The sequence below is a fragment of the Amycolatopsis sp. NPDC005003 genome (genome assembly GCF_053600695.1).
On record NZ_JBSGAI010000042.1, the window covers coordinates 56,888 to 98,089 of the forward strand.

Genomic DNA, 41,202 nt, shown 5'->3' on the forward strand with positions numbered 1-41,202 from the left:
CCACCGGGTCCTTGACGACGGCGCCGTGGATGCCCGCGGCGACGTCGTGCGGGCGCAGCACGCCGTCACCGAAGTGGGCGGCCAGGGCGAGCCCGCCGGTGAGCACGCTGATCGCCTCCGCGGTCGACAACGTGCCGGACGGGGACTTCACCGCCGTGCGGCCGTCTTCGGTGCGGCCCGAGCGCAGCTCGCGGAACACCGTGACGACCCGGCGGATCTCCGCCAGCTCGGCGGCTTCCGCGGGCAGCTTCAGCGAGGCGCCCAGCTCGGCGACCCGCCTGCTGACGATCTCGACCTCCGCCTCGGCGCTGTCCGGCAGCGGCAGCACCACCGTGTTGAACCGCCGCCGCAGCGCGCTGGACAGCTCGTTGACGCCCTTGTCGCGGTTGTTCGCCGTCGCGATCAGGTTGAAGCCCGGCCGGGCCTGCACTTCGGTGCCCAGCTCCGGGATCGGCAGGGTCTTCTCGGACAGGATGGTGATCAGCGAGTCCTGGACGTCGGCCGGGATGCGCGTCAGCTCCTCGAGCCGGGCCAGTTTGCCGTCGCGCATCGCGCGCAGCACCGGGCTTTCGACGAGCGCGGCGACGCTCGGGCCCTCGGCGATCAGCCGGGCGTAGTTCCAGCCGTAGCGGATCGACTCCTCGGACGTGCCCGCGGTGCCCTGGACCAGCAGCGTCGAATCCCCGCTGATGGCGGCCGAAAGGTGTTCGGACACCCACGTCTTCGCCGTGCCGGGCACGCCGAGCAGCAGCAGCGCCCGGTCGGTGGCGAGGGTGGCGACGGCGACCTCGATCAGCCGCCGCGGGCCGACGTACTTCGGGGTGAGCACGGTGCCGTCCGGCAGGGTGCCGCCGAGCAGGTACTCGACGACGGCCCACGGCGAGAGGTTCCAGTTGGGCGGCTTCGCCCGGTCGTCGGCGGCGGCCAGCGCGGCCAGCTCGGCGGCGTGGTCCTGTTCGGCGTGCGGCCGGAGGACGGTGGGGGCGGTCATGCGAGCTCCTCGTACATTTCGCGGCGGAAGTTCAGCGTTTCGGTGAGCGCCCGGCGCCACGGCCCGGCGTCCATGGTCAGGCGGGTGGTGGCCAGCGGATGGCCCAGGCAGCCACGGGGGACCGCGCGGGCGATCACGACGGCGGCGTGCGAGACCAGGCGGTGGTCGTCCTGGCGGGCGATCCAGTCGAGCAGCGCGGTGCCGAGTTCCTTCGTCCACGGCCGGGGCAGTTCGTGCACCAGCCGCGCGAACGACTCGACGGGCAGCCGGCTGATCAGGTGCCCGATGGTGGCGGCCTGGCTCGCCGGGCTCAGCACGCCGAGCAGCGGCGGCGTGGTGCGCCCGCCCGGGTCGGCGCCGATCAGCGCCTGCGCCCAGGTCTCGTCGCGCTGCCGCAGGGCGGCGGTGGCCCAGGAGTCCCGCAGCACGGCGGCCGGGCAACCTTCGACGGCCATCCGCACGACCTCGGCGGGCGGGCCGAACTCGGCCCAGAAGGCCAGCGGAGCGGCCGCGGCGAGGGTGCGCAGCCGGACGGTGCCGTCGCCGCGTTCGCCGTGGGGGACGGTGATTTCGAGGACCCGGCCCCGGCGGCGGACCAGCGGCCGGAGCCGTTCGGCCATGCTCTCGCCGTAGCGCGTGCCGGGCAGCCGGCCGAGCAGGTCCGCGGCTTGTTCGCGCACGGCGGCGGCGCGATCGGTGAGGGCGGCTTCGAGGAAGGCTTCGTCCTGAGGCCGCACGTGCCCCGCGAGGACGCCGAGGAAGTCGGCCCGGATCTCGGCGGGCTCGGTCTTCCAGGAGGCGGTGAGGGCTTCGCGGGCGACCTCCGGGTCTTGGACGAGTTTCGCGGCGAGCCACCGGCGGCGCTGGGCCAGGCTGCCGTACTGCCAGAGATCGGCTTCCTCCTCCGCGGGCGCGGCGAGGAAGGACCAGTCGGGATTGCGCCGGCCGAGCCACGCGCCGACGGGCCCGGCGACGGCGGCCAGCGGGGTCCGCAGGGCGACCTTGGTGCGGGCGGCTTCGGCGAGCAGCGGCAGGGTCTCGGGCGGGACGCGGTAACGGGTGCCGGCGACGATGCCGAGCCACTCGAGCAGGAGATCGGGGTGGCTGGCGGCGAGCAGCCTGCCGAGCCGATCCCGGGCGAGCGGCGGCACGAAGGGGCGCTCGTCTTCGGCGGCCGCGGGGAGCGGCCGGACGTCGTGCAGCGGTGGCCGCCCGGCCCGCCGGTAGGTGCTGAGCACGGCCGCGGCGGCGAGCAGCTGCTCGGCAGGCTCGGCGCGACCGGCGATGAGCTCTTGGACCGCGGGTGGCTGCGCGGACGGGTCGAGGGTGCGCCGCCGGGTGCCGAGGAGGGCGGTGCCGACGAGATCTTCCCAGGCTTTCACGGCTTCACCGCCTTTCGGGGTTTCGAGGAGTGGGTTCGGTGGGCGCGGAAGTTCACAGCCGCACCGCCCGGTTTTCGTGCCAGCACGTCAGCGGCCTCAGGCCCGCCGGGCTCCACTCGCCCGCCACCGTCAGCGGGCGGCCCGCCGACAGCGCCAGCAGGGACCACGGGAACGCGTACGGCACCAGCGGCAGCGCTGTTCCGTCCTTTTCGGACAGACACCAGCCGCCCGGGTGTTCCGCCGGGGTGACGCCCGACAGGAGCACCGGCCAGCGCTCCAGCCACGGGTCCGCCGCCATCGCCTGTGTGTGCGCCGCCAAGGCTTCCGAGATGGAACCGCCCTCGGCCGTGGGGGCCGCGAGGGGGATTCCGCGCTCCGCCACCAGGGCCCGCAGCGGCGCCGCGCCCGGGTAGAACGCCAGCTCGGCCGTCAAGCGGTGGCCCGGGGGCAACGACGAATCCAACGGACGGCCCGGTGGGGCGAACGACAGCACCAGCGCGTCGCGGCCCGTGCCGAGGCCGCGCAACCACGTGCGGCGGGTGAGCAGGCGGTCGTTCTCCTCGTCCGCCGCGCCCGTGATCAGCCAATCGTCCGCGACGCGCTCGCCGCTCTCCAGGACGCGGGCCGTCTCGACCGAGAAACCGAGCCGCGTGCGGACCGTCTCCGCCAGCGCGGGTGGCAGCGAGTCCACCCGGCCGGCCGCCTCGGCCAGCAGGTACAGCTGGGACAGCTCGGCCAGCAGCGCCTCCGGCCAGTCGCGGCGCCCGACGACGCCCGCCGCCCGGCGCAGGCCGCCCGCGAGGCCCGACGCCTGGGCGTCGACCATGCGCGCCGCGACCGTGCGCAGCTCTTCGCCCCCGGTGCGCTCGAAGCCCGCGAAGCCGGCGCCGATCCGGTCGGTGAGCCAGACCTTCAGCTCCGCGACGCCGCCTTCGACGCGGGCCGCCCGCTCGGCTGCGCGCCGGGCGGCCGCCTCCTCGTCCTTCGGGCCCGCCGCCTCCGCGCGTTTCTCCGCCCGGCGGGCGCGGTCGGCGCGTTCGGCCAGCCACGTGTGCACCCACTCGGGTGGTTCCGCGGCGTCGACCCGCCCGGCCGCCCAGAGCAACAGCAGCCCCAACGCGTGCTTGCACGGGAACTTCCGGCTGGGACAGGAACACCGGAACGCGGGCTCGGCGAGCTCGACGCACGTCTGGTACGGCTTCTTGCCACTGCCCTGGCAGAAGCCCCACACGGCGTCTTCGGACGCGCCCGCGCCCGACCACTTCGCCGGCGTGGCGAGCGCCCGGCCCGCCTTCTCCGACGCGGGATCCGGCGCCAGCCCGGCCACGCGTTCCGCGGTCCACGGCACCGCCGTCACCACCTGTCCCCCCACTGTTCTCCCTCGCTTTTCCGGTACGAGGTGAAGCATGCCAGCACCCACCGACATTTTTCGGGGGGTTCGGGTGGCGGAGCCCCCGACCTGGGGCGAAGCCCCAGATGTCACTGCCAATTTCCGGAAGCCGACTATTCTAGTGCTAGAATATGGCCGTGCTGACCGACGCGGAACTGACGGTCCTCGGCCTGGTCGCCGAGCGGCCGAGGCACGGCTACGAACTCGACGAGGTCGTCTCGCAGCGCGGCATGCGCGACTGGACGGCGCTCGGCTTCAGCTCGATCTACTACGTACTGGGCAAACTCCGCGACAAAGGCCTGGTCGCCGAGGTCGAGGGGGAACGCGCGCACGCCAAGGCCAAGAAGACGTTCACGGCCACCGAAGCGGGCCGCAAGGCGTGCGCGGCGGCCGCCGAAGCCGCCATCGCCGAACTGCGGCCGGTGCACCCGCCGGTGCTCGTCGGCGTCGCGAACAGCCCGGCCGTCCCGCCCGAACGGCTCGCCGCCGCGCTCGCCCGGCGCGCGGAAGCCGTGAACGAGCGGCTGGCCGAGGTCCGGCGTGCCGCGGAGGCGCAGCAGCACGCCCCGCAGTTCGTCCGGGCGATCTTCGACTACTCCCTCGCGCAACTCGAGGCGGAAGCCCGGTGGCTGGAAGGAATGACCTGATGCCCTACGACATCAAGAAGGACCTCAAGCGGCTCTACGCGCCCAAGAACACCGACTGGGCGCTGGTGGACGTCCCGGAGCAGCAGTTCCTCGCGATCGACGGCCGGGGCAACCCGAACACCGCGGAGAGCTACCGCAAGGCCGTCGAAGCGCTCTACACCTTCGCCTACACGATCAAGATGACGGCGAAGCAGCGTGGCGAGGACTTCGTCGTCGGCCCGCTGGAGGGGCTGTGGTGGGCCGAGGACTACGCCGCGTTCACCGTGCGCGCCAAGGATTCCTGGCAGTGGACCATGCTCATCGCGCAGCCGCCGTGGATCGGCGAGGACGCCGTCGAGGAAGCCCGGGAAAAGAAGAAGCTCGACGCCCCGGTCCGGCTGGAGAAGCTGCACGAGGGCCGGTGCGCGCAGGCGCTCCACGTCGGTTCGTACGACGACGAAGGCCCGCTCCTGGCCCGCCTGCACGACGAATTCCTTGCCGGGCAAGGCCTTAAGCCGACCGGCTTGCACCACGAGGTCTACCTCGGCGACCCGCGGCGCGTCGAACCCGCGAAGCTGAGGACGGTGCTGCGGCAGCCGGTCGGCTGAACTCAGTACTCGCTGGTCGCCGGCCAGGTGTCGTCGTGCAGCAGCCGCTTGAGGATCTTGCCCGTCGCGTTGCGCGGCAGGTCCGGCACGAAGTACACGTCCCGCGGCACCGCGAACCGGGCCAGGCGGTGGTGGATGTACTGGCGGATGTCCTCCGCGTGCAGCGAAGCGCCCCGCCGCGGGACGACGTACGCCGCCAGCCGCTGGCCCCACTCCGCGTCCGCCACGCCGACCACCGCCGCGTCGTGCACGCCCGGGAGCGCCACCAGTGCCTCTTCGACCGGGCGCGGGAACACGTTCTCGCCGCCCGAGACGATCATCTCGTCGGCCCGGCCGGTGACGAACAGGCGGCCCGCCGCGTCCAGGTAGCCGACGTCGCCGCTGGCCATCATGTCCGCCGCCCGGGCCGGGTCGGTCCCGCTCGTGTAGCCCTCGAACAGCATGTCGTTGCCGACGAAGATCTGGCCTTCGCCGCCCGGGGGCACCGGTTTGCGGTCCTCGTCCAGGATCGCCAGCCGCGTGCCGAGCGGGCAGCGGCCGGCCGTCGTCGGCGCCGCGCGCAGGTCGGCCGGGTCGGCGATGCTCGCCCAGGACACCTCGGTCGAGCCGTAGAAGTTGTAGAGGACGTCGCCGAAGGTGTCCATGAACTGCGTGACGAACGGCCCGGACATCGCCGAGCCGCTGCTGGCCACGATCCGCAGCGAAGACAGGTCGTAGCGGGCGCGGACCCGCTCCGGCAGGTCCATGATCCGCTGCAGCATGATCGGCACCGCGAACAGCGCGTCGCACTTCTGCTCGGCGATCGTCCGCAACGTCTCTTCGGCGTCGAACTTGCGGATCAGCGCGAGTGACGCCCGCAGCGCCATCCCGATCTGCATCGCCGCGAGGCCCCACGTGTGGAACAGCGGCGCCGCCACCAGCAGCCGGTCGCCGGCGCGCAGCGGGATCCGGTCGAGGATCGCCGCGGCCGTGCCCAGCCCCTTCGGGGTCGGGCGGCGCGCGCCCTTCGGCGTCCCGGTGGTGCCGGAGGTGAGCACGATCAGCCGGCCCGGCCGCTCGACCGGCTTGGGGCGGTCGGCGGGTGCGGCGTGGATCAGCTCGTCGATCGTCGGGTAGCCGGCGTCGGCGTCCGGCCAGGTGCTGATCCGGGCGAAGTCGCCCGGCACGTTCGCGATGGTCTGCGCGAACTCGTCGTCGGCCAGCACGGCGGACGGCTGGTGCTCGGCGAGCACGTCCTTGACCGAGGCGGCGGACAGGCCGGTGTTCAGCAGGATGACGTCGGCGCCGAGCTTGCTGGCCGCGACGAACGACTCGATCATCGCGGCGTGGTTGCGGCACATCAGCGCGATCCGGTCGCGCTCGACGACGCCGAGTTCGCTCAGCGCGTTGGCGAGCCGGTCGCTGCGCTCCTGGACCTGGCGGAAGGTGCGGACGCTGCGCTCGTCGTGCAGGGCGAGCTCGTCCGGGACGCGGGCCGCCGCGGCCTGGTAGCCGCCCGCGACCGTGGCGCCCCACTGCGCGAGGGAGTTCAGCTGGCGCGCGAGCTTGTCCGGCCGCCCGGCGCTGAGCACCCCGGCGCGCAGCAGGATGCTCGTGGTGCGCAGCTTGGTGGCCTTGTTGGTCTCGCCGTCGGTTTCGGGGTCGTGCGCCCCGGCCAGGTGCAGGTCGAGGCGACGGCCGAGGGCGCGGACGTCCTTCTTGATCGACGCCACCAGATCCAGGTAGGACGGCGGCAGCATCATCCGCACGAACAGCTCGGTCCGGCCGCCGGCCAGCGGTCTCAGCTCCAGGGAGACCCACGTGCCCTCGTCGGGGACCCCGCACCACACGACGTGCTCGCCCGGCCGGTGGACGACGGCCTGCATCTGCGTCTCGATCATCGGCCCCCGCGCGGGGACGATCCGGATCACGCCCTTCGGGCCGCGCCCGCGCCCGGCCGGCTCCTGGATCTCGCACCAGCTGATCTCCGGCACGAACCGCGAGTACCACTCCGGCGATCCGACGATCTGCCACACCACATCGGGGGAGTGCCCCACAACCGCACTCGCCTCGACCACATCGTCACGCATTGTCTGCCCTCACCGAAGTGTCACCGAACGCACGTTCAGGTCACGGAGGCGTCACAATAGCAGCAAACGGGTGATCAGGGATACTCCGAACGGCCAGATACCGGCGGGTAACGGACACTCGCAGTAGGTTCTCCGCGTGTCCATTGTAGACCGATTAACGGCGTTCACCAAGCGTAGGGGCAATGGGGTCGTTCGACATGATCGACGAGAGAGGTTCGAAGAGTGTGGGACCGCGGGCCGGGAAGGTGACCGGGCAGCACCGGGCATACGGAACATCTGTGACATAGCGGACAGCTGGGTCCGGCCGCTGGTCGCCGCGGCGGCGTTGACGGACAGTCACCATCACCCGTAGCGGGCGACCAGCTCCGCGCCGAGCCGGGCCAGTTCGGCCCGCACCGACTCCGGACCCTCCACCTCGACCAGCGCACCCCAGCCCGCCAGCTCCTGCGCGATCATCACCGGCGCCGGCGCGGCGACCCGCGCGCGGACCCGCTCCCCGGGCAGCTCCGCGACCAGCTCGCAGTGCCGCCCGAACCGCCGCTGGAGCACCCCGAAGTACCGGCGGTCGAGCACGACGTCCGCACTGAGCAGCGAACGGCGCTTCTCCACCTCTTCGACGACCTCCTGCCACACCTCGGCCAGCTCGAGGTCCGACGGCCGGTCCGCGGGCTCGCCGGTGGTGGTGGCCGCGACGATCCGGTCCACGCGGAAGGTGCGGCGGCCCTTCGCGGTGCCCGCGACCAGGTACCAGACGTCGTCCTTGTCGACCAGGCCCCACGGGTCCACGAGCCGCTCGGACTTCTCCCGCCCGCCGTAGGCGAGGCGCACCCGGCGGCGCGCGATGACGGCGTCCCGCAGCAAGGCGACCATCGGCGGCTGTTCCTTCGGGCGTTCGCCCCAGCCCGCCTGGTCGACGACGACCGCGTCCGCCGCCGCCTCGGCGTCCGCCCGGAACGTGCCCGGCAGCGCGCCCATCAGCTTCCGCAGCGCCGACTTGACCTCCGGCGCGCCCGCCGCGGCCGGGCCGGCCAGCAGGAACAGCGCCTGCGCCTCGCGGGCGCTCAGGCCGGAGAGGTCGGTGCGCGCCCCGCCGACCAGCTGCCAGCCGCCGCCGCGGCCCGGCTGCGGGTAGACGGGCACGCCGGCGGCCGAGAGGGCTTCGAGGTCGCGGCGGGCGGTCGCGACGGAGATCTCCAGCTCCGCCGCCAGCTCGGCGGCCGTCACCCGGCCGCGCGTCTGCATCAGCAGGAGGGTGGCCACGAGGCGGTCGGCGCGCATGGGGGAAGTGTCGCACCCGGCCGGAGCGCCGCTCCTTTCCGGCGGACCTGACAATTAGTTGTCAGTACTTGGTCAAGAAGGGAAACCGGCGGGTGGCCGACCTAGGCTTGGCCGCCCGTGTGTTCGCCTGTCACGGGGTATTCGCGCGACCCAAAAGGAACCTCCCGTGGCAGACGAAGCATTTCCGAAGCAAACTGTTCACAACGAAGACGGCGGCACGGTTTTTGCCAACCAAGGCGGTGACCAGACCATATACATGGAGTCGGTCAAAGACCACCTCCAGAACGGTCTGATGGCGCTCAAGGGCCGCATGTACGCCAAGGCGGTCAGCGAGTTCGAGGAATTCCTCAGCGACGCCCGGAAAGTCGGCGCCCAGAAGATGCCCGAGGCGCAGCGCGACCTGGCCACCGGGCACTTCTGCGCGGCGCTGGCCATGCTGGACGGCCGTCCACCCAATGACCGCTCGCCCGAGCAGATCGACCGCGTCGAGGCCCACATCGAGCAGGCCATCGGCTACGGCGACGTCGTGGTGACCCACCAGGCCAACGTGTTGTCGGCCCTGGTGAAGGACGACTACTACACGGCGATCGGCATGCAGCCCCCGCCGCCGGCGGCCGCCGACCTCGCCGCGAGCATCGGGCAGCTGCAGCCCACGCAGCTGGAACCGCTGGTCACGCACGTGAAACGGGCCCAGGGCCGGACTTTCAAGGCGCTGCAGGCGCGGGCCGGCGAACTCGGCATGGTGGCGGCCGCGGAACCCGAGCAGGCGCCCGTGGTCCGCGATTTCGATCCGACACGCGGCGAAGCGGTCAAGCGCTACTTCATCCGCACGCCGCGCCACCGCAGCCCGGCACCCGGGGCGATCGCGCTCACCGTCGCGGGGCTCAGCGTGCTCCTGGCCGCGGCGGCGCACAACGCCGGCAGCCTGGTGCTGCTGGTGATCGCCTACTTCGCCGGGAAGTGGGGCTGGCAGAAGGTGAAGCAGTACCAGGCCTACCGCAAGCGGTACGCGGAGGCGGAACCGAAGCCGAGCGACGCGCAGATGGACGCCTGGCTGCAGCAGGACATCACCGCGCTGGCGGCCAAGGCGAGCCGTCAGGTCCGGCTGGTCGCGACCACCAAGCACGAAGGCGGCGACCTCGTCTACCCGATCCAGACCGTGGTCGGCGTGCCCTCGCCCTCGGGGCCCATGGTGGACTCCCTGCGCGTCCGGCGCGGCGACGACCACCGGTGGCGCGCGAACCACTACGACGTGCTGATCATGTTCCTCACCAACGACCTGATCAGCCTCTACCGGTGCGCCCTCGACTTCCACACCGGCGAGCCCGTCTACGAGCAGCTCACCGAGTGGCACTACCGGGACATCGTGGGCGTCTCCACCGACCGGATCCCGATGCCCCCGTCGATCACCGCGCTGTTCCGCAAGGTCGACGAGCTGTTCGAGCACGATGTCGATGGCGCCGGCGGCGGCGAGCACGAGAAGTACGCCGACATCCCGTACGCCCAGGAGTTCACCATCTCGATCGTGAACGGCCAGCGGGTCAACCTGAACACCGGCTTCGGCGAGACACTCGGTGCCGACAACGAAATCGCCTGGCTGAACAACGAACGCGCGCTCACCATCATCAAGAAGATGGTCCGGGCGCGGCACACCTCCGCCTAGCGGAGGGGCGGCCTGCCGGTGGTGTGCGCCGCCGGCAGGCCGCGTCACATCGAGATGTTCTGGTCGCCGCCCTGGTTGACGATCGTGAGACCCCCGCCGCGCGAGACGACGTTCTGCTGGGGGCCGGCCGGTGCCGCGGACCGCGGGGGCAGGTGCGGCCGGCGCTCGCCCAGCGGCGGCTTGACGTGCGGCGGCTGGGCGGTCAGCACCCGGAGCAGGTCTTCGCAGCCCGCGACGGTGAAGCTGTCGACGAAGTAGTGATCGGCGGTCTGCGGCTGCAGGAACTGCGGGATTTCGTCCGGCGAACGGCCCGGGAGCACCACCGGCAGGATCTTCCGCGTCCAGGCCGGCCGGTCGCTGTGCAGTTTTTCCCGCAGCAACGCGGCTTCCGACTGCAGGCCGCGGTTGATTCCGGCCGAAGCGTAGCCGTCCGCGACGACGTGATATCGGGGCGAGGCGACGGCAATAACGTAGTCGGCGTTTTCGATGCTCTCGATGGCCCACGTATACCAGTCCTGGCGGTGCGCCAGATGCCACCGGTCCAGTGTCACGTCGATGCGGTTCTCCACGAGGAACTCGCTGAACGCCAGTACTTGATCTTTGTGCTCGGCTGAATCGTGCGCATACGACACGAAGACTCGCACCGGAACGCTTCTCGGCATGTTCGGACAATAGCATTTCCGGCGCGAAAAAATGTCGGGGAGACGGTCGTGGAAAGTGCTCACTTGGTGAGCACTTTGACCCCGCATGATGGCTCCACACCGCTTGAGACACCGCTTGAGAGGAGCAGGACATGCTGCGAGGGATGGCCACCGTCACCTACTACGCCGAAGACCACGAGGCCGCGAAGGCCTGGTACGCGGAGTTCCTGGGGGTCGAGCCGTACTTCAACGTCCCCGGGTACTCGGAGTTCCGGATCGGCGACTACCAGCACGAACTCGGCATCATCGATCGCAAGTACGCCCCTTTCAGCCACACCGAGCCGGGTGGCGAGATCGTCCGCTGGCACGTCGACGACCTCGAAGCGACGTTCGCGCGCCTGCTGGAACTGGGGGCGAAGGAGTACGAGCCGATCATCGAACGCGGGCCCGGGTTCGTGACGGCGTCGGTCGTCGACCCGTTCGGCAACGTCCTCGGGATCATGACGAACGTGCACTACCTTGCGGTGCTGGCGGAACGCTCATGAGCCGGTACGCCTCCTTGACGCACTTCTCGCACCGCTCGTGCCGCTCGGTCCGGCCCGCGGGATCGGTGCCGTAGAAGGGGAAGCAGCCCGCGCCGCAGCTCGCGAAGTAGATCAGCCCGAGCCGCACCTCGCCCCGGCCGACGTAGTGCGACAGCCGGCGGCGCGGGTCCGGCCCGCATTCGGGGATCCAGCCGTCGGAGGGCAGGCGGGCGGCGGCGATCTCGTCGAGGACGTTCGCGCGGCTGATCAGGTCCGCGCCGAGGCAGCTCAGGCGCTCGCCGAGATCGCGCAGGCCGTCCGCGCGCAGGGGCGGGCCGGTCAGCCAGGCGAGGTCGCCGGGGAGGGTTTCGGCGAGGTCGCGGAGACGGGTCAGGAGTGCGTGGTCCGGGTCCATGACCAGCAGCGAAACTGACGCGGATCCGCGACACCAGCCGACGGGCGGGGAAGCGGAAATGCCGGACCCCGGTGACACAATGCGGTCATGGCGACACCCTTCGCGACACCCCGGGCGAGAGCGCTCGGGTTCGGGCTGCGCACCTGCCGGGAAGCGCGGAACCTCGGCGTGCGGCAGCTGGCCAGGAAGATCGGCGTGCATGCGCAGGAACTGTCCAATTGGGAGTACGGGAAGCGGATTCCCAAGGTGGAGCAGGTGGCGCTGCTGATGGGGGTGCTGGTGGTGGAGCCGGGGGAGCGGGCGAGGTTGCTGGAGCTCGCCCGCACCGCCCGCGAGCCGAGCTGGCTGGAGAAGGCGGTGCCTGGTGTGGCGTCGGGCGCTGCGACCTATGCGGAGCATGAGCGCGAGGCGATCGAGCTGTTCGATTGGGAACCCAGGTTGATTCCCGGGCTCTTCCAGACCCCGGAATACTGCCACGCGCTGCTCAGTTCTTGGGATACCTCGCCGGATCGGGTCGAGAAGGCGGTGCAGGCACGGCTCGCGCGGCGCCAGGTTCTGACCAGGCACCAGCCGCTCGAGTACCACGTGCTGGTGGGTGAGGGTGCGTTGCGATCCGAGGTCGGCGGCAAGCAGGTGATGGTCGAGCAGCTCCGGCATTTGCTGAAGGCATCGGTGCGCCGGAACGTGCGGCTGCAGGTGCTCCCCGACCGTGCGGGTGCCCATGCCGGTCTGTTCAGCAACTTCGCGCTGCTCGACTTTCCCGTGCTTCCGCCGATCGTCTTCATCGAGCTCTTCCAGGCGAGTGCCTACCTCTACGATGCTGATCAGGTGACCGGCTACCGCATGGCAGCGAAGAACATGGCGGCGCTGGCGATGGATGAGCGGGAAAGCGGCGAGTTCATCGGGGAGGTGATCGCCGAGCTGGGAGGCAAAGCATGACCGTGTGGCGTAAGTCCAGCTACTCGGGCGAGGACAAGTGCGTCGAAGTGGCGCTCGGACCTGCGGCAAAAATCCGCGACACCAAGGACCGTTCCGGCGGCACCCTCGAAATCTCCACCCGATCGTGGGACGCCTTACTCTCCGCATTGTGTCGCCCGGCCACACTGGATCTTCCCGAGCTGTAGCTCCCGCGCACATAGCTAGCGACCGGGGTCACGCTTACCGTTCCCGTCCATGACCAGCGATCTGGACGGGCGCACCGCCCTCGTCACCGGCGGGGCCGGCGGTATCGGCCTCGCCTGCGTCCGCGCCCTCGCCGCGGCCGGGGCGAAGGTGCACGTCGTCGACATCGACGCAAGCCGCACCGAAGCCGCCGCCGGCGAGGTCGGGGGCTGGGCGCACGTCGCCGACCTCAGTGACCCCGCCTCGATCGACGATCTGCCCGCCGAGGTCGACGTGCTGGTCAACAACGCCGGGATCCAGCACGTCGCGCCCCTCGAGGACTTCCCGCCGGACGTCTTCGCCCGGATCCAGGCCCTGATGGTCACCGCTCCCTTCCTGCTGATCCGGCACACGCTCCCGGCCATGTACGCGCGGGGCTGGGGACGGATCGTCAACATGTCGAGCGTCCACGGGCTGCGGGCCTCCCCTTACAAGGCCGCTTACGTCGCCGCGAAGCACGGGCTCGAAGGCCTCTCGAAGGTCGCCGCCCTCGAAGGGGCCGAGCACGGGGTCACCAGCAACTGCGTGAACCCCGGGTACGTGCGCACCCCGCTGGTCGACGGGCAGATCGACGCCCAGGCCGCCGAGCACGACATCCCGCGTGAGGACGTCGTCGCCGAGGTGCTCCTCAAGCGGGCCGCGATCAAGAAGCTCATCGAACCCGAGGACGTCGCTTCCCTGGTGGTGTGGCTGTGCTCGCCGCACGCCGGCCACATCACCGGGGCGTCCATCCCTCTCGACGGCGGCTGGACTGCCGCGTAACCACCCGCCCAACCCACAAGGAAGTGGAGCCCGCAGTGAGCCAACCCCACCGGTCGGCGATCGCCAAGATCGTCGGCGCGAGCCTGATCGGCACCACCATCGAGTGGTACGACTTCTTCCTCTACACCTCGGCCGCCGCCCTCGTCTTCAACAAGCTGTTCTTCCCGACGGCGAACCCGCTCACCGGCACGCTGCTGGCGTTCCTGACCTACGCCGTCGGGTTCCTCGCCCGCCCGATCGGCGGCCTGGTCTTCGGGCACTTCGGCGACCGGCTGGGCCGGAAGAAACTGCTGATCGTCAGCCTCGTCCTGATGGGCGGCTCCACCTGCCTGATGGGCGTCCTGCCGACGTACGCCACCGCGGGCGTCGTGGCGCCCCTCCTGCTGACGCTGCTGCGGCTCGTCCAGGGCTTCGCGCTCGGCGGCGAGTGGGGCGGGGCCGTGCTGATCGTCTCCGAACACGGTGACGACCGCCGCCGCGGCTTCTGGGCGAGCTGGCCGCAGTGCGGTGCACCCGGCGGCAACCTCCTGGCGACCGCCGTCCTGGCGATCCTCTCGGCCACCCAGTCCGACGCGACCTTCATGTCCTGGGGCTGGCGCGTTCCGTTCCTGCTCTCGGGCGTGCTGCTGCTGATCGGGCTGTGGATCCGGCTGGCCGTCGCCGAGTCGCCGGTGTTCCTGGCCGCCCAGCGCCAAGCCGAGGCGCGCGCCGAAAAGCACGTCCCGGTCGTCGACGTCTTCCGCAACAGCTGGCGCCAGGTGCTCATCACCATCGGCGCCCGGATGGCCGAGAACGTCTCGTACTACGTGATCACCGCGTTCATCCTCGTGTACGTCACGACCGGGCTGCACCTGCCGAAGGGCGTCGGCCTGACCGCGGTGCTCATCGGCTCCGCCGTGCACTTCGTGACGATCCCGGTGTGGGGCGCGCTGTCCGACCGGGTCGGACGGCGGCCGGTCTACCTGTTCGGCGCGATCGGGATGGCCGTGTGGGGCTTCGCGTTCTTCGCGCTGCTGGACACTAAGTCGTCGGCGGTGATCGTGCTGGCCGCGACCGTCGGACTGGTGCTGCACGGCGCGATGTACGGCCCGCAGGCCGCGTTCTTCGCCGAGCAGTTCCCGACCCGGGTGCGCTACACCGGGCTTTCGGTCGGCGGGCAGCTGTCGTCGATCGCCGCCGGGGCCGTCGCGCCGCTGATCGCCGTCGCGCTGTTCTCGGCCTGGGGCAGCACCGTTCCGGTGTCGCTGTACGTCGCGGCGATGTGCCTGATCACGGTGATCGCGCTGCTCGCCGCCCGCGAAACCCGCGGCGAATCGCTGCACGACGACGTCGAGGCGGAGAAGGCGGCCGTTTCGCCCACTGTGCCGATCGTTACTAATCCGACCACAGCCACGGCCGAATGACTTCGTGGCAACGGTTACGTGCCGTGCGAAGGGCGGCCTACTTTTGGCCGGATTAGTAACATGACCGCCGTGACCGCACCCTCGGACGCGCTGCGCCGGCTGCTCGACCTGCTCGCCTCCGGGGCGAGCACCGAGCAGCTGGCGCACGTCGTCGTGGCCGCCCGCGCCGAGGGCGCCCTCGACGCGGCCGACCTGGCCGCGCTGGCCAGCGCGGGCGAGCTGGCCCTGCGGATCCGCGAAACCCTGGCCGAACACCGGCGGCGTGAAGCCCGGCTCACGGCGTTGTTCGAGACCGCGAGCGAACTCGCCGCGCTGTCCGACCCGGACACCGTGCTGCGCTCGATCGTCCGGCGGGCGCGGGCGCTGCTCGGCGTCGACGTCTCCTACCTCAGCCTCAACAACGAAGCTGAAAACAAGACCTACGTCCGGGTCAGCGACGGCTCGGTGTCGGCGGAGTTCCAGCAGATCGTGCTCGGCATGGGCGAGGGCCTCGGCGGGCTGGTCGCGCAGACGGCGCGGCCGTACGCGACCTCGGACTACTTCAACGACGACCGGTTCAAGCACACCCGGCACATCGATTCCGGTGTCGCGGACGAAGGCCTGACGGCCATCCTGGGCGTCCCGCTGGCCATCGGCCCGAAGGTGCTCGGCGTGCTGTTCGCGTCCGACCGCTCGACCCGGGAGTTCTCCGCCGACGAGGTGGCGCTGCTGTCGTCGCTCGCCGACCACGCGGCGATCGCGCTGGACAGCGCGAACCTGCTCGACCAGACCCGCCGCGCGGTCGCGGAGCTCAACGAGGCCAACGCGACGATGGAACGCGCCGAGGACGCGCACGACCGCCTGACCGATCTCGTGCTGCGCGGCGGCGACCTGCCGGACGTGGCCGGCGCGGTCGCCGACGTGCTCCACGGTGACCTCACGGTCTACGACGCCGACGGCACGCTCCTGGCCAGCTCGGCGGCCCCGGTGGGCCTCGACCCGGACGCGCTCGCCGCCGCCCGCGCCACCGGCCGCGCGGTGTCCACAAAGGACAACTGGGTGTGCGCGGTGCAGGCGGGCCCCGAACTGCTCGGCAGCCTGGTGCTGGCCGGGCGCCCCGGGCTCAGCGACCCGGACCGGCGGCTGTTCGAACGCGCCGGCGTCGTCACGGCACTGCTGCTGATGCTGCGGCGGTCGGTGGTGCGCGCCGAGGACGAGGTCCGCGGCGAGCTGCTGACCGACCTGCTCACCGCGCCCGACCGCAACCCGCGGGCGCTGCTGGCCCGCGGGCGGCGGCTGGGCATCGACCTGTCGGCCCCGCACGCGGTGCTGGTCGCGCACGCGGACGGCGGCTCCCGGCGGCGCGTGGCGAGCGCGGCGGCCCGGCACGCGACGCTGGTCGGGGTGCACGCCGAAGAAGTCGTGCTGCTCGCCACCGGCGACCCGGACGAGCTGGCCCGCCGCGTCGCGGCCGACCTCGGCTCGGCGACCGGCCGTCCGGTCACGGTGGGCGCGGCCGGGCCGGCGGGCGGTCCGTCGGCCATCGCGGAGGCCCACGCGGAGGCGGCGCGCTGCGTCCGGGCGCTGCTGGCCCTCGGCCGGACGGGCGAAGGCGCGGCCATGGCCGGGCTGGGGTTCCTCGGCCAGCTCCTCGGCGACCGCGCGGACCTGGACGCGTTCGTCCGCCGGACGCTGGGGCCGGTGCTGGACTACGACGAGCGCCGCGGCACCGAGCTGGTCGCGACGCTGCGGGCGTATTTCGCGAACGGCTCGCAGCTGGCGCGGACGAAGGACGTGTTGCACGTCCACGTGAACACGGTGGTTCAGCGGCTGGAGCGGGTGGCGTCGCTGCTGGGGGAGGACTGGCAGGTGCCGGACCGGGCGCTGGAAATCCAGCTGGCGCTGCGGGTCCACCGGCTCGGCGGGGCGCGCTGACTCCGGTTTTTGTCGGTGGTCTCCGGTAACGTGGAATTCGGGGGGCGCCCCCGCGCGGGGGCGGGGTTTTGCGCCCGTTCGGAGTTCCTCGTGCTGCGGAGCGCGGCTACGGAAGCAGGACCAGTTTGCCGGGCGCGTGGCCGCTGATGCCGGCGCGGTGGGCTTCCGCGGCTTCTTCCAGCGGGTAGGTGCCGGCGATGATGACCCGCAACCGGCCCTGGACGAGCATCTCGACCAGTTTCGGCCTGGCCGCCGCGCGGACCTCGGTGCCGAGGTCGGCGCCGGGCTGGTTGCCGATCACTTTGACGCCTTCGGTGGCACGCCGGGCGCCGCCGGCGATGGAAGCGATGCGGTCCGGTTTGCCGGCCAGTTCCAGGGACGTGTCCAGCGCCTCCTCGGTGCCGATCAGGTCGAGTGCGGCGTCGACGCCCTCGGGCGCCACTGCTCGGACCCGGTCGAGGAGACCGGGTCCGTAGGCCACGGGCGTGGCGCCCAGGCGGCGCAGGAGTTCGTGGTTGGCCTCGGACGCGGTGGCGATGGCGGTGGCGCCGAGGTCGACGGCGAGCTGAACGGCCATGAGCCCGACGCCGCCGGAGCCGCCGTGGATCAGGACGCGGTCGCCCGGCCGCACTCCGGCGGCGTGCAGCGTGTGCGCGGCGGTGGTGCCGGCCAGCATCAGTGCACCGGCGACCGGCCAGTCCACGGTGTCCGGCTTGCCGATGAGCGAACCGGCGGTGGCCACGACGTAGTCGGCATAGGCGCCGGTGACGGGGTAAACGACGACTTCGTCGCCGATCGACACGCCGCCGAGCTTCTCACCCACCGCCGTGACGACACCGGCGCATTCGAGCCCGATCCGGGGGAGCGCGTCCGCGCTGACGCCGGCTTCGTCCTGGTACCTGTCGTCGATGGCGTGGAACGAGCCGCTGTAGAGCTTCCAGTCGATCGGGTTGACCCCGGCGGCCTTCACGCGGACCACGACCTGGTCTGCCGCCGGGACGGGCACCGGCACCTCGACCAGGTCGAGGACTTCCGGGCCACCGTAGGACATCGGTCGGATCGTGCGGGCCATACCAACGCTCCAAGACTTCGGGTTCGCTTCCGCGGCTCGACATCCACTGAAGCGCCTCGCCGGGATGACGTCCACTGCACGGTTGGTAACTTGTGAGTGCGTCCCATGCACTGGTCGAGGATCGGAGGCAGCGCCTCGGTGAAGGACCTGGATTTGAACCTGCTCTGGGTCTTCGACGCACTGATGGAGACCGGCAGCGTGGCGGCGGCCGCGGACAAGCTGCACCTGTCGGCGCCGGCGACCAGCCGCGCGCTGGGCCGGCTGCGGCGGGCGATGAACGACCCGATCATGGTGCGCGCGGGGCGGGGGTTGGTGCCGACACCGTTCGCGCTGCGTTCCCGGGCTCAGGTCAGAGCGCTCCTCGAAACGGCGACCCGGTTGCCGACCACCCCCGCCGACAGCCCGGCCACCTGGCGCCGCACGTTCGCCATCCGCATCAACGACGGGCTCACCCCCGTCATCAGCTCACGGCTGGCCGGCCCGGTTTCCGCCGAAGCACCCGGCGTCACGCTGCGCTTCGTGGCCCAGGACTCCAAAGCCCCGGAGCCCCTCCGCGACGGCACCCTCGACCTCGACCTCGGTGTCGCCAAGGCGCCACCACCCGACTTGACCACGCAGACTCTGTTCGCCGACCGGGTCGTGGCCCTCGTCGCCGCCGACTCCGAACTCGGGCGGGCGGCCGGGCTGAGTCTCGACGACCTGGTGCGCCACCCCCACGTCTCCGCCTCCCGCCGGGGACTGGATCACGGCCCCATCGACGACCGGCTGCGGGAAGCCGGCCTGTCCAGGCGCGTCACCTCCGTGGTCCCGAACTACGCGGCCGCCGCCCTGATGGCGCTGCAACCCGGCTTGATCAGCATCGCGCCGAGAGTCCTCGCCGAAGACCTCGTCCAACGCGGCATGCCCGTGCGCTGGCACGACTACCCGCTCCCGCTCCCGCAGGTCGACGTCGAGCTCCGCTGGCACCGGCGCCTTGACGAGGACCCCGCGTCCCAATGGCTACGCAACCACATACGCGCCGCGGTCAAGCCGCTCACCACATGACTCGCTCAGCGACACTCGACAACGCCGCCATGATGCGCGGGGCCCCGGGTCAGCACTGCCCGTCGGCGAGGACCCAGTAGCCCGGGGACGTCTCCCGCAGCGCGTGCACGGTGAACGTGTTCCACAGCCCCATGGCCTGGTTCGAGCCGTTCGCGTACGTCTGCCCGCCGCTCTGGTGCGCGCGGCCCGCCTGCGTGTGGGCGTAATTGCTGGCGCTCACGCAGGTGCCCGCCGGAGCGGTCGTGGTGGTGGTCGTCGGCGGCGCCGATGTCGTCGTGGTCCCGGATCCCTTGTCCAGCCCGAAGAAAACCCCGGTGTGGTAGCTGGAACAGATCCCGGCGAGGAAGTACGCGCCGGTGCTGCCGCACTGCGTCGAGCCGGTGCCGGGGTCGACCGCCGTGCCGTGGCCCATGCCCGCGATCGAGTACAGCTGGACCTTGCCGCCGTAGTTCGTCAGGGTCGTGCCGCCGGGCAGGGACTGCGTGCTCGTCGGGGTCTGCGAGACGCCGTGCACCGCGGTCCACTGGTCGCGCAGCTCGGTGCCGTTGACCGGGTAGACGGTGTAGTCGCCGGTGCCTTGCCAGATCGCCACGCGCGGCCACGGCCCGCCGTAGCCCGGGTACTGCGCCTTGGCCTTCGCCGCCCACTGCGCCGGCGTCAGGTGCTGGTCGTTCTGCTGGCAGTTCGTCGCCTCGACGACGCTCGTGGCGCACTGGGCCGGCAGGCCCGCGTTGATCCCGCCCGCGGCGAAGACGTCCGGGTACGCGGCGAGCAGGTCGGCGGCCATCCCGCCCCCGGCCGACAAGCCGGTGACGAACACCCGGGAGGCGTCCGAGCCGTGGTCGGCGATCGCCTTGTCCACCATGGACCTGATCGACGCGGCTTCGCCGTTGCCGCGGGTGTCGTCGGTGGTGGAGAACCAGTTGAAGCACTTCAGCGAGTTGTTCGCCGTCGACGTCTGCGGGAAGACCACCTCGAACCGCCAGCGGTCGGCCAGCTCGGGCCAGCCGGAATGGGCGTGGTAGTCGGCGGCGCTCTGCGTGCAGCCGTGCAGCGCGACGACCACCGGACGGCCGGGTTCGAGCCCGGCCGGGGTGTAGGTGTACATCGCCAGCGCACCGGGATTGGCGCCGAAGGAAGAGATCTGCACGAGGGACGACGGCGGCGGGTCGGCGGCGGCCACGTGGGCGGTGGTGAGCACGGCGGCGGTGATCGCGGCGAGTCCCGCGAAGGCGAGCTTGCGCATGGTGAGTTCCTTCTCGTCGTTGAGAGGGGCTCCAGCGACGCTAAGACGGCTCGGGGGTGGAGACCATGTGGCCGCCCACCACATCGGCTCGCCCCTTCATGGTGGCCGGCGGGATGGCTCTCGCCCGCCGGACGCGCTTGGGTTCTCCTGGCATCGGAAGAAGCGGAGGTGGACCGTGCGGGGTTGGCTGGCTTTGGTTCTGGCGGGCGCACTGGCGGCGGCGCTGCCCGCGCCGGCTTCGGCCGCGGCCGCGCGCTGCGCGGTGGGCGTGCCCGGCGCCGAGAGGTCCGTCGCCGCGTGCCTGGACGACCTGACGACGACCGGCACGCTCGCGTCCGGGCACACCGTCGAGGCGGACTGGGCCGGGCTGACGTCGGCGGGGCTGCCGACGTTCGGCGCGGTGCCCGGTGTCCAGGTCGACGGGTACTTCCCGGACTCCTCGACGGCGAACACCAACCACGGCTGGAACCACGACGCGCAGTTCGTGCTGCGCCTGCCGGACCGGTGGAACGGCGGCCTGGTCGTCTCCGGTTCGCCCGGCGTCCGGCGCCAGTACGCGAACGACCGCGCGATCGGCGACCAGGCCCTCGCGGAGGGCTATGCGTTCGCCGCGACCGACAAGGGCAACACCGGCGCGGCGTTCTACACCGACGGCGTCCGGCCGGGAGACGCCCTGGCGGAGTGGAACGCGCGCGTCACGCAGCTGACGCTCGCCGCCCGGGCCGCGGCGGTGCGGCACTACGGGCGTCCGGTCGCGAAGACGCTCGCCGCCGGGCTTTCCAACGGCGGGTACCTGGTGCGGTGGCAGCTGGAGAACCGGCCGTGGCTCTACGACGGCGGCGTCGACTGGGAAGGCACGCTGTGGCGGCCCGACGGGCCGAACCTGCTGACGTTCCTGCCGCCGGCGCTGCGCGCGTACCCGGCGTACGCGGCGGGCTCGGCGCCGGCCCATCAGTCCATTTTGGACGCCGGGTTCGCGCCGGGGTCGGAGTTCCTGTGGGACTACCACTACCGCGTCTACTGGGACCTGACCCAGCGGATCTACCGCGAAGAGGCCGATCCGTCGTTCGACGGCGCGGCTCTGGCCGGCACGCCGTTCTGCGCTTCGGGAACGCCGTCCTGCGACGCGGACTACGCCTACGCGTCCCGGCCGCCTTCGGTGGCGCGGGCGGTCGAGCGGATCTCGCTGACCGGGCGGATCGGCAAGCCGCTGCTGACCCTGCACGGCACGCTGGACACGTTGCTGCCGATCACGCGCGACTCCGACGTCTACGACCGGATGATCACCTCCGCCGGGCGCGGCGCGCTGCACCGGTACTACCGGATCGAGGACGGCAACCACGTCGACGGGCTCGTCGACGCGTTCCCGGACCGGCTGCGCCCGCTGGGCCCGTGCTACCGGACGGCGTTCGACGCCCTCGGCGGGTGGCTGCGCGGCGTGCGCCCGCCGGCCTCGGCGACGATCACCCGCCCCGCCGGGGCGACCCCGGCGGAGCTGGCGAAGTCCTGCTCCCTGGGCTGAATCCCATTTCGGGTGAGGTGTCTCGTTCCGCCGCGCCGGCCGTCACGACCGCGCGCGGTGGGCAGCCTCCGCCGCGTCCGGGGGCGTGGTCGGGTAGACGTCCGCATCGAAGAACCTGGCGAAGGGCAGCGTGGCCAGCGTCTCCACCACCTGCTCCTGATCGGCGGCGATGACCTCGAGGAACGTCGCCCGCCGAGCGGGGGAAACGTAGTGGGCGCCGATCTTCCCGGCCGAGCGCAGGACCTCCAGCTGCTTCTGCTCGTCTTCTCTCAGCGCGGCGAATTCCGCGAAGTCCGTGTCGTCGCGGAGAGTCGCGAACACCATGAACGTCTGTGCTGCGGCGGGATCCGGGGTCGTCGGCATGATCTTCCCTTTCGATGGCGGTGCACTGATGTCAGCTGATGACATCAACCTAGCATAGGTGATGTCATCAGCTGACATCGTTGATCGACGGCTCTACACTCGCCGCATGGGACGATGGGAGCCGGGAGCCGAGGATCGGCTGCGCGAGGCCGCACTCGCCCTGTATCTCGAACGCGGCTTCGAACAGACCATGGTGAACGACATCGCCGACCGGGCCGGCGTGACCGCCCGCACCTTCTTCCGCTACTTCGCCGACAAACGTGAGGTCCTCTTCGGCAAGGCGGCCGAACTGGCCGAGAAGTCGCTGGCCGCACTGGAAGCGGCGCCGGCCTCGGCGTCGACGCTGGAGGTCGTCGCCGCCGCGCTGGACGCCGCGGCCGAAACGATCGGAACCGACCGTGCGCTCGCCCGGCAGCGGCACGCGGTGATCATGGCCAACGCCGAGCTCCGGGAACGCGAACTGATCAAGCTCGCCCAGATGTCGGCGGCGCTCGCCGAGGGGCTTCGACGGCGAGGCACCGGCGACCACGAGGCCGGCCTGGCCGCCGAGACCGGCACCGCGGTGTACCGGGTCGCCTTCCAGCGATGGGTCGACGCCACCGACGACCTCGACCTGCGCGAAGCCGTTCGCCAGTCGTTCGCCCACCTGCGAGCCCTGACCGCCTCCGGCTGATTCGGCCGGCCCCGATGGGTGTTCGGGATCAGTCGCCCTTGATGAGGTGGCCGGCCAGCGCCGGGCTGAACGTGCCCGCCGGGACACCCGAGCCGTAGCCGCAGCTGCCGTCGGAATCGCCGGGGACCTTGATCCACAGCTGCAGCTCCGGGCCGCCGCCGAGCTGGGCCGGCGCACCGAGCTTGCGCTTCGGCGGGTTGCACCACAGCTTGTCGTCGGGGTTGCTGTGGCCGTTGCCGTTGCGGCTGGTGTCGACCACGAACGGCGCCGCGTAACCCAGTGCCGAGCCGACCGCCTTGCCGTAGGTCGTCGACTCGGCCGTGGTGTAGAAGTTGGACACGTTCAGCACGAACCCGTGGATGGACTGCACGCCCACCTGCTTCAGCCGCGAGGCCATCGTCGCGGCCGGGATCCAGGTGGCGTTGCCGCCGTCCATGTACGCCCACGTGTTCGGCGCCTTCTGCGCGAACTGCGTCGCGGCGTACTTCAGCAGGTCGAGGCGGGTTTGGCGGGCGTCGCCGGGCAGGCAGTCGAGCTGGGCGAGCGCGTCCGGCTCGATGATGACGATGGCCGGCTTGCCGCCGATGCCGTCGGCGAAGGCGGAGATCCAGTCGCGGTAGGCCTGCGGGCTGCCGGCGCCGCCGGTCGACTCGCCGCCGCAGTCGCGGCCCGGGATGTTGTAGGCGACCAGGACGGGCAGCTTGTCGGCGACGTCGGCGGCGTAGGTGTAGGAGTCGACGGCCGTGCGGACGTCGCCGCTCCAGTTGCCGAACCAGCGGGCGCCGGGCTTGGTCGCGATCGACGTCCTGATCGGGCCGGCGAGGCTGTCGTTCGGGTGGTCGCGGACCCACACCGCGGGGTTCGAGTCCGGGTCGACGTAGAAGCCGTTCGTCTTCTCGAGCGGATTGCCGTCGGCGGCGAGGGCGGGGGAGGCGGGGGCGAGCCCGGTGAGCGCCAGCGTGGCGGCCACGAGCCAGGTCTGGATGCGCATTTCCGCAGGGTGCCTCCGGGGCGTACACGAATCGTACAAAAATGCGGTGAACCGGATCGAACCCGCATCCGTACTACTGGGTGAAGGGGCTGGTCTGACTGCCGTGAGAGCCGCCCTGAGCTGTGGTTTTACCGTCCGGACGCCCCGTCCGGCCGCTTGCGGGAGCGTCGACCGTCATTCATGATGGGCTTCGGGGGGCCGCGAAAATTCGTTAATGTCGAATATCCAGGTGTCGGCCATGCTGCGGAAGTACCGTCCGTCCGGAAGTGAACGTCATGCTCCTACCTGTGCCCGGGGCCGCCTGATGGCCGTCGACCTGCCGGGCCTCGCGATCGTCGCCGGGCTGCTGTTGCCGGCGTTCGCCGCGGCGGCCTGGGCGATCACCTTGGAACGGCGCCCGCACCGTCCCCCGGCCGCCGCCGAGCCGGAGCCGGACTTCACCGTGGCCGGGATCCAGTCGCGCCTGCGCCGCGAGGTGGCCGCGCGAAAGCTGGCCGACGCGGGCACGGTCGCCCTGCCGACGCTGCCGATCCCGGCCCAGACCCGCCGTGAACCGCCCTCACCCCGGCTGCCACTGCGGGTGGTGGGGGTCCTCCCACCGCCGGCCCCGGCAACGGCCGGGTTCGGGGCCCCGAGGTTCGCCTTCGCACCCCCGGACACGGACCTGATGCGCCGCATCCTCGACGGCTTGCGCAAACTGGACTGACCGGCTGGGCTCCGAGCGCCCCAAGGCCATACTGGGGCGCTCGGGTCCGGGCGCGAGTCCGGGAGCGATCACGATCCCAGGGCCGCCGGGGACTCGGCGTCCGGGATCAGCAGCCGGGGCTTGCCGGAGCCGTCGGCCGGGGCCGACCACACGTCCGCGTGGCCCGGGCCGCGGGGCAGGCCGTAGCCGATCGAGTGGTCGTCCAGCCAGGCGGGCTGGTCGTCGACGCTGCGGGTCTCACCCAGTGGAGTGGTTTTCGCCGAAGCCAGGTCGAGCACCGATAGCCGCCAGCCCTTCGCGGGGTCGCCGTCCACAGCGGACTTGAACGCCACGCGCGTCTCGTCCGGGGAGAGCGACGGGCACTCGACGTTCTCGCGCAGCGTGCGGATCGTGTGCCCGGCGAAGTCGCCCGCGACCAGGTAGCGGCGGCCGGCCGTCGACATCGTCGCGTAGAAGCGGCGGTCGTCGCGGGTGAACGTCACGCCCCAGAAGTTGAGGTCGGCCGCCTGGTACGGCTTGCCGTCGAGGGTCACCGTGTAGTCCTCCAAGGTGCCCGCCAGGTCTCCGGTCGCCGTGTCGAGGATGCCGGCGCGGGTGGAAAACATGCCGCCGTTGTACGAATCGCCGGTGACGAACACCGTCCACGCCAGCATCCGGCCGCTCGCCGACACCCGCGCCCGGTTCGGCAGCCCGACCAGCGGGATCTCCCGCGTCACCGCCAGGCGGGAGTCGAGGACAGCCAGCTGGTAGGTGGTCAGGTCGCCGTCCTGGCGCAGGCAGAGCCCGGTGCCTGCGGCGGCGTACACGCGCGCGCACGACAGCGGCGACACCGTCCGCGGGCCGCCGGGATCGGTGGTGGACACGGTGGCGACGTGCCCGCGGTCGGCGTCGGCGGTGCTGCGGAACAGCAACCGCGGGCCGGGGTCGAGGCTCACCGCGCCGGTCGTGGTGACGTCGTGGCTGCGCGCGCTCGCGAACCCGACGTACGCGACCGCGGCCCCGGCGAGCACGAGCACGCCGACGACCGCGATGATGATCCGCGTCTTCACGCCGTCGCCTTCCGCAGTACCGCGAAAGTCGCGGCGATCGCGACCACGGCCCCGCCGGCGGCGATCGCGATCGCGAGGTTCGCGCCCCAGAACTGCCACGCGAGTCCGAACAGGACGGACGAGGTGAAGTACGCAAGCGCTTGCGCGGTCTGGACGAGCGAAATCCCCGTGGTGCGCAACGACTCCGGCAGCAGCGGGCCGGCGAGCGCCATCAGGACGCCGTCGGTCGCCGCGTAGAAGGCGCCGTACAACGCCAGCGACACCGCGATCAGCGGCCAGCCGGACACCGGCCCGGCCAGCAGCAGGTAGACCAGCGCGAGCGCGCTGTAGCCGCCGAGCACCACCGGCAGCCGCCCGACCCGGTCGGCGAGCGCGCCCAGCGGCGCGGCGAGCAGCAGGTAGCTCAGGTTCGTGCCGACGGCGAGCAGCGGGAACCAGCCGGTGGCGATGTCCTCCTTGTGCTGCAGCAGCAGGTAGACGAACCCGTCGCCGACCGTGGCCAGCCCGAGCACGCACGCGGCCACCAGCAGCCGCCGCACACCGCGGCCGCGCAGCAACGCGGCCGCCGCCCGCGGCGAGACCGGCGTCGCGGCTTTCGGCGTCCGGCGGTCGCGGACGAACAGCACCAGCAGCAGCACGCCGATCGCGGCGATGCAGAAGCTGACGACGAACACGGCGTCGAAGGCCTCGGGATCGGCCGCTCCGACGGCGGCCAGCACGGCGAGCGCGACCAGCGGCCCGGCGAAGGCGCCCATGCTGTCCATCGCCCGGTGCACGCCGAACGCCCGGCCGAGGAGCGGTTCGGGTGCCGACAGCGTGATCAGCGCGTCCCGCGGCGCCGTCCGCAGGCCCTTGCCGGTGCGGTCGAGCGTGATCACCGCGCCGATCGCGGCCGCCGACGCCCCGGCGGCGAGCAGGCCGAGCTTCGCCACCGCGGACAGCGCGTAGCCGGCACCGGCCACGACCTTGCGCCGCCGGACCCGGTCGGCGACGTACCCGCCGACGATCCGCAGCAACGCCGTCGCGCCGGTGTAGAGGCCGTCGACCAGCCCGTAGGCGGCGGGGCTCAGGTGCAGGCCGAGGACCAGGTAGACGGGCAGGACCGCGGTGACCATCTCGGAGGAGACGTCGGTGACCAGGCTGACCGCACCCAGCGCGAAGACGTTCGCGCCGACCGCCGGGAGCTTGCGCCGGGACACCGTCCCAGCATGCTCTCGGCGGCCGATCGTGGACAGGTACACGCGGTTACTGCCAGACGTCGAGGATCGGCGACTTGCTCGCGGCGCCGCCGATGCCGGGCAGGCCGTAGGACGCCTCGATCGTGCGCAGCACGGTGTAGTGGTTGATCGATTCGCCGTAGCTGCCGACCTTGACGTTCGCGCCGGTGAACGTCGTGAAGATCTGGTTGACCGACGTGCCGCTGTCCTCGTCGAAGGTGGTGATCAGCAGGCTGTTGTGCGTCTTGGCCCACTGGGCGTAGGCGTCGAGGTTCTTCTTCAGCCAGGTGTCGCCGGTGCCGACGCTGCAGTCGTGCATGTCACTGCACATGTCGGGGGTGACGAAGGAGACGGTCGGCAGCTGGGTGAAGTCGGACGGGAAGCCCGAGAACCGGACATTGCTCGCGGCGGGGACGTTCGAGAAGTCCACCCAGCTGTTGTGCTTGCGCCGGTAGGTGCCGCTGGAGCAGCCGGTGTAGCCGTCCGACGGCATGGCTTCGGAGTAGCCCTTGAAGGTCTTGCCCGCGTCGATCAGCTGACGGCCGAGGTTGGCCTTCGCGCCGAGGTTGGCGGGGCAGCTGTCGTCGGTGACGCCCTGTGTCGCGCCGGAGAAGAGAGCGACGTAGTTCGGCTGGCTCGGGTGGGTGATCGCGAACGAGTTCGTGAACTTCGCGCTCTGCGAGGCGAGGGTGTTGAAGTAGGGCGCGCTGGAGCTGCCGTTGATCGAGGAGTACTTCTTGTTCTCGAACATGACGAGGACGATGTGGTCGAACGCCGGCACGGCCGCGGCGGTGGGCCGGACGGCGGCGGGCTCGCCGGTGACGGCGGCCGTGGTGACGACACCGGCGGCGACCAGGGCGGCCGCGGCGAGCGCGGCGAAGATCCGCTTGCGGATCATGGGTCCTCCAGCACTGAGGGGGTGGGCGCCTCATGGTGCCCACGGCAGGGGACCGGTTCGTGAGGTGCTGTGGTCCGGTACGTGAACACCAGGAAACCTCCGGCGGACAACGGAAAGAGTGGGTGAATGGCTTTCCGGTGTCAACCTCCTTTGGTTGGGGCGTCAGGGCTTTGACAGGTCGTTCCCAGCTCGTTCAAAGGATGGGCGCCGACACTCGGTGCCATGGAACCCACCACCCCGCCCGGACCGGCCCGCCGTGAGCAGGGCCGCCGCAAGGCCGCACTGGCCACGGCGACCGCCGCGGTGCTGGGCGCCGCCGCGGTCGGCGCGATCGGCTTCGGCCTGTCGGCGGCTTCGGCCGCGCCTGACACAACGCAAGACTCCACGACTTCGACGGACACGCAGGACCAGCTCCAGGCGCCCGACAGCGGTTTGAGCAGCGGATCCGGCCACGCGCACACCGGTTCGGGGGCGTCGTGACCACCGCATTCCCGGCCCTGGGCACGACGGCCGAGCTGATCGTGACGAATTCCACCCGGCTGGGGGAGGCGGCCGCGGTGCTGCGCGAGGAACTGGCGGCGATCGATGCGGCGTGCAGCCGGTTCCGGGCGGATTCGGAGATCTCGCGCCTGCACTCGGCGGCGGGTCGGGAGGTCCGGGTGAGCCCGCTGCTGGCGGAGGCGCTGGGGGTGGCGCTGCGCGCGGCTCGGCTGACGGAGGGATTGGTCGACCCGACGGTGGGGGCGGCGGTGCGCGCGCTGGGCTACGACCGCGATTTCGCGCTGGTCGCCGGTAATCGCGACGCGGATGGCCGCGGTGGCGCCGGTGATCGGGACACTGCGACCGCTTCTGTGGTGGCTGGTGTGGCTGGTTCGGGGGTGGCCGCTTGTGGTGGCGGGTGGGCTGGTGCCGGTGATCGGGACACCGCGACCGCTTCTGGGGTGGCCGGCGTGGCTGGTTCGGGGGCGGCCGCCTGTGGTGGTGAGCGGGCTGGTGCCGATGATCGGGACACCGCGACCACCCCCGCGCCGGGCTGGCACCGGATCCTCTTCGACCCCGTGCGGCGGCTCGTCGTCCTCCCGCGGGGCGTGCACCTCGATCTCGGCGCGACCGCCAAAGCCCTCGCCGCCGATCGGGCCGCGCGGCGGATCCACGCCACCCTCGGCTGCGGCGCCCTGGTGAACCTCGGCGGCGATCTGCGGGCCGCCGGTTCCCCGCCACCCGGCGGCTGGCAGATCGCCCTCGGCGACGACCACGCCGACGCCGTCGCCCGGCCGGACACCTTCGTCGCCCTCGACCGGGACGGTGGGCTCGCCACCTCCGGCACCACCCGGCGGCGCTGGCGCCACGGCGGCCGGACCGTCCACCACATCGTGGACCCCCGAACCGGCGACGTGCCCGAAGCGCGCTGGCGCACCGTCACCGTCGCCGCGAAGTCCACTGTGGACGCCAACACCGCGAGCACCGCGGCGATCGTCCTCGGCGCCGAAGCACCCGGCTGGCTGGAACGGCGGCACCTCCCCGCGCGGCTGGTGGGCGTCGGCGGCGACGTCGTCACGACGCCCGGCTGGCCCGGCGAACGGGAAGCGGCATGATCTGGTACTTCAGCCGCGCTGCCGGGCTCGTCTCGCTGGTGCTCTGCACCGGCGTCGTCGTCCTCGGCGCGCTCGGCGCCGGCCGGTTCGCCACGCGCGGGTGGCCGCGGTTCGCCGTCGCGGCCGTGCACCGGAACCTCGCGCTGACCAGCCTGGCCTTCCTCGCCGCGCACATCGCGGCGGCCGTCCTCGACGGGTACGTGCCGCTCGGCTGGCTCGACGTCGTCGTCCCGTTCGGCGCGGATTACCAGCCGCTGTGGGTCGGGCTCGGCGCCGTCGCGATCGACCTGCTGCTGGCGATCGTCGTCACCAGCCTCGTGCGCACCCGGCTGCCGGCACGGGCCTGGCGCGGGGTGCACTGGCTGGCCTACCTGTGCTGGCCGGTCGCGCTGGTGCACGGCTTCGGCATGGCCGAAAACGACGCCGCCTACGGCTGGATCGCCGCGCTCGACGTGCTGTGCGTGCTGGCCGTGCTCGGCGCCGTCGGCTACCGCGCCGCCCACGCCCGCAAGTTCGCTGCCCTGGGAGGCGCCCGATGAGCATCCTGCCCCCGCACCGGCTCGACCTGGCTGGCCACCGGCGCCGCAACGGCGTCGTGCCGTGGGTCGCCTACCACGGCGACGACGGCCGCGACCGGCTGATCGCCGCCGTCGAGGCGGCGGACCTGCGCGGCCGCGGCGGCGCGGGCTTCCCGACGGCGGTGAAGCTGCGCGCGGCCCGCGCGAACCGCTCGATCGTCGTCGCGAACGGGTGCGAAGGCGACCCGCTCAGCCGGAAAGACGCTGTGCTGCTGACGCTTTCGCCGCACCTCGTCCTCGACGGGCTGCAGCTGGCCGCGCACGCCATCGGCGCCACCGAGGCCGTCCTCTGCGTGCACGCGGGCAGCCCGGTGCTGCCGGGAGTCGCCGCGGCCCTCGCCGAGCGCGAAGACCGGGTGCCGGTGCGGATCGCGGAGGTCCCGCGCCGGTACGTCGCCAGCGAGGAGACCGCGCTCGTCCGGTACCTGACGTCGGGTGACGCGCGGCCGCTGGGCAAGCGGCCCCGGCCCGCCGAACGCGGCGTGCGCGGGCGGCCGACGCTGGTGTCCAATGTGGAGACTCTGGCGCAGCTGGCGTCGGCGGTGCTGCTGGGACCGCACCACTACCGCGCGTCCCGCACCGAACTGGTCACGGTGACCGGTGCGGTCCGGCGGCCCGGCGTCGTCGAGGTGGCCGCGGGGACGTCGCCGGCCGGCGTGCTGGCCGCGGCGGGCGGCGAAGCGGAACCGGTGCAGGCGGTGCTCGCCGGCGGGGCGTGGACCGCGGACCTCGACGGCGGCTGGTCCGGCATCGCGACGGTGTACGCACTCCCGGCCCGTGAGTGCGGGCTCGCGTACACGGCGGCGGTACTGGCCTTCCTGGCGGCGGAGTCGGCCCGGCAGTGCGGACCGTGCACGTTCGGCCTGCCGTCGATCGCGGCGGACTTCGCGGAGCTGCTCCGCGGCGGACCCGCGACGGCCCGGCTGGCCCGCCGCTTCCCGCTGCTCACCGGCCGCGGCGCGTGCGCCCACCCGGACGGCGCCGCCCGCCTCGCGGCGAGCGCGCTGCGGGTGTTCGACGCCGACGTCCGCGCCCACCAGGCCGGCGGCCGGTGCCGGATCCCGGCGGGTGTCGCATGAAGGTGACAGTGGACCCGATCGGGTGTCGCGCGCACGGCTTGTGCGCGGACCTGCTGCCGGAGCTGGTGCGCCTCGACGAGTGGGGCTACCCGGTGGTGGCGCCGGGCCCGGTGCCGGCGGAACTGGTGGCGGAGGCCCGCCGGGCGGCCGCGGCGTGCCCGGCGCTGGCGCTGAAGCTGCGGAAGGACGAGCGGCGGTAAACCGGTCGTGCGGTGTGGGCGGGAGCCGTTAGCCTTCGCCACCATGGACGGCAAGCTCATCGACCGGATCCGCGGCGCCCGGCGGATCGCCGCGCTGACCGGGGCGGGGATCTCCACCGCGTCCGGGATCCCCGACTACCGCGGTCCCCAAGGCGTCTGGACGCGCACGCCGAGCGCTGTCAACGCTTTCACGCTCGAGAACTTCATGGCCGACGCCGGCGTGCGTCGCGAATTCTGGCGCACGTACGCGGATCACGCCGTTTGGCGGGCCGAGCCGAACGCGGCCCATCGGGCGCTGGCGGACCTCGACGGCGCGGGCGTCGCCGTCCGCGTGCTCACCCAGAACGTCGACGGCCTGCACCAGCGGGCCGGGCTCGCCGCGCGCAAGGTCCTCGAGCTGCACGGCAGCATGCACACCACGCGCTGCACCGGCTGCGCGGCCGGGTTCCCGACCACGGAGATCCTCGCGGCGGGCGATCACGAACCGTCGTGCCCGCACTGCGGCGGGATCCTCAAGCCCGACGTCGTCCTCTTCGGACAGTTGCTGGACGGCGGGGTCATCGGCCAGGCCCGGAACGTCGCGGCGGCGAGCGAGCTGTTCCTGGCCATCGGCAGCACGCTGCAGGTGGAGCCGGCGGCCTCGCTGTGCACGGTCGCCGTGCAGGCCCGTGCGACGCTGGTCGTCGTCAACCGCGACCCGACCCCGTACGACGAGGACGCCGATTTCGTGCTGCGAGAGGACATCGAGGAAGTCGTGCCGGAACTCTGCGCGGCGGTGACCCGGTGATCCGCGAAGCCCGCGGCGACGACTGGCCGTCGATCTGGCCGATCATCCACGAAGTCGTCACCGAGCAGCGGACGTTCGCCTACGACCCGGCGATGACCGAGGCCGACGCGCGGCGGATGTGGCTGCTCGACCCGCCGGCCCGGGTGGTCGTCGCGCTGGACGGCGACCGCGTGACGGGCACGGCGAACATGTACGCCAACCGGCCGGGGCCGGGCAGCCACGTCGCCTCCGGCAGCCTGATGGTCGCGAAGGAGGCGCGCGGAGCGGGCGTCGGGCGCGCGCTGACGACCGATCTGATCGACTGGGCCCGGCGGACGGGGTTCGCGGCGATCCAGTTCAACGCGGTCGTCGACGTGAACGCGCCCGCGGTCGGCCTGTACGAGAGCCTGGGGTTCGTGACGCTCGGAACGGCGCCCGGCGCGTTCCGCCACCCGGCCGCGGGGGACGTCGGGCTGCGCATCATGTGGCTCGACCTGCGCGAGGGTCCTCACTCGTCGGTTTGATCGCTGCGGGAAACCGTTGGTCCGGACAATTCCTCGGCGAAGATGGTGTCGATCTTCCGGGTCGCGGTGCGCAGTTTCGCGACGCTTACCACGAGCAGCACGAGTGCGGCGGCGGGCACCACGAGCACCACCGGCGGCCACTCGAACACGGTGACGGCCGCGACGCAGAACAGCGCCGTGATCAGGAAGACTGCCCGGGCGGCGACCCGCGGCCACGCGGGACGCGGCTTGGCGTGCCGGCCGCTCGGTGTGCGGAAAACCGGCCGCGCGAGGGCAGCGTGGACACTCATCCAGACCTCCGGGAATGTTTCGTCGAACCAGCCGGGAGGGGATTCCCGGCGGCGGCACCGTGGAGTGAGTCGGGCCGGGCAGCCGTTCGGTTACCTGCCGTTATTGGTTCGAGTCCCAATTCGCGGAATTCCATTTCCGGCGATTCCGGGCCGTTTCCGCACCAGGGCCGTTGGACCCGGATCCGCGTGCCGGAGGTCCCGCTCAGGTGTCGTGACCGGGACCTTTGCCCTTGGTCTTGCCGGGCGGATCGGTCTTCGGGGGCTTGCCCGATTTCGACGGTGGCTCGGCCGGTGACGGCGGTTCGTGGGTCTCGGCGGCGGGTTCGAGCGACGCCGCTCCGCTGGTGCCCGGCTGTGCGCCGGAACCGCCGGGGCCGCTGGGGCTGCTCTGGCCCGGTGCGGACGTTCCCGGCTCGGCCGGCGGGCCGCCGGAGGACGACGACGGGGTGGAGGTCGCGGCCGGCGAGTGCGCGGCGGGTGGCTGGGCGGGGGAGACGGTCCCGGCCCCCTGTTCGGTCAGCGCCACGGCTGCCACGACGGCGGCTGCGGCCGCGGCCAGCCCGCCCGCGACGGCCAGCCGGCGACGCCTGGGGCGCTCGGCCGGGGAAGAGCCGATGACGATCCCGTGGTGGCGCGTCGGGGCATCGGCGAAGGCGGCTGCGGCCGCAGGGGCGCTCCCGGCCGCACCGGGGGCTGCTGCGGCGGCTTGGCCCTGGTCGCCGGACGCCGGCCCGGCAGCGTCCTCGCGGTGGGCAGCGCCCAGCTCGCCGTGCACCGAACCGGCGACCGAAGCCGAGTCCCCGGCGATCGCTGCGGGGCGTCGTCGCCAGCGGGGGCTGCGCTGAGTCCTCGTCCACGGCAACGTCGGCGGCGGAGCGTGCAACATGTCCAGGATCTTCGCGGCCGTCGGCCGGTCGGCGGGCTCCCGTTGCGTCATCCGGCGCAACGTGTACGCCAGCGCCGCCGGTGCGTCCTCCGGGATCCGCGGCGGTCTCGTCAGCCGGGCCATGGCCGCCTCGACCATGGTGCCCGGGTACTCCCGTTGTCCCGTCAGGCATTCCAGCAGGATCAGGCCCAGCGCGTACACGTCCGCCGGCGGTCCCGCCGGCTCGCCCGACACCTGCTCCGGCGCCAGGTACGCCGCTGTGCCCGGGATCAGGCCGGTGCCCGTGATGTGCGTGGCGTCTAGGGCGTGGGCGATGCCGAAGTCGCCGATCAGCGGACCGTCCGCGGACAGGAACACGTTGGCGGGCTTCAGGTCGCGGTGCACGATCCGCCGCGCGTGGACGTGGGCCAGCGCCTCGGCGAGCCCGTCGGCCAGCGCCGTCACCTCCGCCGCCGGCATCGGGCCGCCCAGCAGGCGCTCCGCGAGGTTCTCGCCCTCGACGAGCTGCATCACCAGGTACGTCCGGCCGTTCTCGGTGCCGCTGTCCAGCAGCGCCACCACGCCCGGGTGGCTGATGCTGCCCTGGATCGTCATCTCCCGCAGGCGGCGCCGCTGGTCGAGCGCCACCGCGTCCCGGTCGTAGATCTTGACGGCGACCTCGCGCGTCAGCCGGACGTCGTAGGCGCGGTACACGCGCGCCGTGCCGCCGCTGCCGATCAGCCTGCCGACCTCGTAGCGCCCGCCCAGCAGACCCGGCGGCCGCTCGTCGTCGAGGGCGCTGCGCGGGGTGATGGTGAATTCACCCATCGCGTAGCGGCCACACGTGACCTCGGCCCCGTCGTCAGTCGGCGGGCGCCCCGTTCTCCCGGCTTCGTCGGCCACGGGCGGCAGGTACCCCGGTCCCGTGAACGGCAAACGTGGGAAGATCACGAAGAAAGTATCGCCCGGGAGCCCGCCGACGTGACACCCAGGCCGCGATCACTCCTGTGCGAACGCGTCCACGCCGGTGAGCTGCGCCGACAGCGTCCAGAGGCGCGCGGCCTGCTCGGGGTCGACGGCGTACCGTCGGACCCCCGACTCGGCGAGGCCCTCGGCGCCCTCGGGGGCGAGCTCGGCGACGTCGCAGTCCTCCAGGTACAGCCCGCCGAGCCCGGCCAGCTGCGGCGAGGTCGCCGCCCAGACCGTGGTCGCCGCGCCCTGCTCGGGGGTCTTGAACCGCACCAGGAAGTTCCCGGCCTCGTCGATCCAGCCGCGTTCGATCATTTCCTCCCGCGGGAGGTGCCGCTGCAGCGGCGTCATGATGCCGCCCGGGTGGAGCGCGAACGCGTGGACGTCCTTTCCGGCACCCAGCCGGTCGAGCTGCACGGCGAAGAGCACGTTCGCCGTCTTGGCCTGCCCGTAGGCCTGCCACTTCTCGTAGCCGTTCTCGAAGTGGACGTCGTCCCAGCGGATCGGCGAGTAGTGGTGGCCGCGCGAGGACAGCGAGATCACCCGTGCCCCCTCGGCGACCGCCGGCCACAGCCGGTTGACCAGGGCGAAGTGGCCGAGGTGGTTGGTGGCGAACTGGGCCTCCCAGCCGGGCCCGACGCGGGTCTCCGGGCAGGCCATGATGCCGGCGTTGGCGATGAGCAGGTCGATCGGGCGCCCGGTCGCCAGGAACCGGTCGGCGAACGCGCGGACGCTCTCGAGATCGCCCAGGTCCAGCTCGCCGACCTCGACGTTCTCGATCCCGGCGAGCGCCTCCTCGGCGGTCTCGCGGCGGCGGGCCGGGACGACGACGTGGGCGCCGGCGCCGGTCAGCGCGCGGGTGGTTTCGAGGCCGATCCCGGAGTACCCGCCGGTGACGAGGGCGAGCTTCCCGGTGAGGTCGACGCCTGCGACGGCTTCGGCGGCCGTGGTGGTGGCGCCGAAGCCCGAACCGATCTTGTGCTGTGCGGTGGTCATGCCCCGACGCTACGAGCTGGAGTGCACTCCAGCGCAAATCGCGGCCGGGGCCGAATCGGGGGACAATCGGGAGCGGAGGCACTGCCGAGGCGAGGGAAGGCCGTGATGTCCGACTACTACGGGAACCAGCCCCAGGACGTCCGCCCGGGGATCGACGCGCGCCGCCTGTGGGCGGGCGGCGTCGCGACGGCGGTGGTCGCAGCCCTGCTCGCCGTCGTCGGGTTGCTGATCGCGCGGGGGATCTTCGAGGTCGAAGTGCTCGCCCCAAAAGGCGAAGGCGTCTGGGGCAACGCGAGCACCACGACGTACGCGCTGGTCGCCGCCGCGGTGGCCCTGCTCGCCACCGGGCTGATGCACCTGCTGAGCGTGGCGACGCCGGCGCCGTCCCAGTTCTTCGGCTGGATCATGGTGCTGGTCACGTTGATCGCGGTGGTGCTGCCGCTGACCCTGACGGTGGCGCCGAGCGCGAAGATCGCCACGGCGGCGATCAACCTGGTGATCGGCCTGGTCATCGCGGCGGTGGTGAACAGCATGGCGGCCAGCGCGCGCACGCTGCACCGGCGCCGCACCCAGCAGAGCGCGGCGCCCCCGCCGCCGACCCGGCAGCAGTGGACGCAGCAGGACCCGCCGACCCGGTACTACGACCGGTGACCGCGGTGGACGTCCGGGAGACCAACCGCCGCGTGATCGAGCAGTTCCGCGCGGGCGGCGAGGTCGAGGGCATGCACCGCGAGCGCCTGGCGCTCCTGACGACGACGGGCCGGATCTCCGGGGAGCCCTACACGGTCCCGATGATGGTCCACCGCGACGGTGACCGGTGGCTGGTGGTGGCGTCCAACATCGGCGCACCCCGCCACCCGGACTGGTACCTGAACCTCGAAGCGGACCCACGGGTGCGGGTCGAGGTGGACGGCCGGTCGTTCGACGCGGAGGCGTTGCCGCTGCTGGGCGCGGACTACGTGCGGACGTGGACGGAGCTGGAGAAGGAGTACCCGTTCCTGGCCGATCACCAGGCCAAGGCACGGCAGGCCAGGCGGGTGATCCCGATCGTGGAACTGTCCGAAGAGGACTGAAGAAGTCCCCTTCGGACCGTCCTACTTGCTCGCCACCCGGCGGTACCGCGCCGTCGCCAGCGGGGCGAAGATCGCGATGATCGCCAAGCAGCACAGGATCGCGTACAGCGCCGCGTGCTCCGCCGGCCAGCCCGTCGGCGGGGCGCCGAAGCGGTTGCCGAACAGGTCGCGGGTCGCGTTGATCACCGCCGTGAACGGGTTCCAGTCCGCGATCGCCTTCAAGAACGCCGGGAGCGTGTCCGTCGGGACGAACGCCGAGGAGATGAAGCTCAGCGGGAACATCCAGATCAGGCCCAGGCTCTGCGCCACCTCCACGCTGCGCGCCGCCAGGCCGATCAGGGCGCCGACCCAGGACAGGGCCCACGCGAACATCAGGATCACCAGGTACCCGAGCAGCGCGTCCCAGAAACTGCCGCGGATGCGCCAGCCCACCAGCAGCCCGCACAGGGACATCACGACCAGCGCCACCACGCTGACCACCAGGTCCGACGTCGTGCGGCCGAGGACCACCGCGAGGCGGGACATCGGCAGTGAGCGGAACCGGTCGATGATGCCCTTCTGCAGGTCGTTGGCGAAGCCGATGACCGTGAACGCCGAGTTGAACGCCACCGTCTGGGCGAAGATGCCCGCGATGAGGAACTCGCGGTACGCCGCCCCGCCCGCCTCGCCGCCGATCGCGTTGCCGAAGACGTAGGCGAACAGCAGGACGAACATGATCGGCTGGAGGGTCGCCGCCATCAGCCAGTCGGGGTTGCGGCGGACGTTCATCAGGTTGCGCCACGTGACGATGCCGCCGTCGGAAATGCCCTTCGCGAGCGCGTTCACTTCGCCACCTCCTCAGCCGAAGCACCGTGGCCGGTCAGGGACAGGAAGACGTCGTCGAGCGTCGGGCGGTGCAGGCCGACGTCCTGGACCGTGATGCCGTGGGAGTCGAGCCGCCGCAGCGCCTCGATCAGCGCCTTCGGCCCGGTGTCGACCAGGATCTCGGCGCGGCGCGTGTGGGCGTCGCCGGACGGCTCGCCCGTGCCGACCTCACGCAGGACTTCCAGCGTCGTCGGCAGGTCCGCGGCCGAGGCGACGACCAGCTCCAGGCGCTCGCCGCCGATCTGGCCCTTGAGCTCGTCCGCCGTGCCGCGCGCGATCACCCGGCCGTGGTCGATCACCACGATCGAGTCGGCGAGCTGGTCGGCCTCTTCGAGGTACTGCGTGGTCAGCAGCACGGTCGTGCCGTCGGCCACCAGCTCCTTGATGACCTCCCAGGTGTCGAGCCGGCCGCCCGGGTCGAGGCCGGTGGTGGGCTCGTCCAGCACGACGACGGCCGGCTCGGCGACCAGCGCGCCGGCCAGGTCGAGCCGGCGGCGCATGCCCCCGGAATAGCCCTTCGCCGGCCGGTCGGCGGCCTCCTCCAGCCGGAACCGCGAGAGCAGTTCCCGGGCGCGCGAGCGCGCCGCCGCCTTCTTCCGGCCGTAGAGCCGCCCGACCATGTACAGGTTCTCGAACCCGGTGAGGTTCTCGTCGACGGCCGCGTACTGGCCGGAGAGCCCGATCCGCTGCCGCACCTCGTCGGGCTCGGCCAGGACGTCGTACCCGGCCACGTGCGCCGACCCCGAGTCCGGGCGCAGCAGCGTGGTCAGGATGCGCACGGTGGTGGTCTTCCCGGCGCCGTTCGGGCCGAGCAGGCCGAGCACCTGCCCGGCCGGGATGTCGAGGTCGACGCCGTCGAGCGCGCGCGTCGAACCGTAGGTCTTCACGAGCTCGCGTACCCGGACCGCCGGGTCCGGTTCCGGCTTCGGCATGGTGGCTCCCCCTTCAGGCGACCCCGACAAGCTAGGCCACACCGTCCGGTTTGTCCTCCGGGTTTATCCCTGAACCGGCTCGGTTCGCCGAAAGCGAGACCTGCCGGCGGGCGCGATGCCGTGGCGCTCACCGGGCGCCGATTCCGCTCCGGGAAACGCGAAGCGGGGAGGCCGGTGCACCCGGCCTCCCCGCTTCAGTGGTTCAGCTTCAGCTCAGGGTCACGGCCACGTCGTCGATGACGAACGAGGTCTGCAGCGAGCTGTCTTCGGTGCCGGTGAACTTCAGCGCGAGGGTGCCGCCGGCCGCCGACGAGACGTCGATGGTCTTGAGCACGTACCCGGACGCCTTGTTCAGGTTGGAGTAGCTGCCCAGCGTCGTGCTGCCGTTGGTCACGGTCAGCTTGTCGTAGGCGGTGGAGGTGGTCGTCTCCGCGGTGTCGATGTGCAGGTAGAACGTCAGGCTGGCGTGGCAGCCCGCCGGGATGCTCACCGACTGCGCGACCGACTCGGTGTGCGTGGAGCCGTAGCCGTCCAGCCAGGACGAGTACGTGCCGCCGTGCGCGGCCTGGCCCTGCGAAGCCCACTGGCCGATGGAGCCGGTGGTGCCGGTCCAGCTGGTCGCGCCGGACTCGAAGCCGCCGTTGGCGATCTTCTGGCCGGAGCAGCCGCCGGTGGTGCCGACCGTCCACGAGAACGACGCCGTGCCGGACTTGCCGGCGCTGTCGGTCGCCGTCACGGTGACGTTCGAGGTGCCCGCGGTGGTCGCGGTGCCCGAAATCGTGCCGGTGGACGAGCTGATCGACAGGCCGGCCGGCAGGCCGGAGGCCGACCACGTGTACGGCGCGGTGCCGCCCGAGGCCGACAGCGGCAGGTTGACCGAAGCGCCGGTCACGGTCGACTGGTTGCCCGGGTTGGACACGGTGACCGTGCCGGTCGCCGAGCAGGTCGGGTCGGCCGACTGGGCCGGCACGCTGATCGCGTCCCACGCCGCCTTGACGGTGTTGAACTCGGTGCAGCTGCCCGGGAACAGGTTCTTCGCCGCGGTCAGCGTCCAGGTGCGGTACTTCAGGTACGAGCTGCTGGAGGTCTTGAGCAGCATCGCGTTGTAGAAGATCTTCAGCGCGTTCTGCACGCCGATACCGGTGATCGACGAGCTGTTGCACGTGGTGCTGGTCGGCTGCCCGTTGGTCGGGTTCGTGCCCTCGGCCAGCAGGTAGAACCAGTGGTTGCCGGGGCCGGCGGCCGCGTGCACCTCACCGTTGGGGACGCTGCTGTCGTAGCAGTTCTTGTCGCCCAGCGCCGACGGGTTGTACATGTTGCGGATCGGGCCGGAGCCGACCAGGTTGATGGTCTCGCCGACGAGGAAGTCCGGGACGTCGCCGCCCGAGGGCTCGTTGGCGAACCACTCGGTCGAGGCGCCGAAGACGTCGGCGACGAACTCCTGCGTGCCCGCACCGGAGATGCCGCCCGGGGTGTGGTCGTCGATGCCGTGGCCGAGTTCGTGCGCGACGACGTCCAGCGAGCTGATCCACTGGCCGTTGGTGTTCTTGCCGATCTGGACCTGGCTGCCGTCGTAGTAGGCGTTCTGGTCGTTGAGGCCGACGCGGATCGGCCAGCCGCCGCCGCTGCCGTCGAAGCCGTTGCGGCCCAGCCACTGCGTGAGCATCTTCTTCTCGGTCTGCGCGGCGAACAGGGCGTCGACGCAGCCGGTTTCGCGGCTGGTGGCGTTGCCGTTGCCCCACAGGTCGTCCGGGCCGCTGAACGTGGTGTTGTTGGCCGCGTCCTGGCAGGAGACGTTGGTGAGGCTCGGGTCCTTCAGCGAGTAGGTGCTGCCGGACTGCGTGGTGTCGAGGTGCACCGGGTTCGGCCGGTTCCACGCGCTGGTGCCGTCACCGTTGAGGACGTGTTCCTGCGTGCGGAGCACCTTGCCGGTGGCGGCGTCGACGATGACGTCGAGGCGGCTCGGGCCTTCGGCGTCGCGACCGACGACGGTGCTCTTCCACGCCAGCGTCGGCGTGCCGAGCGCGTAGACGACCTGCTGCGCCGGGCTCACGCTGTCCACGGCGGACAGCTGCTGCCGCGCGGTCGCCTCGGCCGCGTCCTTCGAGACCTTCGCCGTCGTGGTGGCCAGGTTGATCGTCTGGTCCTGCGCGACGGAGGTGCCGAGCACCTGGCCGGTCGAGTCGGTCGCGACGACGAAGTCGCCGCCCACCACGGCCAGGCCCTTGTAACTGCGCTCGTAGGGGATGTACTTCAGGCCGTTGCCGGCGGAAATCGCCTGCTGGGCCAGGAAAACGTCGTCCGCACTCGCGTGCAGCGCGGCGGGCCTGCTCGCCACCAGCCCGGCCGCCGCCGACACGGCCAGGGTCTGCGCGTCCGGGACGGCGTTCGGGGTGGTGGGCTGGGCCTGGGCGGTGGTGGTCGTGCACACCGCGGCGATGAGTGCGCCGCTCGCGGCCAAGACGATTGGACGTCTCAGTTGCATCGAAGGATCTCCTCCGGGCAGGGCGAACCGGCCCGGGGTCGAGCCGGGCCGAGAACGGGGACGACGGGGAAAAATGGTGCGGCTTAGCGGAAATCAGCATCCGGTGTGAAAGCTCCGTGAACAAGCGACTAACGTACGGTCTTATCGAGAAGTCGCAATACGTCGCAAAAGGGACATTCGACACCTTTGGGACCTCGCCTGTCGACTGTCCACTGAGGACTGAATCGGGATCACCGCCGTTCGGTGGATCTTCACCGCGGGTTCGGGGGTCCGGGTGGCGGAGCCCCGTTACCTTTTTCGTGGCTCCCATCAGGGAGTTGTGGTCGCCAGGCCCGGCATGACTTGCGCCCCCAGTCGAACCCATGATCCGGGGGGTGG

Annotated in this window: 42 protein-coding genes (1 of these 42 running past the window's edge); 22 read left to right on the top strand and 20 right to left on the bottom strand. The window is 71.9% G+C overall.

Going from position 1 to position 41,202, the window contains the following annotated elements; all coding sequences use genetic code 11:
- The 3 genes in view from ACWED2_RS37075 to ACWED2_RS37085 are tightly spaced (at most 52 nt apart) and all read right to left on the bottom strand, a layout consistent with a single transcriptional unit that may run on beyond the window.
- Nucleotides 1-991, bottom strand: the 5' portion of a protein-coding gene (locus tag ACWED2_RS37075; RefSeq protein WP_449695181.1) for an ATP-binding protein. Its footprint begins 95 nt before the window's first position; 991 of the gene's 1,086 nt are visible here — the first part of the coding sequence; its start codon is at nucleotides 989-991; the stop codon falls past the left edge of the window.
- Nucleotides 988-2,373 (bottom strand): DUF5691 domain-containing protein, encoded by a 1,386-nt coding sequence (locus tag ACWED2_RS37080; RefSeq protein ID WP_449695182.1) that lies wholly within the window; start codon nucleotides 2,371-2,373, stop codon nucleotides 988-990. The genes ACWED2_RS37075 and ACWED2_RS37080 overlap by 4 nt, the downstream gene beginning before the upstream one ends.
- A 52-nt stretch (nucleotides 2,374-2,425) precedes the next feature.
- The gene (locus ACWED2_RS37085; protein ID WP_449695183.1) at nucleotides 2,426-3,745 is read right to left on the bottom strand and encodes an SWIM zinc finger family protein; all 1,320 of its coding nucleotides are present in this window, start codon (nucleotides 3,743-3,745) and stop codon (nucleotides 2,426-2,428) included.
- Between the two features lie 155 nt (nucleotides 3,746-3,900).
- On the opposite strand from ACWED2_RS37085, the gene ACWED2_RS37090 reads away from it, so the two are divergent.
- Nucleotides 3,901-4,410 carry a PadR family transcriptional regulator gene (locus tag ACWED2_RS37090; protein WP_449695184.1) on the top strand — a complete coding sequence of 170 codons (510 nt, stop codon included), beginning with the start codon at nucleotides 3,901-3,903 and terminating at the stop codon, nucleotides 4,408-4,410.
- A complete protein-coding gene (locus ACWED2_RS37095; protein ID WP_449695185.1) occupies nucleotides 4,410-4,997 on the top strand; it encodes a GyrI-like domain-containing protein in 588 nt (195 codons plus the stop codon). Before ACWED2_RS37090 ends, ACWED2_RS37095 begins: the two co-directional genes overlap by 1 nt.
- Before the next feature lie 2 nt (nucleotides 4,998-4,999).
- Here the strand turns inward: ACWED2_RS37095 and ACWED2_RS37100 are convergent, their stop codons facing one another.
- Nucleotides 5,000-7,066: an AMP-binding protein gene (locus ACWED2_RS37100; protein ID WP_449695186.1), complete on the bottom strand. Its 2,067-nt coding sequence runs from the start codon at nucleotides 7,064-7,066 to the stop codon at nucleotides 5,000-5,002.
- A gap of 342 nt (nucleotides 7,067-7,408) precedes the next feature.
- Complete coding sequence (locus tag ACWED2_RS37105; protein ID WP_449695187.1) at nucleotides 7,409-8,344, bottom strand: helix-turn-helix transcriptional regulator; 936 nt, start codon at nucleotides 8,342-8,344, stop codon at nucleotides 7,409-7,411.
- A 256-nt stretch (nucleotides 8,345-8,600) separates the two neighbouring features.
- Here ACWED2_RS37105 and ACWED2_RS37110 point away from each other — a divergent pair, with 256 nt between their 5' ends.
- Nucleotides 8,601-10,007: a hypothetical protein gene (locus tag ACWED2_RS37110; RefSeq protein ID WP_449695188.1), complete on the top strand. Its 1,407-nt coding sequence runs from the start codon at nucleotides 8,601-8,603 to the stop codon at nucleotides 10,005-10,007.
- A 44-nt stretch (nucleotides 10,008-10,051) separates the two neighbouring features.
- Here ACWED2_RS37110 and ACWED2_RS37115 read toward each other — a convergent pair whose 3' ends face one another.
- Nucleotides 10,052-10,669, bottom strand: a complete 618-nt coding sequence (locus tag ACWED2_RS37115) for a toll/interleukin-1 receptor domain-containing protein (RefSeq protein WP_449695189.1) — start codon at nucleotides 10,667-10,669, stop codon at nucleotides 10,052-10,054.
- Between the two features lie 131 nt (nucleotides 10,670-10,800).
- On the opposite strand from ACWED2_RS37115, the gene ACWED2_RS37120 reads away from it, so the two are divergent.
- Nucleotides 10,801-11,193 (top strand): VOC family protein, encoded by a 393-nt coding sequence (locus ACWED2_RS37120; protein WP_449695190.1) that lies wholly within the window; start codon nucleotides 10,801-10,803, stop codon nucleotides 11,191-11,193.
- Here ACWED2_RS37120 and ACWED2_RS37125 read toward each other — a convergent pair.
- The gene (locus ACWED2_RS37125; protein WP_449695191.1) at nucleotides 11,147-11,587 is read right to left on the bottom strand and encodes a hypothetical protein; all 441 of its coding nucleotides are present in this window, start codon (nucleotides 11,585-11,587) and stop codon (nucleotides 11,147-11,149) included. The genes ACWED2_RS37120 and ACWED2_RS37125 overlap by 47 nt on opposite strands.
- 87 nt (nucleotides 11,588-11,674) lie before the next feature.
- Between ACWED2_RS37125 and ACWED2_RS37130 the strand changes: the two genes are divergently transcribed.
- From ACWED2_RS37130 to ACWED2_RS37150, 5 genes are read left to right on the top strand one after another with little or no spacing between them, the layout of a single operon-like run.
- Nucleotides 11,675-12,526, top strand: coding sequence for a helix-turn-helix domain-containing protein (locus ACWED2_RS37130; RefSeq protein ID WP_449695192.1), 852 nt, complete (start codon nucleotides 11,675-11,677; stop codon nucleotides 12,524-12,526).
- Complete coding sequence (locus tag ACWED2_RS37135; protein ID WP_449695193.1) at nucleotides 12,523-12,711, top strand: DUF397 domain-containing protein; 189 nt, start codon at nucleotides 12,523-12,525, stop codon at nucleotides 12,709-12,711. The genes ACWED2_RS37130 and ACWED2_RS37135 overlap by 4 nt, the downstream gene beginning before the upstream one ends.
- Nucleotides 12,712-12,760: 49 nt before the next feature.
- Nucleotides 12,761-13,510, top strand: coding sequence for a 3-hydroxybutyrate dehydrogenase (locus ACWED2_RS37140; protein WP_449695194.1), 750 nt, complete (start codon nucleotides 12,761-12,763; stop codon nucleotides 13,508-13,510).
- Nucleotides 13,511-13,545: 35 nt separating this feature from the next.
- A complete protein-coding gene (locus ACWED2_RS37145; protein ID WP_449695195.1) occupies nucleotides 13,546-14,913 on the top strand; it encodes an MFS transporter in 1,368 nt (455 codons plus the stop codon).
- Nucleotides 14,914-14,973: 60 nt separating this feature from the next.
- Entirely contained in the window at nucleotides 14,974-16,827 is a 1,854-nt protein-coding gene (locus ACWED2_RS37150) for a helix-turn-helix domain-containing protein (RefSeq protein ID WP_449695196.1), read from the top strand.
- Between the two features lie 106 nt (nucleotides 16,828-16,933).
- Here the strand turns inward: ACWED2_RS37150 and ACWED2_RS37155 are convergent, their stop codons facing one another.
- On the bottom strand, nucleotides 16,934-17,878 hold the full coding sequence (locus tag ACWED2_RS37155; RefSeq protein WP_449695197.1) for an NADP-dependent oxidoreductase: 945 nt from the start codon (nucleotides 17,876-17,878) through the stop codon (nucleotides 16,934-16,936).
- A 159-nt stretch (nucleotides 17,879-18,037) separates the two neighbouring features.
- On the opposite strand from ACWED2_RS37155, the gene ACWED2_RS37160 reads away from it, so the two are divergent.
- Nucleotides 18,038-18,943, top strand: a complete 906-nt coding sequence (locus tag ACWED2_RS37160; RefSeq protein ID WP_449695198.1) for a LysR family transcriptional regulator — start codon at nucleotides 18,038-18,040, stop codon at nucleotides 18,941-18,943.
- A 49-nt stretch (nucleotides 18,944-18,992) separates the two neighbouring features.
- On the opposite strand, the gene ACWED2_RS37165 is transcribed toward ACWED2_RS37160, so the two are convergent.
- Nucleotides 18,993-20,189, bottom strand: a complete 1,197-nt coding sequence (locus ACWED2_RS37165; protein WP_449695199.1) for an extracellular catalytic domain type 1 short-chain-length polyhydroxyalkanoate depolymerase — start codon at nucleotides 20,187-20,189, stop codon at nucleotides 18,993-18,995.
- Between the two features lie 193 nt (nucleotides 20,190-20,382).
- On the opposite strand from ACWED2_RS37165, the gene ACWED2_RS37170 reads away from it, so the two are divergent.
- A complete protein-coding gene (locus ACWED2_RS37170; RefSeq protein ID WP_449695224.1) occupies nucleotides 20,383-21,711 on the top strand; it encodes a 3-hydroxybutyrate oligomer hydrolase family protein in 1,329 nt (442 codons plus the stop codon).
- Between the two features lie 42 nt (nucleotides 21,712-21,753).
- Here the strand turns inward: ACWED2_RS37170 and ACWED2_RS37175 are convergent, their stop codons facing one another.
- The gene (locus ACWED2_RS37175; protein ID WP_449695200.1) at nucleotides 21,754-22,074 is read right to left on the bottom strand and encodes a muconolactone Delta-isomerase family protein; all 321 of its coding nucleotides are present in this window, start codon (nucleotides 22,072-22,074) and stop codon (nucleotides 21,754-21,756) included.
- Nucleotides 22,075-22,180: 106 nt separating this feature from the next.
- On the opposite strand from ACWED2_RS37175, the gene ACWED2_RS37180 reads away from it, so the two are divergent.
- Nucleotides 22,181-22,747, top strand: a complete 567-nt coding sequence (locus ACWED2_RS37180) for a TetR family transcriptional regulator (RefSeq protein ID WP_449695201.1) — start codon at nucleotides 22,181-22,183, stop codon at nucleotides 22,745-22,747.
- 28 nt (nucleotides 22,748-22,775) lie between these two features.
- On the opposite strand, the gene ACWED2_RS37185 is transcribed toward ACWED2_RS37180, so the two are convergent.
- A complete protein-coding gene (locus tag ACWED2_RS37185; protein ID WP_449695202.1) occupies nucleotides 22,776-23,738 on the bottom strand; it encodes a glycoside hydrolase family 6 protein in 963 nt (320 codons plus the stop codon).
- A gap of 304 nt (nucleotides 23,739-24,042) precedes the next feature.
- Here ACWED2_RS37185 and ACWED2_RS37190 point away from each other — a divergent pair, with 304 nt between their 5' ends.
- On the top strand, nucleotides 24,043-24,444 hold the full coding sequence (locus tag ACWED2_RS37190; RefSeq protein WP_449695203.1) for a hypothetical protein: 402 nt from the start codon (nucleotides 24,043-24,045) through the stop codon (nucleotides 24,442-24,444).
- Between the two features lie 68 nt (nucleotides 24,445-24,512).
- Here the strand turns inward: ACWED2_RS37190 and ACWED2_RS37195 are convergent, their stop codons facing one another.
- Genes ACWED2_RS37195 through ACWED2_RS37205 form a run of 3 tightly spaced genes read right to left on the bottom strand, consistent with a single transcriptional unit; the run spans nucleotide 24,513 to nucleotide 27,608 of the window.
- A complete protein-coding gene (locus ACWED2_RS37195) occupies nucleotides 24,513-25,493 on the bottom strand; it encodes a hypothetical protein (protein ID WP_449695204.1) in 981 nt (326 codons plus the stop codon).
- Entirely contained in the window at nucleotides 25,490-26,734 is a 1,245-nt protein-coding gene (locus ACWED2_RS37200) for an MFS transporter (protein ID WP_449695205.1), read from the bottom strand. Before ACWED2_RS37200 ends, ACWED2_RS37195 begins: the two co-directional genes overlap by 4 nt.
- Before the next feature lie 4 nt (nucleotides 26,735-26,738).
- A complete protein-coding gene (locus ACWED2_RS37205) occupies nucleotides 26,739-27,608 on the bottom strand; it encodes an alkaline phosphatase family protein (protein WP_449695206.1) in 870 nt (289 codons plus the stop codon).
- 222 nt (nucleotides 27,609-27,830) lie between these two features.
- Between ACWED2_RS37205 and ACWED2_RS37210 the strand changes: the two genes are divergently transcribed.
- The 7 genes from ACWED2_RS37210 to ACWED2_RS37240 are packed head-to-tail and all read left to right on the top strand — an operon-like array spanning nucleotide 27,831 to nucleotide 32,350.
- On the top strand, nucleotides 27,831-28,088 hold the full coding sequence (locus ACWED2_RS37210) for a hypothetical protein (protein ID WP_449695207.1): 258 nt from the start codon (nucleotides 27,831-27,833) through the stop codon (nucleotides 28,086-28,088).
- Nucleotides 28,085-29,203, top strand: a complete 1,119-nt coding sequence (locus tag ACWED2_RS37215; protein WP_449695208.1) for an FAD:protein FMN transferase — start codon at nucleotides 28,085-28,087, stop codon at nucleotides 29,201-29,203. The genes ACWED2_RS37210 and ACWED2_RS37215 overlap by 4 nt, the downstream gene beginning before the upstream one ends.
- Complete coding sequence (locus ACWED2_RS37220; RefSeq protein ID WP_449695209.1) at nucleotides 29,200-29,742, top strand: ferric reductase-like transmembrane domain-containing protein; 543 nt, start codon at nucleotides 29,200-29,202, stop codon at nucleotides 29,740-29,742. The genes ACWED2_RS37215 and ACWED2_RS37220 overlap by 4 nt, the downstream gene beginning before the upstream one ends.
- Entirely contained in the window at nucleotides 29,739-30,860 is a 1,122-nt protein-coding gene (locus tag ACWED2_RS37225) for an NADH-ubiquinone oxidoreductase-F iron-sulfur binding region domain-containing protein (RefSeq protein WP_449695210.1), read from the top strand. Before ACWED2_RS37220 ends, ACWED2_RS37225 begins: the two co-directional genes overlap by 4 nt.
- Nucleotides 30,857-31,060, top strand: a complete 204-nt coding sequence (locus tag ACWED2_RS37230; protein WP_176171204.1) for a ferredoxin — start codon at nucleotides 30,857-30,859, stop codon at nucleotides 31,058-31,060. The genes ACWED2_RS37225 and ACWED2_RS37230 overlap by 4 nt, the downstream gene beginning before the upstream one ends.
- 43 nt (nucleotides 31,061-31,103) lie before the next feature.
- Nucleotides 31,104-31,847 (top strand): SIR2 family NAD-dependent protein deacylase, encoded by a 744-nt coding sequence (locus ACWED2_RS37235; protein ID WP_449695211.1) that lies wholly within the window; start codon nucleotides 31,104-31,106, stop codon nucleotides 31,845-31,847.
- A complete protein-coding gene (locus tag ACWED2_RS37240; RefSeq protein ID WP_449695212.1) occupies nucleotides 31,844-32,350 on the top strand; it encodes an N-acetyltransferase family protein in 507 nt (168 codons plus the stop codon). Before ACWED2_RS37235 ends, ACWED2_RS37240 begins: the two co-directional genes overlap by 4 nt.
- Here the strand turns inward: ACWED2_RS37240 and ACWED2_RS37245 are convergent.
- From ACWED2_RS37245 to ACWED2_RS37255, 3 genes are all read right to left on the bottom strand, one after another.
- Nucleotides 32,335-32,640, bottom strand: a complete 306-nt coding sequence (locus ACWED2_RS37245; RefSeq protein WP_449695213.1) for a hypothetical protein — start codon at nucleotides 32,638-32,640, stop codon at nucleotides 32,335-32,337. The two genes, ACWED2_RS37240 and ACWED2_RS37245, sit on opposite strands and share 16 nt — an antisense overlap.
- Nucleotides 32,641-32,842: 202 nt before the next feature.
- Nucleotides 32,843-34,456 carry a serine/threonine-protein kinase gene (locus tag ACWED2_RS37250; protein WP_449695214.1) on the bottom strand — a complete coding sequence of 538 codons (1,614 nt, stop codon included), beginning with the start codon at nucleotides 34,454-34,456 and terminating at the stop codon, nucleotides 32,843-32,845.
- A 48-nt stretch (nucleotides 34,457-34,504) separates the two neighbouring features.
- Nucleotides 34,505-35,470 (bottom strand): SDR family NAD(P)-dependent oxidoreductase, encoded by a 966-nt coding sequence (locus tag ACWED2_RS37255; protein WP_449695215.1) that lies wholly within the window; start codon nucleotides 35,468-35,470, stop codon nucleotides 34,505-34,507.
- A gap of 105 nt (nucleotides 35,471-35,575) precedes the next feature.
- Here ACWED2_RS37255 and ACWED2_RS37260 point away from each other — a divergent pair, with 105 nt between their 5' ends.
- The gene (locus ACWED2_RS37260; protein WP_449695216.1) at nucleotides 35,576-36,121 is read left to right on the top strand and encodes a DUF6069 family protein; all 546 of its coding nucleotides are present in this window, start codon (nucleotides 35,576-35,578) and stop codon (nucleotides 36,119-36,121) included.
- A complete protein-coding gene (locus ACWED2_RS37265) occupies nucleotides 36,118-36,543 on the top strand; it encodes a nitroreductase/quinone reductase family protein (protein WP_449695217.1) in 426 nt (141 codons plus the stop codon). Before ACWED2_RS37260 ends, ACWED2_RS37265 begins: the two co-directional genes overlap by 4 nt.
- Nucleotides 36,544-36,564: 21 nt before the next feature.
- Here the strand turns inward: ACWED2_RS37265 and ACWED2_RS37270 are convergent, their stop codons facing one another.
- The 3 genes from ACWED2_RS37270 to ACWED2_RS37280 form a co-directional block, all read right to left on the bottom strand.
- Entirely contained in the window at nucleotides 36,565-37,368 is an 804-nt protein-coding gene (locus tag ACWED2_RS37270; RefSeq protein ID WP_449695218.1) for an ABC transporter permease, read from the bottom strand.
- Complete coding sequence (locus ACWED2_RS37275; RefSeq protein ID WP_449695219.1) at nucleotides 37,365-38,339, bottom strand: ATP-binding cassette domain-containing protein; 975 nt, start codon at nucleotides 38,337-38,339, stop codon at nucleotides 37,365-37,367. Before ACWED2_RS37275 ends, ACWED2_RS37270 begins: the two co-directional genes overlap by 4 nt.
- A 208-nt stretch (nucleotides 38,340-38,547) precedes the next feature.
- Nucleotides 38,548-40,824: a M4 family metallopeptidase gene (locus ACWED2_RS37280; RefSeq protein WP_449695220.1), complete on the bottom strand. Its 2,277-nt coding sequence runs from the start codon at nucleotides 40,822-40,824 to the stop codon at nucleotides 38,548-38,550.
- Between the last annotated feature and the right edge of the window lie 378 nt (nucleotides 40,825-41,202).

Coding starts and splice junctions, on each gene's coding strand:
- ACWED2_RS37100 (WP_449695186.1), bottom strand. CDS start 7,066: ATGCGTGACGATGTGGTCGAGGCGAGTGCGGTTGTGGGGCACTCCCCC.
- ACWED2_RS37130 (WP_449695192.1), top strand. CDS start 11,675: ATGGCGACACCCTTCGCGACACCCCGGGCGAGAGCGCTCGGGTTCGGG.
- ACWED2_RS37115 (WP_449695189.1), bottom strand. CDS start 10,669: ATGCCGAGAAGCGTTCCGGTGCGAGTCTTCGTGTCGTATGCGCACGAT.
- ACWED2_RS37110 (WP_449695188.1), top strand. CDS start 8,601: ATGGAGTCGGTCAAAGACCACCTCCAGAACGGTCTGATGGCGCTCAAG.
- ACWED2_RS37105 (WP_449695187.1), bottom strand. CDS start 8,344: ATGCGCGCCGACCGCCTCGTGGCCACCCTCCTGCTGATGCAGACGCGC.
- ACWED2_RS37235 (WP_449695211.1), top strand. CDS start 31,104: ATGGACGGCAAGCTCATCGACCGGATCCGCGGCGCCCGGCGGATCGCC.
- ACWED2_RS37230 (WP_176171204.1), top strand. CDS start 30,857: ATGAAGGTGACAGTGGACCCGATCGGGTGTCGCGCGCACGGCTTGTGC.
- ACWED2_RS37175 (WP_449695200.1), bottom strand. CDS start 22,074: ATGCCGACGACCCCGGATCCCGCCGCAGCACAGACGTTCATGGTGTTC.
- ACWED2_RS37120 (WP_449695190.1), top strand. CDS start 10,801: ATGCTGCGAGGGATGGCCACCGTCACCTACTACGCCGAAGACCACGAG.
- ACWED2_RS37210 (WP_449695207.1), top strand. CDS start 27,831: ATGGAACCCACCACCCCGCCCGGACCGGCCCGCCGTGAGCAGGGCCGC.
- ACWED2_RS37185 (WP_449695202.1), bottom strand. CDS start 23,738: ATGCGCATCCAGACCTGGCTCGTGGCCGCCACGCTGGCGCTCACCGGG.
- ACWED2_RS37205 (WP_449695206.1), bottom strand. CDS start 27,608: ATGATCCGCAAGCGGATCTTCGCCGCGCTCGCCGCGGCCGCCCTGGTC.
- ACWED2_RS37135 (WP_449695193.1), top strand. CDS start 12,523: ATGACCGTGTGGCGTAAGTCCAGCTACTCGGGCGAGGACAAGTGCGTC.
- ACWED2_RS37140 (WP_449695194.1), top strand. CDS start 12,761: ATGACCAGCGATCTGGACGGGCGCACCGCCCTCGTCACCGGCGGGGCC.
- ACWED2_RS37275 (WP_449695219.1), bottom strand. CDS start 38,339: ATGCCGAAGCCGGAACCGGACCCGGCGGTCCGGGTACGCGAGCTCGTG.
- ACWED2_RS37180 (WP_449695201.1), top strand. CDS start 22,181: ATGGGACGATGGGAGCCGGGAGCCGAGGATCGGCTGCGCGAGGCCGCA.
- ACWED2_RS37125 (WP_449695191.1), bottom strand. CDS start 11,587: ATGGACCCGGACCACGCACTCCTGACCCGTCTCCGCGACCTCGCCGAA.
- ACWED2_RS37225 (WP_449695210.1), top strand. CDS start 29,739: ATGAGCATCCTGCCCCCGCACCGGCTCGACCTGGCTGGCCACCGGCGC.
- ACWED2_RS37260 (WP_449695216.1), top strand. CDS start 35,576: ATGTCCGACTACTACGGGAACCAGCCCCAGGACGTCCGCCCGGGGATC.
- ACWED2_RS37255 (WP_449695215.1), bottom strand. CDS start 35,470: ATGACCACCGCACAGCACAAGATCGGTTCGGGCTTCGGCGCCACCACC.
- ACWED2_RS37220 (WP_449695209.1), top strand. CDS start 29,200: ATGATCTGGTACTTCAGCCGCGCTGCCGGGCTCGTCTCGCTGGTGCTC.
- ACWED2_RS37190 (WP_449695203.1), top strand. CDS start 24,043: ATGGCCGTCGACCTGCCGGGCCTCGCGATCGTCGCCGGGCTGCTGTTG.
- ACWED2_RS37095 (WP_449695185.1), top strand. CDS start 4,410: ATGCCCTACGACATCAAGAAGGACCTCAAGCGGCTCTACGCGCCCAAG.
- ACWED2_RS37280 (WP_449695220.1), bottom strand. CDS start 40,824: ATGCAACTGAGACGTCCAATCGTCTTGGCCGCGAGCGGCGCACTCATC.
- ACWED2_RS37155 (WP_449695197.1), bottom strand. CDS start 17,878: ATGTCCTACGGTGGCCCGGAAGTCCTCGACCTGGTCGAGGTGCCGGTG.
- ACWED2_RS37165 (WP_449695199.1), bottom strand. CDS start 20,189: ATGCGCAAGCTCGCCTTCGCGGGACTCGCCGCGATCACCGCCGCCGTG.
- ACWED2_RS37150 (WP_449695196.1), top strand. CDS start 14,974: ATGACCGCCGTGACCGCACCCTCGGACGCGCTGCGCCGGCTGCTCGAC.
- ACWED2_RS37245 (WP_449695213.1), bottom strand. CDS start 32,640: ATGAGTGTCCACGCTGCCCTCGCGCGGCCGGTTTTCCGCACACCGAGC.